At 61.0% G+C, this 40,665-nt stretch carries 39 protein-coding genes and 1 pseudogene; 25 read left to right on the top strand and 15 right to left on the bottom strand.

The window, feature by feature from the left end; all coding sequences use genetic code 11:
• Positions 1-541 precede the first annotated feature (541 nt).
• Positions 542-955, bottom strand: coding sequence for a family 16 glycoside hydrolase (locus ACRC0P_RS13895; RefSeq protein ID WP_438631899.1), 414 nt, complete (start codon positions 953-955; stop codon positions 542-544).
• 341 nt (positions 956-1,296) lie between these two features.
• Between ACRC0P_RS13895 and ACRC0P_RS13890 the strand changes: the two genes are divergently transcribed.
• Positions 1,297-2,904, top strand: a complete 1,608-nt coding sequence (locus tag ACRC0P_RS13890) for an ABC-F family ATPase (protein ID WP_438631901.1) — start codon at positions 1,297-1,299, stop codon at positions 2,902-2,904.
• A gap of 261 nt (positions 2,905-3,165) precedes the next feature.
• On the opposite strand, the gene ACRC0P_RS13885 is transcribed toward ACRC0P_RS13890, so the two are convergent.
• Positions 3,166-3,333 (bottom strand): hypothetical protein, encoded by a 168-nt coding sequence (locus ACRC0P_RS13885; protein WP_438631898.1) that lies wholly within the window; start codon positions 3,331-3,333, stop codon positions 3,166-3,168.
• 64 nt (positions 3,334-3,397) lie between these two features.
• Complete coding sequence (locus tag ACRC0P_RS13880; protein WP_438631897.1) at positions 3,398-3,622, bottom strand: hypothetical protein; 225 nt, start codon at positions 3,620-3,622, stop codon at positions 3,398-3,400.
• A gap of 854 nt (positions 3,623-4,476) precedes the next feature.
• Here ACRC0P_RS13880 and ACRC0P_RS13875 point away from each other — a divergent pair.
• The 3 genes and pseudogenes from ACRC0P_RS13875 to cynS form a co-directional block, all read left to right on the top strand.
• On the top strand, positions 4,477-5,319 hold the full coding sequence (locus ACRC0P_RS13875) for a formate/nitrite transporter family protein (RefSeq protein WP_438631896.1): 843 nt from the start codon (positions 4,477-4,479) through the stop codon (positions 5,317-5,319).
• A gap of 5 nt (positions 5,320-5,324) precedes the next feature.
• Positions 5,325-7,106: a protein kinase domain-containing protein gene (locus ACRC0P_RS13870; RefSeq protein ID WP_438631895.1), complete on the top strand. Its 1,782-nt coding sequence runs from the start codon at positions 5,325-5,327 to the stop codon at positions 7,104-7,106.
• Positions 7,107-7,132: 26 nt separating this feature from the next.
• Positions 7,133-7,360: pseudogene (gene cynS / locus ACRC0P_RS13865) on the top strand (cyanase); the annotation flags it as partial.
• Between the two features lie 306 nt (positions 7,361-7,666).
• On the opposite strand, the gene ACRC0P_RS13860 reads toward cynS, so the two are convergent.
• A complete protein-coding gene (locus tag ACRC0P_RS13860) occupies positions 7,667-9,832 on the bottom strand; it encodes a transporter substrate-binding domain-containing protein (protein WP_438631894.1) in 2,166 nt (721 codons plus the stop codon).
• A 22-nt stretch (positions 9,833-9,854) separates the two neighbouring features.
• Here ACRC0P_RS13860 and ACRC0P_RS13855 point away from each other — a divergent pair, with 22 nt between their 5' ends.
• A complete protein-coding gene (locus ACRC0P_RS13855) occupies positions 9,855-10,133 on the top strand; it encodes a DoxX-like family protein (protein ID WP_438631900.1) in 279 nt (92 codons plus the stop codon).
• A gap of 178 nt (positions 10,134-10,311) precedes the next feature.
• On the opposite strand, the gene ACRC0P_RS13850 is transcribed toward ACRC0P_RS13855, so the two are convergent.
• Positions 10,312-11,847 (bottom strand): hypothetical protein, encoded by a 1,536-nt coding sequence (locus tag ACRC0P_RS13850; RefSeq protein WP_438631893.1) that lies wholly within the window; start codon positions 11,845-11,847, stop codon positions 10,312-10,314.
• A 306-nt stretch (positions 11,848-12,153) separates the two neighbouring features.
• Here ACRC0P_RS13850 and ACRC0P_RS13845 point away from each other — a divergent pair, with 306 nt between their 5' ends.
• Both ACRC0P_RS13845 and ACRC0P_RS13840 read left to right on the top strand, forming a co-directional pair.
• Positions 12,154-13,704, top strand: a complete 1,551-nt coding sequence (locus tag ACRC0P_RS13845) for an alpha/beta fold hydrolase (RefSeq protein ID WP_438631892.1) — start codon at positions 12,154-12,156, stop codon at positions 13,702-13,704.
• Between the two features lie 155 nt (positions 13,705-13,859).
• Positions 13,860-16,520 (top strand): M1 family metallopeptidase, encoded by a 2,661-nt coding sequence (locus tag ACRC0P_RS13840; RefSeq protein ID WP_438631891.1) that lies wholly within the window; start codon positions 13,860-13,862, stop codon positions 16,518-16,520.
• Positions 16,521-16,634: 114 nt separating this feature from the next.
• Here the strand turns inward: ACRC0P_RS13840 and ACRC0P_RS13835 are convergent, their stop codons facing one another.
• The 3 genes from ACRC0P_RS13835 to ACRC0P_RS13825 all read right to left on the bottom strand — a co-directional run bounded on the left by ACRC0P_RS13835 (position 16,635) and on the right by ACRC0P_RS13825 (position 20,307).
• A complete protein-coding gene (locus ACRC0P_RS13835) occupies positions 16,635-17,234 on the bottom strand; it encodes an HdeD family acid-resistance protein (RefSeq protein WP_438631890.1) in 600 nt (199 codons plus the stop codon).
• 199 nt (positions 17,235-17,433) lie between these two features.
• Positions 17,434-18,747, bottom strand: a complete 1,314-nt coding sequence (locus ACRC0P_RS13830; protein WP_438631889.1) for an aminotransferase class III-fold pyridoxal phosphate-dependent enzyme — start codon at positions 18,745-18,747, stop codon at positions 17,434-17,436.
• A 114-nt stretch (positions 18,748-18,861) separates the two neighbouring features.
• On the bottom strand, positions 18,862-20,307 hold the full coding sequence (locus tag ACRC0P_RS13825) for an NAD-dependent succinate-semialdehyde dehydrogenase (RefSeq protein WP_438631888.1): 1,446 nt from the start codon (positions 20,305-20,307) through the stop codon (positions 18,862-18,864).
• A 274-nt stretch (positions 20,308-20,581) separates the two neighbouring features.
• Here ACRC0P_RS13825 and ACRC0P_RS13820 point away from each other — a divergent pair, with 274 nt between their 5' ends.
• The 5 genes from ACRC0P_RS13820 to ACRC0P_RS13800 all read left to right on the top strand — a co-directional run bounded on the left by ACRC0P_RS13820 (position 20,582) and on the right by ACRC0P_RS13800 (position 23,904).
• Positions 20,582-21,502: a LysR family transcriptional regulator gene (locus tag ACRC0P_RS13820; protein ID WP_438631887.1), complete on the top strand. Its 921-nt coding sequence runs from the start codon at positions 20,582-20,584 to the stop codon at positions 21,500-21,502.
• Positions 21,503-21,684: 182 nt separating this feature from the next.
• The gene (locus ACRC0P_RS13815) at positions 21,685-22,002 is read left to right on the top strand and encodes a DUF4160 domain-containing protein (protein WP_438631886.1); all 318 of its coding nucleotides are present in this window, start codon (positions 21,685-21,687) and stop codon (positions 22,000-22,002) included.
• Complete coding sequence (locus tag ACRC0P_RS13810) at positions 21,983-22,240, top strand: DUF2442 domain-containing protein (protein ID WP_438631885.1); 258 nt, start codon at positions 21,983-21,985, stop codon at positions 22,238-22,240. Before ACRC0P_RS13815 ends, ACRC0P_RS13810 begins: the two co-directional genes overlap by 20 nt.
• A 230-nt stretch (positions 22,241-22,470) precedes the next feature.
• Positions 22,471-23,118, top strand: coding sequence for a CDP-alcohol phosphatidyltransferase family protein (locus tag ACRC0P_RS13805; RefSeq protein ID WP_438631884.1), 648 nt, complete (start codon positions 22,471-22,473; stop codon positions 23,116-23,118).
• Between the two features lie 87 nt (positions 23,119-23,205).
• Positions 23,206-23,904 carry a glycine-rich domain-containing protein gene (locus tag ACRC0P_RS13800; RefSeq protein ID WP_438631883.1) on the top strand — a complete coding sequence of 233 codons (699 nt, stop codon included), beginning with the start codon at positions 23,206-23,208 and terminating at the stop codon, positions 23,902-23,904.
• 34 nt (positions 23,905-23,938) lie between these two features.
• Here the strand turns inward: ACRC0P_RS13800 and ACRC0P_RS13795 are convergent, their stop codons facing one another.
• Entirely contained in the window at positions 23,939-24,610 is a 672-nt protein-coding gene (locus ACRC0P_RS13795) for an RES family NAD+ phosphorylase (protein WP_438631882.1), read from the bottom strand.
• Positions 24,610-25,176, bottom strand: a complete 567-nt coding sequence (locus tag ACRC0P_RS13790) for a hypothetical protein (RefSeq protein ID WP_438631881.1) — start codon at positions 25,174-25,176, stop codon at positions 24,610-24,612. The genes ACRC0P_RS13795 and ACRC0P_RS13790 overlap by 1 nt, the downstream gene beginning before the upstream one ends.
• A gap of 206 nt (positions 25,177-25,382) precedes the next feature.
• Between ACRC0P_RS13790 and ACRC0P_RS13785 the strand changes: the two genes are divergently transcribed.
• The 13 genes from ACRC0P_RS13785 (at position 25,383) to ACRC0P_RS13725 (ending at position 36,483) form a co-directional block, all read left to right on the top strand.
• Entirely contained in the window at positions 25,383-26,252 is an 870-nt protein-coding gene (locus ACRC0P_RS13785; RefSeq protein ID WP_438631880.1) for a putative selenate ABC transporter substrate-binding protein, read from the top strand.
• Positions 26,252-26,929 carry an ATP-binding cassette domain-containing protein gene (locus ACRC0P_RS13780; RefSeq protein WP_438631879.1) on the top strand — a complete coding sequence of 226 codons (678 nt, stop codon included), beginning with the start codon at positions 26,252-26,254 and terminating at the stop codon, positions 26,927-26,929. Before ACRC0P_RS13785 ends, ACRC0P_RS13780 begins: the two co-directional genes overlap by 1 nt.
• Positions 26,929-28,473: a PhnE/PtxC family ABC transporter permease gene (locus tag ACRC0P_RS13775; RefSeq protein WP_438631877.1), complete on the top strand. Its 1,545-nt coding sequence runs from the start codon at positions 26,929-26,931 to the stop codon at positions 28,471-28,473. The genes ACRC0P_RS13780 and ACRC0P_RS13775 overlap by 1 nt, the downstream gene beginning before the upstream one ends.
• Positions 28,470-28,784, top strand: a complete 315-nt coding sequence (locus ACRC0P_RS13770) for a cupin domain-containing protein (protein ID WP_438631875.1) — start codon at positions 28,470-28,472, stop codon at positions 28,782-28,784. Before ACRC0P_RS13775 ends, ACRC0P_RS13770 begins: the two co-directional genes overlap by 4 nt.
• Before the next feature lie 57 nt (positions 28,785-28,841).
• Positions 28,842-29,342 (top strand): GNAT family N-acetyltransferase, encoded by a 501-nt coding sequence (locus tag ACRC0P_RS13765; RefSeq protein ID WP_438631873.1) that lies wholly within the window; start codon positions 28,842-28,844, stop codon positions 29,340-29,342.
• Positions 29,343-29,703: 361 nt separating this feature from the next.
• Positions 29,704-31,980 (top strand): hydrogen gas-evolving membrane-bound hydrogenase subunit E, encoded by a 2,277-nt coding sequence (mbhE, locus tag ACRC0P_RS13760; protein WP_438631871.1) that lies wholly within the window; start codon positions 29,704-29,706, stop codon positions 31,978-31,980.
• Positions 31,977-32,393: an MnhB domain-containing protein gene (locus ACRC0P_RS13755; RefSeq protein WP_438631869.1), complete on the top strand. Its 417-nt coding sequence runs from the start codon at positions 31,977-31,979 to the stop codon at positions 32,391-32,393. The genes mbhE and ACRC0P_RS13755 overlap by 4 nt, the downstream gene beginning before the upstream one ends.
• A gap of 3 nt (positions 32,394-32,396) precedes the next feature.
• The gene (locus tag ACRC0P_RS13750; protein WP_438631867.1) at positions 32,397-32,774 is read left to right on the top strand and encodes a Na+/H+ antiporter subunit C; all 378 of its coding nucleotides are present in this window, start codon (positions 32,397-32,399) and stop codon (positions 32,772-32,774) included.
• A gap of 1 nt (position 32,775) precedes the next feature.
• The gene (locus tag ACRC0P_RS13745) at positions 32,776-34,275 is read left to right on the top strand and encodes a Na+/H+ antiporter subunit D (protein WP_438631865.1); all 1,500 of its coding nucleotides are present in this window, start codon (positions 32,776-32,778) and stop codon (positions 34,273-34,275) included.
• 24 nt (positions 34,276-34,299) lie between these two features.
• Complete coding sequence (locus ACRC0P_RS13740; RefSeq protein ID WP_438631863.1) at positions 34,300-34,773, top strand: Na+/H+ antiporter subunit E; 474 nt, start codon at positions 34,300-34,302, stop codon at positions 34,771-34,773.
• Entirely contained in the window at positions 34,773-35,111 is a 339-nt protein-coding gene (locus ACRC0P_RS13735) for a cation:proton antiporter (protein ID WP_438631861.1), read from the top strand. Before ACRC0P_RS13740 ends, ACRC0P_RS13735 begins: the two co-directional genes overlap by 1 nt.
• The gene (mnhG, locus tag ACRC0P_RS13730; RefSeq protein WP_438631859.1) at positions 35,098-35,439 is read left to right on the top strand and encodes a monovalent cation/H(+) antiporter subunit G; all 342 of its coding nucleotides are present in this window, start codon (positions 35,098-35,100) and stop codon (positions 35,437-35,439) included. Before ACRC0P_RS13735 ends, mnhG begins: the two co-directional genes overlap by 14 nt.
• A gap of 447 nt (positions 35,440-35,886) precedes the next feature.
• Positions 35,887-36,483, top strand: coding sequence for a lipase family alpha/beta hydrolase (locus ACRC0P_RS13725; RefSeq protein ID WP_438631857.1), 597 nt, complete (start codon positions 35,887-35,889; stop codon positions 36,481-36,483).
• Positions 36,484-36,503: 20 nt separating this feature from the next.
• Here ACRC0P_RS13725 and ACRC0P_RS13720 read toward each other — a convergent pair whose 3' ends face one another.
• From ACRC0P_RS13720 to ACRC0P_RS13700, 5 genes are all read right to left on the bottom strand, one after another.
• Positions 36,504-36,896 (bottom strand): STAS/SEC14 domain-containing protein, encoded by a 393-nt coding sequence (locus ACRC0P_RS13720; RefSeq protein WP_438631855.1) that lies wholly within the window; start codon positions 36,894-36,896, stop codon positions 36,504-36,506.
• Between the two features lie 522 nt (positions 36,897-37,418).
• Positions 37,419-37,817 (bottom strand): VOC family protein, encoded by a 399-nt coding sequence (locus ACRC0P_RS13715; RefSeq protein WP_438631853.1) that lies wholly within the window; start codon positions 37,815-37,817, stop codon positions 37,419-37,421.
• Between the two features lie 11 nt (positions 37,818-37,828).
• On the bottom strand, positions 37,829-38,131 hold the full coding sequence (locus tag ACRC0P_RS13710; protein ID WP_183463405.1) for a putative signal transducing protein: 303 nt from the start codon (positions 38,129-38,131) through the stop codon (positions 37,829-37,831).
• A gap of 242 nt (positions 38,132-38,373) precedes the next feature.
• On the bottom strand, positions 38,374-39,879 hold the full coding sequence (locus ACRC0P_RS13705; RefSeq protein ID WP_438631851.1) for an aldehyde dehydrogenase: 1,506 nt from the start codon (positions 39,877-39,879) through the stop codon (positions 38,374-38,376).
• 117 nt (positions 39,880-39,996) lie between these two features.
• Positions 39,997-40,530: an asparaginase gene (locus ACRC0P_RS13700; RefSeq protein ID WP_438631849.1), complete on the bottom strand. Its 534-nt coding sequence runs from the start codon at positions 40,528-40,530 to the stop codon at positions 39,997-39,999.
• Positions 40,531-40,665 lie beyond the last annotated feature (135 nt).

The raw sequence follows: 40,665 nt of genomic DNA, 5'->3' as shown, positions 1-40,665 counted from the left end.
TGAAAAAAATCAGCTTATTTTGCCTGTCGCAAGAGTTCACCGTCGGTGAAGTTCTCCGACAGCGCTTAAACTGCGTTAAACCCCTATATTTATAGTGTTATTGGTGCTAAATGCCGGAAATTTATGCAACATTGGGGTTCACATTACCTGACTGGCACCCTAAAAATATGAGACAAAGACAGATGCAAAATCCAACTTTCATGAACATCTCCGATGATTTCTAACAGTTTTATTCATGAACCACTGGCTCATTATCACCAAGCGCTTGTACATCCGATGCGCAATTCCACACAGAAAATTTTTCCCATTAAAATCAAATAGATAACCAATATTTCTTCTTCGCATTCAAAGTAAAACGAGCTATACGCTCTGTAATTCTTGTCTGCCTTTGGCTCAAAGTCTCAGCGTTACCCCCTTTAAAGTCAATAATTTAGCGGAGGTTTGCCGGTGAACAAGAGCCATTGGCTTCTGAATACGGGCCTGAGGTCGGCCCACTGTATGAAATGTCTCCGTGGGGGGGAGCGGCGCCCCCCGAAACAGATCAGGGCTCAAGCACCATCAGTTCGATCTTCTCGAACACGGTGGGGTGGCTTTCCGCCTGAATCGCGATATAGCCTTCTTTGAGCAGAAGGCCTTCGCCGGTGATCAGTTTCTTTGCATCGGCGTCTTTGGGATCGAGTTGCGGCTTTCCGTACTCCATCACCACTTCGCCGTCGACGATATGGCGGATGACGTCGCCGCCGCGTACTTCCATTTCGACGGTGACCAATTGATCGCCGTGGAAGGTTTTCTTGACGGTGGCGGGGATGCAGTGGTCGGTGACGAATTTGCCGTCCATGACGATGTTGGTACCGGGCGTGCAGGCGTTGAGTGAGGCACGTTCGCTTTCACCGTCGCCGCCGAGCAGTTGCACTTCAAGGGATAACCATGGAGACGGCGAGGGTTGCGGTCGCAATGAAGAGGGTGAAAGGCTTGAGCATAGGGATGTTTCCTTGTCGGAATGCCGCTATTCGGGCTCCCGACCTGTATGATTTTTGAACAAAATTCTCGACATGGCGCTGGCAATCCCTTATAGTGCGCGCCCCGCTGTACGTCTCCACTATGGCGAAGTCGGGTAACTACTCACCCACAGGGAACCCGCACCGGTTTAAGGGAGCCACCTTGTAGGAGCCTGTTTGCAGGCGAACAAGAACAGAGCTCCGTAGCCATTCGCCTGCAAGCAGGCTCCTACAAGGGGTGAGTAGTTACGAAGTTGGTTTAACGCCGCACATTTTGCAAGCTCCCAGGAATACGCTCTTGATCTCCACCGCGAACATTACCATGCAGTTCGGCGCTAAGCCGCTGTTTGAAAACATCTCCGCAAAGTTCGGTAATGGCAACCGTTACGGCCTTATCGGGGCAAATGGCTGCGGTAAGTCGACGTTTATGAAGATCCTCAGCGGTGCTTTAGCCCCCTCGGCCGGCAATGTCTCGATTGCGCCGGGGTGTACTGTGGGTACATTGAGCCAGGATCAGTTCGCTTTCGAGGAGTACAGTGTTGTCGATGCGGTGATCATGGGAGATACAGCCCTGTGGGCCGTAAAGCAGGAGCGTGACCGCATATACTCGCTTCCCGAAATGAGTGAAGACGACGGGATGCGCGTCGCTGAGTTGGAAGTCCAGTTTGCGGAGATGGACGGCTATAGCGCAGAGAGCCGTGCGGGCGAGATTCTGTTGGAAGCCGGAATAGACGAAGCGCTGCATTTTGGCTTGATGAAGCAGGTTGCGCCCGGTTGGAAGCTGCGAGTATTGCTGGCACAGGCGCTGTTTGCCGATCCCGATATCCTGCTGCTGGACGAGCCGACCAACAACCTGGATATTCACACCATCCACTGGCTGGCGGAAATCCTGAACCAGCGCAAAAGCACCATGATCATCATTTCCCATGATCGCCACTTCCTCAACTCCGTTTGCACGCACATGGCGGATATCGATTATGGTGAGTTGCGTATCTTCCCCGGCAACTATGAAGACTTTGTCGCGGCTTCGACGCTGATTCAGGATCAGTTGCACGCGGAGAACGCCAAGAAGAGTGCGGAGCTGGAAGAGCTGCAGAGTTTTGTTAACCGTTTCTCCGCGAATGCGTCCAAGGCCAAACAGGCAAGTTCCCGTGCCAAGAAGATGGAAAAGATCAAACTGGACGAAGTAAAGCCGTCCAGCCGGGTATCTCCGTACATTACCTTTAAACAGTGCAAGAAGTTACACCGGCAGGCGCTGGTTCTGGAGGGCGTATCCCACGGCTTTGAGGACGAGCCCCTGTTTAACGGCGGAGAGATGATTCTGGAAGCCGGTGCGCGACTGGCGGTAATCGGTGAAAACGGTGTCGGCAAAACCACTTTCCTGCGCTGCCTGGTCAACGAGATCCAGGCCAATAGCGGTGAAATCAACTGGTCTGAGAATGCGGCCGTGGGTTACTGCCCGCAGGACAGCAGTGCGGATTTTGACTGTGATCTCACCATATTCGAGTGGATGTCGCAGTGGCGCACCCCCAAGCACGATGACCTGGCGGTGCGGGGCATTCTGGGCCGGCTGCTGTTTACCGCGGATGATGCCAACAAGAAGGCAAAGGTTTGTTCCGGTGGTGAGAAAAACCGCCTGCTGTTCGGCAAGTTGATGATGATGGACACCAATGTGTTGATCATGGATGAACCCACCAACCATTTGGATATGGAAGCGATTGAAGCGCTGAACAATGCCCTGGCAAAATACGAAGGCACATTGATTTTCGTGAGTCACGACCGCCAGTTTGTGTCGTCATTGGCGACCAGGGTTGTTGAAATCAAGGATCAGGCGCTGATCGATTTTCAGGGAACCTACGACGAATATCTGGCGAGCCAGTCGCAGCCTGGTTTACAGGTTGCCTGATGGCGCGGTGAATGATTGCGCGTTGAATGATTGAGAGTAGAAACCAACAAGTGGATTCTGTCCCACGTTATCGCTCTCCTGCCCATGCACCTCCGTCAGATAATTCCAGAATGCCTTCACAATCCGTGAAGGCTTCGGGGATACCCGCTCTGTATCGCGACAAAATCCCATTGGTACTGATATTTCTGCGGGTAGCTCAAGAAGTAGAAACGCAAAACCCCGCATATGGCGGGGTTTCAGAGAGCTTTAGGTTACTGCCGATTAGCGGTCGAGTGTATCAAGTAGTGTTTCTAATCGGGTCTCTACGCGGATAACACGGCTGCTGACTTGCACTACTTCTTTTGCAAGATCTTCTATGTCTTCCTCCAGCCCTTTTACATCGTCCACCAGAGTTATTACTTTAGCGATGTACATGGCCCAATCTGGCATCAGGCAAGGCTCCTTGTTGTCCTGTGTTAGCTGCTGATATGACTAGTTTCATGCTCAGTGAGGGTCAATGGTTCTCTTTGGTCCTTACTGCACGGATAGCGTTGCGGACGGTGAAACGGGCACGCCGAACTGAGTTTGACGCGTCTTCGACGCGCGCAATCATAGCCTTCACTAACTCAAACTCGTCCAGATGTTGATACTCGTTTGGTAAGGCACTGCGTAGTTCATCAAGCTGCGCCTCGGTCAGCAACCCTTCTACCTTTGTCCGAGCTTTCAGTTCAGCCTCCATAGGGGGCCTCCTTTGCTCATAATTAATGATAAACGGCGCCATGAGTATAGTGACGAGATCTCCCACTATCTACTCTCCGGTTGGATGGCCCGCCATTTTCCCATTTACATCGTCGGCGCAGCCAGAGGTGAAATGAACTACTGTCTCGCCTCCGCACTCCGATCCCGAATCGCCTTGAATTCCGATCCCTCCTTCCACTCCGGCCAGCGGGTCGAGCGGCCCAGATCCTGCACGGCGCCGGTGAGGTCCCAGTTCGGTCCCAGACGTCGCAGGTTTTGTGATAGCAGTTGTTCACAACGTCGCGTGAAACACTCCAGAGCCGCTGTAGGGTGCGCCGTGCGCACCGAACATGGCCGGAGACCGCGGCGATGTCGGCTGGTGCGCACGGCGCACCCTACGTGCTGATGTGATCGGCATGTGCCCTTGGCAGGGCCGATCGCGGCCAACGGCCGCTCCTACAAAAGGGGGCGGCCCGGCATACGGCGTTATGAAACCGCTATCAGTCATTTTACATGCCGGGTGATGGGCACCACATACATGCGCCTGTGAAAGCATTAAGTGTCAATGCACCACAGTGGTGCACCTCGACCCCGGGCCGGCGAATGGTAGAACCTGCAAATACGGCGCGCCGTTGTCGCGGGATGGCACAGAACTTGCCCCAATATTTGTGGGCATCGCACTTGTACTAGCGCTGTCCAGCACAAAAATCAGTTTCCATGGACAACGGCGTCCTCCATCCCTGCTGCACAGCCAGCGGGGCGGGAGACGCCGTTTTTTGTGCGCCGGGAAAAATACCCGGCCACTGGCGGTATCCATTGGAAACTTCCAGCTATTCGGAATTTGGGGGCAACACTATGGCTTACCTATTACCATCGGAATTCGCGACCAAAATGGTCGACGCCGGTGAAGCAAAAATCTTTATGTCCACGCGGGATACCCTGATCAGGGCTTATATGGCGGGGGCTATCCTGGCGCTGGCTGCGGTGTTCGCGGTCACCATCACCGTGACCACCGGCAGCCCGCTGCTGGGCGCGGTACTGTTTCCGGTCGGCTTCTGCATGCTGTACCTGATGGGCTTCGATCTGCTTACCGGTGTGTTCGTGCTGGTGCCGCTGGCCTGGCTGGACCGGCGGCCCGGGGTCACCATCAAGGGTATTCTCAGGAACTGGGGCCTGGTTTTCCTGGGCAACTTTGCCGGGGCGCTGACTGTGGCGTTGATGATGGCCTTCGTGTTCACCTACGGTTTCTCGGTGGAGCCCGGTGTCGTTGGGCAGAAGATCGCCGGTATCGGCGAGTCGCGTACCCTGGGTTACGCGGAGTACGGTGCCGCCGGTTGGTTCACCATTTTTATTCGCGGCATGCTGTGTAACTGGATGGTGTCCATGGGCGTTGTGGGCGCGATGATATCCACCAACGTGAGCGGCAAGGTGCTGGCCATGTGGATGCCGATCATGCTGTTCTTCTTCATGACCTTCGAGCACTCGGTGGTGAACATGTTCCTGTTCCCCTCGGCCATGCTGATGGGCGGCGGTTTCTCGGTAATGGATTATTTCCTCTGGAACGAGATCCCCACCGCGCTCGGCAACCTGGTGGGCGGCCTCGCCTTTACCGGCCTGACCCTGTACAGCACCCATGTGCGCACCGCGCCCAAGCGCAACCTGGGCGGCGACAGCGCGAAGCCGGCGCTGGCCAGCTGATCGAAATGAACGCAGCACAACCCCGGCCGGCAACCGCCGCCGGGGCAAACGTCCGCGAGTCCACTGGCCAGCTCAGGGTTTCCATCGGCCAGTGCACCAGCGAGGGGCGCAAGCCCCTCAACCAGGACTTTCACGGCGCCGTGGTGCCCGGGCAGCCGCAGCTTTCGCTGAAGGGTGTGGCCCTGGCCATGGCCGACGGCATCAGCAGCAGCGACGTCAGCCACGTCGCCAGCGAGACCGCGGTCAAGAGCTTCCTCGAGGACTACTACAGCACCTCCGAGGCCTGGTCGGTGCGCACCGCCGCCACCCGGGTGATCGCGGCCACCAATGCCTGGCTCGATGCGCAGACCCGGCGGAGCCACTACCGCTTCGAGCGGGACAAAGGCTATGTCTGCACTTTCAGTGCGCTGGTATTGCGTGGCGATACGGCGCACCTGTTCCACCTGGGCGATACCCGCGTCTACCGCCTGCAGGGCGAGACGCTGGAACAGCTGACCAACGATCATCGCCTTTGGGTCTCCGCCGAGGAGAGCTATCTCAGCCGGGCGCTGGGCGTTGACGCCCATATGAAACCGGACTACCAAAATTTTCCGCTGCGCGAGGGGCAGCTCTTTATCCTCGCCACCGACGGCGTGTACGAACATGTGCGCGCGGAATTCATCATTGAACAATTGCACGAGTCCGCCGGCGACCTGGATACGGCGGCCCGGACTATCGTCGATGCGGCCATTGCCAACGGCAGCGGCGACAACCTGTCGATCCAGATTGTGCGCGTGGAGGAATTACCAGGCCGGGAGACGCTGGCACTGCTGCAGCAGGCAGACGCGCTGCCGCTGCCGCCGCCACTGCGCCCCGGCGACGAGCTGGACGGCTACCGCATACTGCGCGGGATTCACGCCTCCAGCCGCAGCCATGCCTACCTGGCCGAGGACACACAGACAAATACCCGCGTGTTGCTCAAAACCCCTTCCATCGACAGGAGCGGCGATCCGGCCTACCTGGAACGTTTCCTGATGGAGGAGTGGATAGCCCGGCGGGTCAGCAGCGTGCACCTGCTCAGGGCGGCGCCCGCGGACAGGGAGCGCCGTTATCTCTACACCGCCACCGAATACATCGAGGGCCAGACTCTCGCCCAGTGGCTGCGCGACAACCCAAAGCCGGACCTGGAAAGCGTGCGCGGCATCGTCGAGCAGATCGCCCGCGGCCTGCAGGCCATGCACCGCATGGAAATGCTGCACCAGGACCTGAAGCCCGACAATATAATGATCGACCGCGGCGGCACGGCGAAAATCATCGACTACGGTGCCACGCGGATCGACGGCCTGGGTGAACTGGCCGGTGCCAGCGGGGGCGACCAGTTGCAGGGCACCGCCCTCTACGCCGCGCCCGAATATTTTATCGGCGAGACTCCCTCGGCCCACTCGGATTTGTTTTCCCTCGGGGTGCTCACCTACCACATGCTGTGCGGGCGCTTTCCCTACGGCCCCGACGTCCCCCGCGCGCGCAGCCGCGCCGCCCAGCGGCGGCTCGCCTATCGCAGTGTGCTGGACGAAGACAGCGAGATCCCCGCCTGGGTGGATGCCACCTTAAAAAAGGCCGTGCACCCGGACCCGCTGAAACGCTACCAACACCTGTCGGAGTTCCTCTACGACCTCCGCCACCCGAACAAAGCCTTCCTCGCCAATAGCCGACCACCGCTGATAGAGCGCAACCCGGTGGCTTTCTGGCGGGGCCTGGCCCTGTTGCAGTTCCTCGCCATCCTGGCGCTCCTCTATCAACTCCAATAATTTCCGCCGAGGAGAAGACCACGATCAAGGGTTCACTGCCCACGGCGGTTCCAACCGATCCGCTGATCTACCGCCGGTACGAGGTGGTGAATGTCTACGGCAGCACCATCAAAGAACTGATCCACGAGGAGTTCGGCGATGGGATTATGAGCGCTATCGACTTTTCGCTGGATATCGAGCGGGAGGAGGACCTCAAGGGGGACAGGGTGAAGGTCGTGTTGTCTGGGAAGTTTTTGCCTTATAAGGCGTATTGAAAGCCCTTAATTCCTTTACCGTAGGGTGCGCCATACGCACCATTTTCGCGCCCGGTGCCAGCGCCTCCCGGTGCGCACGGCGCACCCTACGATCGCAATTTATAGAGACGGTAAGAGAATATTCGAGCTGGTGTCACCGGCAGGTGCAAAGAGCTTGAGTTAAGCGGACCTTTTTGTTCGCCTGCAAGCAGGCTCCTACAGGGAAGGGATGACCACGCGGCCCTGGGCAGCGGGCTCACCTTGCCATAGGCGTCCCAGTGGGAAGAGGCCATCAGGATTTCATCCGGGCACTCGCTACTGGGAAGACTATTCGGGCGATAGGGAATGGCTGCTCCTGGCCACGGACAGGTAGCCCAGGTACCGCGCGCGAATTTCACGCACATAGTTCACCGGCTCGCGGCCGCGCACGTAGCCGAAGCGCGCCTGGCGGTAGTATTCCGGTTCGGATAGCAACAGCATCGCGTTCTCCACGTGGCCGAACCAGCGATCCGGGTCCCCGCCCATGCGCGCGGCGAGCCTTCTGGCATCGCGGACATGCCCGTGGCCGGCGTTGTAGGCGGCAAGAGTAAAGTAGATTTTCTGATCGAAGGGCAGGTCCAGCGGAAAGCGCTGTTCCAGCCAGTCCAGGTAGGTGACGCCCGCGCGAATTCCGTTTTCCGGTTCAAACAGGTTGCCTATTCCCATCTGTTGCGCGGTGCGCGGCAGCACCTGCATCAGCCCCCGGGCGCCGGCGAAAGACTCGGCGCGGGGATCGAACATGCTCTCCTGGTACATCTGGGACACCACCATCCGCCAGTCCCGGTCGGCGCTGGCGGCATATTTGCGTACTATCGGGTCGTAGGGGGAGAGCTGGTCGACGGTGCGCAACCGGTCGCGCTGGTGGCGGCGGATACGCTTGGTTTCCTTGAAATACTTGTTGTAGGTGACGTTGAAGAAAAGGTCGCGATGATGCTTCTTCAGGAAGCCGTTGAGATGCTTCAGCAGCTCCGACTGATCCTCGCGCACTGCCCAGGCGATATCCCGCTCCCCCGGCAACTCGCCCACTACCGCGAAGTCGTCGCGGTAGGTGCGCTCGATGGCTACCAGATGGGAGTCGGCCACCGTGTGGGGATAGGTGCCCCGAACCACGGCGTCGATCAACTGCTCGGTGGTGGCCCCTTCCACCGGAACGATTTCCATGGGTTCGGCCTGATCCCCGGTCAGTTCACTGAGGTGGCCGTAAAAACTGCTGAGAGGATTGACGGCGACCCGCTGCCCGGCGAGCAGCTCCTGTACCGGTGTTTCCGCGGTATTTTGCTCTTCCCCCTTGGCCGCGATCACCTGCTCGGTGACTTTTAAATAGGGGCGCGAGAATACCAGCCCCTGCCGCCGGCGCGATTCGGTGACCGTCAGCGAGGCGGCTATCATATCGCCCATACCGTCGGCCAGTGCCTCGGCCAGGTCCACATCGGGCCCGGGCACCACCATGCTCAGGCGCAGCTCGTGCTCGCGGGCAAACTGCTTCAGCAGGTCGTAGTCGAAGCCCATCAGTTCGCCGCGCCACATAAAGTAGGAGGCGGGGTGATTGCGGGTCAGCACGCGCAGGGTGCGGCTCTGCTGTATCTGCTCCCAGTCGCGCAGGGGGCGCTGCTGTTGTTGGCCGGCGAGCAGGTGCTCGGCGGTAAAGAATTCGTTCAGGGCGCGCTTCAGCTGCGGCGCCTCGCTGCGCACGGCCCAGGCGATGGCGCGCTGGGATTCCAGCACCGGGCTCGCGATCAGCTCGGGATAGGCGGGCAACAGGGCGTCGGCGAGGTTGCTGTCGATTACCGTGGCCGGGTAGTCCCCGCCGGCTACCGCCGTGAGCAGGTCGTCGTGATCTACCGGTTCGTCCAGGTAAGTGACGGAAAAACGCCCGCTTCTCTCCCCGGTGGACAATGTCTGTGCGAAGGCACTGCCGCGGCGCACCGCCACCTGAAGCGGCTCGGTGTCCAGCGGGGTGTCGCGCCCGGTTACCAGCAGTTCGCGCACATACTGCAGGGCGCGAGTGAAGTCGACCTGCTCGGCGCGCTCGGCGGTGCGGGAAAAATTAGTCGCGATCACATCGCCGCGCCCTTCTGCCAGGGCCGGGATAAGGCCTGCAAAGGTTTCCACGTATACCCACTGGGGCTCCAACCCGCGGCTGCGCGCGAACCTCTCGGCCAGTTGCCGCCACTCGCTGCCGGGCAGCCCCTCGCGGGGCAGGGAATCATCCTCCTGGTTCCGCGGCGCGAGCAGACGCAGCACGCCGTGTGCGCGAATCTCCGGCAGATCCCCCAACTCGACGTAATTCTCAAAGGCCGGCGGATCGGGCTCCACCCGGAGCTGTTTCGGCGACTGCTGCTCTGATAATGACGGTGCCTCCTGTTCGCCGTGCCCGCTCTGTCTTTCGCAGCCGAGCGCGGCCAACAGTGTCAATGAAGTGAAAACCAGGGCGGATAAAAATTTGTAATTCACGTTTTTACTTTATTTTAAGTTCATTTCGGGGCACTTCTCGCCAAGACAATGGGTATACTACATTGAAAGGGTTTATTTCAACAGGCGGGCCGATAGTTCCATTTATTGCCTGCTCCCGGTCTACGCCGGGGCGGCACTTTTGGTTGTGCTGTTGCTGGATGTGGCGCTGGTAAAACCGGGGCTTTTAATCGAGGCCTTCAATCCGGTATCGATAAATATCGTTACCCTGGTGCTGTGTTATCCGGTTGTGATAACGCACCAGGAAATTGAATTTGGTGGGAAGGGGGCCAGTGTCCATTAGCGCTTGAGTTGAATGGCACGAAGATAAGCCGCTTCCTTGTAGGATGGGCAAAGCGTAGCGTGCCCATCTTCCTGGCTTGATGGGCTTATAGGGCCATTGGGGCTTGAGTTGTTCGCCTGCGAGCAGGCTCCTACAGGGGAAAAGCCTCCCCGCAAGGGGAGGCCACGATCATTGGCAGTTACTGCACAACAACCTTTTTCGCCCCGGCTTTCGGCTTCAGCTCCGCCAGCATCATCTTCATCTGCTGGTACTCGTGCTCGTTGGTCAGTTCCAGCAGCAGCGGCTGGGCCACTTGGGCGAAGTACTCGGCGTCTTTCTGTTCGTACAATTCCATCGCCAGCCACTGGGAAATTTCCACTTGGCGCGGAGCGCGCAGGTAGGCCTGCTCAAGCATTTGGGTGTATTTTTCCCGCGGGTAGTCGAGCATTTCCATGGCCATGGCCAGGCCGTACCAGTGGAAGGCGTTGTCCGATTCGTTGTTGACCAGGAACGTGAATTTGTCGCACGCCTTTTTCAGCCGTTTGCGATCGCGCGCCGGTCCGGGTTTGAACATCTCGCGGTTGACGCCCAGCCAGGCGTCGGCGCTCTGGTACCAGAATTTGTCGCGAAGGGACACGGGAACCGTGGCCAGCAGGCGCTCGGCGCGGTCGAAATTCCCCAGCCTGGTTTCCGCCTCTGCCTGCACCGAGATCAGTTCCGGGCTGGCTATATTCTTGGCGCGGGCATACCGCACCAGCGAGTACAACTCTTCCAGGTTGTAACCGGAGAGCACCAGGAAGCGGCCCACTTCCACCATTGCGCGCTGCGGCAGGAGGCGGTGTACCTTCGGGTTGACCTCGCGGAAATCCGCCGGCACCGCGCCACTGGCCAGGTCGAACCTGCCTTCCTCGAACAACCTTTTGTACTCGCGGTCTATCTCCGCCAGCGTCATCCCGAGAGCGCGTTCCAACGACTCCACCGGGTCGGCGCCATTGTTGTAGGCCTCCACATACTCCTTGAATTCCTCCGCCTTGCCGCTCTCCATGATCACCCAGTGGGCCAGCATCCAACCGCTGGCGTAAACGCGGCTTTTCTCCTCGTCCGGAATATTCTGCACGGTAGCGCGCAGCAGTTGCTCCAGAGGGAGCGGCTCGGTGTAGAGCAGGGTCATGGCCCGCTCTTCCGGGATTCCACCAATCTCATAGTGGCCCTGGGCGGGGAAGTCCATGGTGGACATGAACTCGGCAAAGCCCTCGCTGTACCAGTAGGGGTAGTGAATGGTGGTGCCGTTGTAGCTGAGGAAGTGGGTGTATTCGTGGAACAGGAACTCCCGCGCCGCCAGCTGGCGCTCGCCGCTGCGGCCATCCAGGTTCACCAGGGCGTAGCTGCCCTCGGCAGTTGTGTCGAACAAGCCGTTGGTGAGTTCCCCCAGCTCCGCGCCCACCAGGCTGCCGTAGGTCTGACGATCGGCGGCGGCGTAAATGGTGAGCTTTTGCCCCGCTTTACTTCCAGGCATCAGTGTCAGAGCCACGGCGCGGTAGCGCTCGAGGTCCGAGGCGAGGATTTTCACAACCTCCGGCTCACCGTTGGTGATAATTCGGAAGTTGGTGCTATCGACCTGATACCAGGTCTCTTCCCCCAGGCCCAGGTTTTGCTGGGCGCCGCAGGCGGCAAGGGCAAAACTGAAAAAAATTACCAGGAATGCGGGTGCGCGGGAAAACATATTTCTGACCACCGGGTTACTTCTTCTGGACCCTCCGTGGCAAAAAGTGGAAGCACACAGTAACCGTTTTTATTGATCAAAAAAAGAACAATTTTAGACCAAAACCCAGTATCCATCGGGTTTTCTGGGACTGAAAGGTCCGTACAAGTCAGCTTTTACTGTGATCCCTCAAGGTTCTTCCATACGTCAATGACCAGGAGCTGCTTCTAAGTTTTTGTTCGCGAAGGCATCGAGCGGCGGTTACAGGACTATAGTTAGTATGTGACCGCTTCAGACTGAGCAGTCACAAAACAAACATAATTGCGATGAGAGAACCCCATGAAAACTTCCCCGTTCCTGGCGCTGCTCGGCGGCGCCCTGCTGGCGGCGCAGAGCCTTGCCGCCCCCATCTTTATCCACGACCTGGATATCACCACCTTCGACGGCACCGAGCTGGACGCCAACCTGTTCGTGCCCGAGGGCCCACCACCCGCCGGCGGCTATCCCACGGTGCTGTTCACCAACAGCTGGGCACAGGGGAAACATCAGTACCTGCTGCAGGCCGCCGAGTTGGCCGATAACGGCTACCTGGTAATGAGCTATGCCACCCGCGGCTTCGGCCAGTCCGGCGGCCTGGTGGATGTGGCGGGCAGCCACAGCATTGCCGACGTGGGCGTGCTGATCGACTGGCTGGAGGACCGCTACCCGTTGGGCAATCTGGGCCTGGCCGGTATTTCCTACGGCGCCGGCGTCTCGCTGCTGGCCGCGGCGGCGCACCCGCGGGTGGACGCGGTGGCCGCGCTCTCCGGCTGGTCCGACATGGTGAAGGGACTCTACCCCAACGAGACCGTCAACCTGGTGTGGGGCACGCTGCTCACCGCCTCGGCGCGGAACCTGGACCCGCAGGTGGACCGCATCTGGAGCGACCTGCGCCGCGGGCAGAATATCGACGGCGTGCTGGAGTTCGCCGCGCCCCGCTCGGCACTCGGCTTTGTGGATCAGCTGAATACCAACGGCACCGCGGTGCTGATGTCGAACAACTTCGCCGACTACCTGTTCAAGCCCAACAGCATGATCGATCTCTACACCCTGCTGGACGGCCCGAAAAAACTGCTGCTGAACCCCGGCACCCACGCGATTACGGAAACCCTGGGCGGCAACGACGGGCACATCTGGGCCACCGGCTTCCGCTGGTTCGACCACCACCTGAAGGGCGTCGACAACGGCATCCACCGCGAGCCCAGAGTGGACATGACGGTGCGCATCAGCAACCGCCTGGAGCAGTTCGAGGATTTCCCGGTAACCCGGAATCGCAGCACCTGGTACCTGCACCCGCGGCTGAGCTATTTCAACAGCGGCGGCCTGAAGAGCGGCGCCTACTCCGGCTGGAACTGGAACAACCGCTTCCACGGCGGCGCCGACACCCTGGCCGGCACCGGTATTCCGCTGATTTCCGACGCGCTGGAGGGCTTCGGCATTCCGGTGTACACCAGCATGCTGGGCATCAACGGCTACCACGCCATCGAGTACCACTCGCCGCTGCAGTGGGACACCCTGAAAATCCGTGGCACCCCGCAGCTGGATCTGTGGATAGTGCCCAGCAAGCCGGAGGTACAACTGCAGCTGCACCTCTACGACACGGATCTGCTGGGCCTGGGCCGCCTGATCACCCACGCGCCGGTCACCCTGCACAATGCGGTGGTGGGGCAGGCGCAAAAAGTCAGCGTGGATTTCTTTACCACCAGCTACGACGTGCCGGCGGGGCACCTGGTAACCCTGGCGATCGACACCGAGGGGGCGATTTACCAGAAGCCGGAGGACACCGATTACCGGATCGAGGTGCCCTATCGCAGTAATCGCCAGTCCAAACTGACGATTCCCCACCTATAACCGCAGCCTTTTTTTGTAGGAGCGGCCCATGGCCGCGATCGGCATGTGCTACGTAGCAAGGCCGATCGCGGCCATGAGCCGCTCCTACAGGAGGCATCCGGGCAATCCGCCGGCGAATCAGTACAATGGCGGTTTTTGCCAGGCACCGATCCGCTATGAAAACACTGATTCTGCGCTGTCTGCTGGCCCTCCCCCTGCTGGTGCTGGCCGGCTGCAACCCCGCTGAAAACTCCACCGCAACTGCCGGAAGCAAGGCCCCGGCGGGCAAGCTGCCGGAGGGCGTGCGCCCCCAGGCCTACCGCCTGGACCTGCTGCTGGACCCGCGCCGGGACGACTTCTCCGGCACCGTGGAGATCGATATCCAACTGGACAAAGCCGCGGAGCAGATCTGGCTGCACGGCAAGAACCTTCGGGTGAGCGAGGCCACCGCAATCCTCGCGAAACGGGAAATTCCCGCGGAATACAAAGAAGTGCTGGACAGCGGCGTGGCCGCGGTGAAATTCACCGAGGCGCTGCCCGCGGGCGAATTCACCCTGCGCCTGGCATACAGCGCGCCCTTCGATCGCAACCTGGCGGGCCTGTTCAAGGTGGAGGAGCAGGGAAGCGCTTACGCTCTGGCCAAGTCCGAATCCATCCAGGCGCGCAAGTACCTGCCCGGATTCGATGAGCCCGGGCTGAAAGCCACCTTCGATATCGGCCTGACCGTGCCCGCCGGCTACGCCGCCATCGGCAACGGCCCGGAAATCGAACGGGAGGCGGCCGGCGAGGGCCTGGAGAAAGTGACCTTCGCCACCACCCGGCCCATGCCCACCTATCTGCTGTCCCTGGCGGTGGGGCCTTTCGATATCGTCGAGCGCCCGGCAATCCCCGCCAACGAATTCCGCTCCGAGCCGATTCCCCTGCGCGGTTTCGCGCGCAGGGGCCGCGGCGGGGATATGAATTACATCCTCGATATCACTCCGCGCCTGGTGGAGATTTTCGAGCGGGAACTGCGCCGCCCCTATCCCTTCGAGAAGCTCGATATCATCGCCGCACCCCAGTGGCCCAGCGGCGCCACCGAGCTCTCCGCGGCCATCACCTACCGCGAGCAGCGCATCCTGGTGGGCGACAATCCCGCCCCCGGCGCGCGCCTGTCGCTGCTCGGCGTGCACGCCCACGAGATCGCCCATATGTGGTTCGGCAACCTGGTCACCCCTCCCTGGTGGGACGACCTGTGGCTTAAAGAGGGCTTCGCCACCTGGGGCACGCCGCTGGCGCTGACCCTGTTCGAGCCGGAGGGCGGCCACGACCTGAACGCGGCGACCCGGGCGATCAGCGCCATGCAACTGGACTCCCTGGCCAGCACCCGCGCCATTCGCGAGCCGATCAGCGACAACAACAATATCCGCAACGCCTACGATGCCATCACCTATTCCAAGAGCCTGGGGGTGATCCATATGGTGGACCGCTACTTCGGCGCGGAGCGTTTCCGCCCGGCGCTGGGCCGCTATATCGAGGCCTTCGCCGAGGGCGAGGCGGATTCGCCGGATTTTTACCAGGTGATCGGTGAGGAGACCAAGACCCCGGAACTGACCGAGACATTCCGCAGCTTCGTGGAGCAGAAGGGCGTGCCACAACTGGCCTTCGCACTGGACTGCGACGCCGGCAAAACCCGGCTGCAAATCCGCCAGAGCCGCTACAAACCACTCGGCTCGCCCATTGAAGACACGGGACAGAAATGGAGCATTCCGCTGTGCCTGCGCACGGACTCCGGCTCGGAACAGTGCCTGATGCTCACCGAAGCGCAGCGGAGCCTGGAACTGGCAAGTGAACAGTGCCCGCAGTGGATACTGCCCAACGCCCAGGGCAGCGGCTACTACCGCTGGACCCTGAACGAGGCCCAATGGCAGGCGCTGCTGGCGCAGTTCGCCGGCTTCGGCCCCACCGAACAGCTGTCGATTATCGACAGCGCCTTCGCCGCCTTCGAGGCGGGCGGGCTGCCGGAATCCACCCTGCTGCAACTGGTGCGGCAGTCCGCCGCCGCGGACAAGCGCCAGGTGGTCACCGCCCCCCTGCGCCACCTGCAGAAATACCGCCGCAACTACCTGGGCGGTGAAAACCAGCCGGCATTCCTCCAGTTTGCGCAGGACCTGTATCAGCCCCTGCTGCAACAGACCGCCGGCAGCGGCGACAGTGAAAAACAGCTGCTGCACAGCGAACTGCTGGAATTTATGGCGCTCACCGCCGGAGACCCGGCCGCCCGCAAACAGCTGGCGGGAAGAGCGATGGCCTTTACCGGCTTCAAACAAGAAAGGAATAAAGAGGCGCTGGACTCCGACCTCTACGAGGCCGCGCTCACCGTTGCCGTACAGGACTCCGGCGATGAATTTCTGCAACACCTGATCGGGGTGCGCGGCGAACTGGACGACCCGCTGTTCGAGAGCGCCAGCGCCAACGCCATCGGCCGCAGCGACAACGCCGGGCAACTGGAGCGGATTCACCAGCTGGCGCTCAGCGAGCAGCTGGGCGCTCGCGAGGCCTTCGGCCTGATCGCCAACTCTCTCGCCGAACCGGCGTTACAGCAACAGCACTGGCAGTGGCTGCGACAGAATTTCCCCCAGGTGGTCGACAAGATTCCGGAACAGTGGCGCCGCCATACCCCGGCTTTCGCCCGCGCCTTCTGCGACGCGGACCAGCTCGGCGAAGTGCAGCAGTTGTTTGCAGAGCAGGGCAAACTGGCGCCCGGCTATCAGCGCAGCCTGGCGCAGACGGAGGAGCAGATTCAGTTGTGTATGGCGCTGCGAGAGAGGGGGCGTGGTTTGGGTGGAGCGCTGTAGAAACTCTGATCACGGCCATGGGCGGCCATCCGCCCCGCCGCTCCTACAAGGTGTTTTTCACATTTTGTAGGAGCGGCCCATGGCCGCGATCCCAAGTCTGATTTTTTGCAATCGCTACACCTTCTTCTCCGTTTTCTCCACACCCTTATGGTGCTTACGCAAACGAAGGGCCAGCCAGATCAGCAGCAGCCCGAAGGCGAGGGCGTAGGCCCCGATCAGCCACACCAACGCCAGCGCCCCGGCACCGGGAGCGACCAATACCGCCACGCCAAAAATCACCGACAGAAAGCCGATAAAAATCAACAGCCACTCGTTGTCGATTTCCTTGCGCAGGCGCACCGCGCCGACAATTTCGAATACCCCGCGCACCAATGCCCAGGCGCCGATAAACAAAATCAGCACCAGTGCGGTGACCTGGGGATAGAGGAAGATCAGCACACCGGCGGCGACACTGACCAGCCCGCCGACAATCAGCCACCACAGCGGCGTGGACTTGTGCCGCCCGCGAACCGCCGCCACCAGCGCCAGCACCCCGTCGACCAGCACATAGATACCGAAGAGCACCACCAGGGTGAGCAGGGTGAGCCCCGGCCAAGCGAAGGCCAGCAGGCCGAAAAGCACCGCGGCGATACCGCGCAGGAGCAACAGCCACCAGTTTTCGGTGAGGACCCGCAGTATGGGGCGGGTGGCAAAGTTGGAAGTTTCGCTAGACATCAGCGTTCCCCGAATTGCATTACTACAGCACTAAGTGTAGCCGGCATCCGGGAACTGGCGGCATTTTCCCTGGCGGTATTCAACCTGGTCGTACTCAACCTGTAGGAGCGGCGGGGCGGCCATCCGCCCATGGCCGCGATCGAATCAGTCGACTCTGCAAGACTGCAATCGCGGCCAGGGGCCGCTCCCACCAGTCTAGTCAGGCCAGCGACCCGATCACCCCGCGCAGCTTTTCCACGATCGTATCGATTTCGTGCGCTTCGATAATCAGCGGCGGCGACATACAGATGGCATCGCCGATACCGCGCGCCATCACCCCGGCCTCCCAGGCCATTGCGGAGACCTTGCCGCCCAGCTTGCCCTTGAGGTTTTCCGGCGCGTGCAGCTCCACGGCGCCCACCAGTCCGTAGTTGCGCACATCGATCACATTGTCCATGTCCGCCAGGCTGTGCAGGGCGTCTTCCCAGTGTCTGCCGATATCGCCGCCGGCGCGGGTGAGCAGGCCCTCGCGCTCGTAGATGTCCAGGGTGGCCATACCCGCGGCGCAGGCCACCGGGTGCGCGGAATAGGTGTAGCCGTGGAAGAATTCCACTGTGCCCTCGGGGGCGGCGTCCATCACCGTGTTATAGATCTCATCCTTTACGAACACCGCGCCCAGGGGCACCGCCGCGTTGGTGATGCCCTTGGCGGAGGTGATCATATCCGGGATGACGTCGAACTCGATGGACGCGAAGGCACTGCCCAAACGGCCCCAGCCGCTGATCACCTCGTCGAAAATCAGCAGCAGGTCGTGCTTGTCGCAGATTTCGCGCAACCGCTTCAGATAGCCCTTGGGCGGCAGTATCACACCGCCGGCGCCGGCGAAGGGTTCCACAATCACCGCGGCGATGCGCTCGGCGCCGTGGAAATTCACCAGGTGCTCCAGCTTGTCCGCCAGTTCCACGCCGTGTGCCGGCAGGCCCCGGCTGAAGGCGTTGCGCTCGATATCCAGGGTGTGGGGCAGATGCGCCACCTGCAGCGGCTGGCCGAAGGCCTGGAAATTCGGCGGCAGGCCACCCACGGAAATACCGCCGAAATTCACTCCGTGATAACCCTTCTCGCGGCCGATCAGCATTTTGCGCTCGCCCTTGCCCCGCGCGCGCTGGTATTGCAGGGCGATTTTCAGCGCTGTCTCCACCGCCTCGGAACCGGAGTTGCCGAAGAAGACTCTATTCAGGCCGTCCGGGGTGTGCTTGATCAGACGTTCGGCGTACTGGAAACCCAGTTCGTGGCCGAAATTGAAAATGGAGCTGTAGTCCAGGGTCTGCGCCTGACGGTGAATCGCATCGGCAATCTCCGCGCGGCAGTGGCCGGCGTTGCTGCACCAGAGGCCGGCAGTGGCGTCGATAATCTGCCGGCCGGTGTCCGTGGTCAGGTAGATCCCCTCAGCCCGCTCGACGATGCGCGGCGCGGCCTTGTAGGTGCGGTTAGGGGTAAAGGGCATCCAGAAGGCGTCGGTGTTCAGCTCGGACATGGTTTTGCTCCGCGGAATTGAAGAGGTTGTAGAACGCTGTAGGAGCGGGCCATGCCCGCGATCAGCCGCCGATCGCGGGCATGGACGGATGGCCGCCCCCCGCTCCTACAAAAATCAAACGCCAAAACAGCAGTATTTGGTTTCATAAAACTCCGCCATCCCCTCGGCGCCGCCCTCGCGGCCGATGCCGGATTCCTTGCAACCGCCGAAGGGCGCCACGGTAGTGGAAAACACACCGGCGTTGCAGGCCACCATACCGTAATCCAGCGCTTCCACCACGCGGTTGGCGCGGCGGATATTCTCGCTCATCACATAGGCGGCGAGGCCGTAGGGGGTGTCGTTGGCACGGCGGATCACCTCCGCCTCGTCGCTGAATTTCTGCACCGGCGCCAGCGGCCCGAAAATCTCCTCCTGTGCGATTCGCATTTCGTCGCGCACACCGGTAATCAGTGTAGGCGCAAAGTAGTTTTCGCCGTGTGACAGGAAGTCGCCGCCCAACTCCACCCTCGCGCCCGCCGCGATCGCGTCCTGTACCAGGCCGTCGACCCGCTCCGCCGCGCGGCGGTGGATCAGCGGGCCGACGGTGACACCCTCGTCGCAGCCGTGGCCGACTTTCAATTCAGTGATTGCCGCACGCAGCTTCTCCACGAATGCGTCGTGCACTGCCTCGTGCACATAGATGCGGTTGGTGGACACGCAGGTCTGGCCGGCATTGCGCATTTTAGTCGCCACGCAGGCGCTTACCGCGGTGTCCAGGTCCGCGTCGTCGAACACGATAAAGGGCGCGTTGCCGCCCAGTTCCATGGACATCTTCTTCACGGTGCTCGCGCACTGGGCCATGAGCAGCTTGCCCACCGCGGTGGAACCGGTAAAGGTGAACTTGGCCACCCGCGCATCCTGGGTCAAGACCTTGCCGATCGCCGGGGCGTCGGAACCCACCACCATATTGAGGGTACCGGCGGGCAGACCCGCCTGTTCCGCCAGCGCGCACAGAGCCAGCGCGGACAGCGGCGTCTCCACCGCCGGCTTGATCACCACGGTACAGCCGGCGGCCAGCGCCGGTGCCGCCTTGCGGGTGATCATCGCATTGGGGAAGTTCCAAGGGGTGATGCAGGTGACCACGCCCACCGGCTGGCGGATGGTGGACAGGCGCATGGCCGGATTGTGGGTGGGAATGGTCTGACCGTAGGCGCGGCGGCACTCCTCCGCGTACCACTCGATATAGGAAGCGCCATAGGCGACCTCGCCCTTCGCCTCCGCCAGCGGCTTGCCCTGCTCCAGGGTGAGGATGCGGGCCAGGTCGTCGGCGTTCTCCATAATCAGCTGATGCCAGCGCTTCAGCACCGCGGCGCGCTCGGCGGCGGTTTTGCTTTTCCAGGCCGGGAAGGCGGCGCTGGCCGCGGCCACCGCCGCCTTTGCATCCGCGGCGCTGCCATCCGCCACCTGGGCCAGCAGCTCGCCATTGGCCGGATCGCGTACCTCGATGGCGGACGTCCCATCGCGCCACTCGCCGCCGATATAGTTCTGAAGCTTCAACAAGTCCCGATTGGCCAGTTGCACCGCAAATCTCCTTGCTATTATTGGTCTGAACAGCTGTTAAGGCGATTCTGGCCCGAGCAGGCGGCGGCGAATAGTAGTATCTCTCCAACTAAAATTTACCCTTATCAAACTTTCCCCTAAGCTTGGGCGAATCCCTTTGTAGGAGCGGCGGGGCGGCCATCCGCCCATGGCCGCGATCCCGGGACCGCGGAGCTCCAGCTCCGCCAGCGGGCCACAGCCCCGCCTTTACGGCCACCGGCCACCGGCCAACCCAAATCAACGGGCTCCGAACCCCATGAGCAAACCCAAAACCGCCCTAACCGGCCGCCTGACCGACATGGACCTCCGCCTCCTGCGCGTCTTCCGCGAAGTGGTCCGCGCCGGCGGCCTGGCCCCGGCGGAAGTGGCCCTGAATATCAGCCGCTCCACCATCAGCGTGCACCTCTCCGACCTGGAGGCCCGCCTGGGCATGCAACTGTGCCTCCGTTCCCGCGGCCGCGCCGACTTCAAGCTTACTCAAGAAGGAGAGGCACTCTTCCAGGCCATCAACGAACTGGACGGCCACCTGGATAACTTCAAGAGCCAGGTCAACGCCATCCAGTCCCAGCTCACCGGCAGCCTGCGCGTCGTACTGCCGGACGACGTACTGGAAATCCCCCAACTGGACCTACCCGCCACCATCGCCTGCATCCGCGACCAGGCACCGCAACTGCAACTGGACCTCCAGCTCGCCGCCCCCCAGGAACTGGAACTGGAAATCCTCGCCGGCCGCGCCGACGTAGGCATCAACCCCCTCCACTCCCACCGCCCCGGCCTCGACTACCAGCCCCTGTTCCACCACCAGTCCCTGCTCTATTGTGGCGGCCAGCACCCACTGGCAGAGTCGAAGGACGTAAGTGAGGAATCGCTAACTCAGCAGGAACTCGCTGCCCCCAGCCACGCGGTATTCTCCGGAGCAGCACACCTGTACCGATTGTTCCCCCACAAATCCACCGCCAACCATATGGCCGCGCGGCTGGCGATGATATTGTCGGGGCGGTTTGTCGGGTTTCTGCCGGAGTATCTGGCGGAGCGGTATGTGCAGACAGGCGAGTTGGTGGCGCTGCACCCGGAGCGGTTTCGGTATCGGATTCAGAATGCGGCGACGTTTAAGCGGAGTGCGGCGGAGCATCCGGCGGTGCAGTTGTTTCTTGAAGCGTTGGTGATTAGGGAGTAGAAACATCGACATCAGCCGATAAGACGCCTTACCGTAGAACGGACAGAGACAAAGCCGTATGATAAGAAACCGGGCTAGGGGCAGAGATAGCAAGTTACAACTCCCTACTCCTGCATAGCCCCTGTTTAAGCTTGCCGCCAAACTCATCAGTTTGTAATGGAGCCCTACATAAGGAGAGTGATATGCCAAAGCTATACCAATACTTGGGAATAACCCTGTTCTTTTACAGCAACGAACACGAGCCCATTCATGTTCACGCAAAGTACGAAGGGAAGGAGAGCAAGGCGGAGATCCACTTCTTTCACGGAAAAATCAACAAGATCGTAATAAAGGATAGAGGCACAGGCCTTGACACCAAGAAACGCAAAGAATTTGAAGAATTCGTTCATGTCTACGCCGAAGAAATTGTAGAAAAGTGGGTCTCCTACTTCATCAAGAAGCAGCCCATAGCTCCCAAGGTAATCACCCAGCGAGTCAAAAATGTCAGAAATTTCCGTTAAATCTGCTAAGCATCTGAAGTCTCATATTTTAGAAATTGAGTTTTCTGACGGCCATAAACAAATGGTGGACTTTGCTCCATTTATATTCTCATCAGGACACCCGGATTATGAAAAATATAAAGAAGAATCGAATTTCTTAGGTTATGAAATCATAGATGGAAATTTAAATTGGGACGACTATACAATGATTTTTCCAGTTGAAGACTTGTATTTTAATAAAATACTCAGAAACATATAAATGCATTATTTCAGATATAATGCCAAAAACCGATCCGGCCCTATTCATTTAAAAACAAGTCAGAAGAGAGCTTTTCAAGTGTCAATACTCAAACAAGAGCCAAAGGGGTCAAAGAGCCAAAGGGGTCAAAAGAGCCAAAGGGGTCAAAAGAGCCAAAGGGGTCAAGTCTTGACATTAGAAATTAAAAAAATATACATGGCTCTTTAAGCGGAAGGCCAAAGAAATCTGTAATGCCAAGACTTGCCCCTACGCCGCCTCATCACACATCCGCCCCCGCTCCTGGTTACCAGCAGTTTACTCCTTGGCTACTGGTCGCCGCCCGATTTACACTGGGCCCGCTGTCCATTCTTATGGTAAATCTCGACCTACCGCGCTGGATATGGATCACCCAATTTCTACTGGCAATCCTCTCCGATATTTACGATGGCAAGCTGGCCCGCCGGTGGGGTACGGCTTCTGCAGGCTTGCGCAGAGCAGACAGTATTACGGACATCTTCTATGCATTTTCCTGCCTCACCTGTTTCTGGATGGCGGAGCCTGATACCATTTCCAACCATGCCGCCGGCATCGCAGTTGTTGTCGCTCTGCAGCTAGCCAGAATGGGGATAGACTGGCTGCGATTCGGCAAACTCGCCAGCTATCACGCGTTCAGTATGAAGGTTTTCGGCCTGACTCTGATTCCCGTTGGAATTCTCTTGATGGGCTTTTCAGAGGTTTACTGGATAATGTGGTTGTCCCTGGCCATGGGAGCGGCAGCTCAGGCCGAAGCGATGGCCATGTCTCTGATACTTCCCCGCTGGACTCACGATGTAAAACATATCGGTATAGCTCTATCCATCCGTAAACAATACTTCGCTACACCACAAAATCAGCTTTAACCCCCAAAAGCCAAAACTCGCCTGAAGCAGGCCACTTGTGCGAAAATCATCACCCAGATAAAAGCCTATCAACCTGGATGTTCAATTATGGATAGAAAAACAAAAATTCTGAATTTTGAGTTTTCAACCAGTGCCGAACGGCAGCTTTTTTTCAAAAAAATGTCGGACTTGTACGGCTGGTCAGAAACCTTTTGCGAAAGGGCCCTGATCGAATATAAGCGCTTTATCTGTCTGGCTGCCACTTCCGGTGAACGGGTGGTGCCCTCCAGAATCGTCGATAACGTCTGGCATATGCATCTCACCTTCACCAAATCCTACTGGCACGACTTGTGCCGGGACAGGGTCGGGATGGATATTCACCACAATCCATCCCAGGCAGATGCTGAATCCAAGGCCCGAGATCTCAACGGCTACCTGAACACCCTGAATCTCTACCGCACCACCTTCGGCGCGGAGCCCGCCCATGACTTCTGGCCTGAGCCGGGCGCGTACGCGCAGAAAACCAGAAACAGAAAACTCTGGCTCCCGGTGATCGGCGCCACCACGCTGCTCGCGGCCTGTTCGACCCTCTCCGATTTCGACGGGCCGGCGATCTTCTCGTTCTTCGTCGCCCTAATCGTTCTGTTTGTGTTCATCAGCGGCATGCGCTCCAGTACAGGCAAGCGGAAGGGAAGAGCCAAAAAGCGGCGGGGCGGTTCCGGCGCCGCGAGCGGAGGCGGATACGGGGACTACAGTGATTGCAGCAGTTGTAGCAGCTGTAGCAGTTGCGGAGGCGGTGGGGACTGACGAAAGCGGGCGCGGCTGCCGCGATGAGACCGACTCAAACACCGGGGCCGGAGAGCCCATAGCCGATATCGGATGCGATATTGACCAACGCATCTTCCAGGGCCGGGTCCGCCAGCATTCGGTGGAAGCTCGGTTTGGCGGGCGCGCAGTTCTCGGCGCGTTCGAAAAACGCCACTGCGGGACTGTTGGCGTACATGCTCGATGGATAGAGGATACCGTCGAGCCGGGAATAGGCCTGGTAGAACTGCTGCGCCCAGCGCCGCGCCCTCGCCCGCGGGCCGCTGTTGATTGCCATGGAACAGCCCGCACGGGTAGGCCAGGAGCCAGTGAGGTCCAGCAGTTCCAGCTCTCGCGTTAGAGCGAATGCGGAAAGGCAGGGGCGCTTATTGGTTCTGTCTATAAAGCGGGTATTCTGGAATATCTCGGCGAGGCAGGTGGGAACAGCGCCGGCACCGATTGCGCCGTAGAGAATCTTGCGGTTCTGCGCTTGAGGAAGCCCTTTCACATCAGGGAGCTGGTGGTCGAAGCGGCTGCTCGTCGGCCCCCTCTCTGTCAGGATAAATGTGCGCCACTGACGCCAGCTACAGGGGTGCTCCCCACCGAGAAAATGCACCCGCCACACGAGCTCACCCGCCGGCAGGTGCCGAAGCGCCGGAGAAATCGCCTCCAGGCGGTCGGCGCCGGGGGGCTCGGGAAATTTCGGCATCAGGCATCCTCGGCCAGCTTCAACACCGGCTCCAGGCTGCCGCCGCTAATCAGCCAGTCCCGCACGGACATGGGATTGCCATCCGCGTCCTGCAAGTCCGCGTTGGGCATACCGAAAAAGCGAAATACCCGCAACGGGTGCGCCTCCGCGCCCAGGGTGCGCAGTATCGGTGCCAGATGCGGCAGTGACTGGCCACCCTCGAACTGAAAGCGCGGCAGAAGCCTCTCTCCCAAGTGCTGGATCGCAAACAGGCTGCCCTCAAGCAACCGCTGCCGCACCCGGCTCTGGGAAACGCCGAGGTAATCCGCCGCCTGTTGCTGGCTCAGGGCGTCCGCGCAAATGACACCGTATTCGGCGCTCATGCGCAAAACCAGCCGTCGCCTGGCCGCGGGATCTGCCACCACCCTGGCGCCGTGGCGGCTCAGCAGCTCTACCTCATCAGCGGACAACTCCGCCAACTGGGCAGACTGGTCCCAGTGCTGGGCGTGGATGAACTCAGCGGCGCACTCCAGCAGATCTTCCGGGTTTATCCCCGCATCTCGCAGGGGAGCTGTGCTTGAAGCCATGCCTAACAACCTCTCTCCGGGATAGGGCTTGTTAGATATTAGGGTGCTGTGGCAGCATCGTCAATCTGAATCGCCGCGGATGGCATACCGACCATTTTCGGGATGAAGAAGGGCCTGCCCCAAGGCAGTCCTATATGTTTGTAAAATACGGGCACTTGCGCTAAAAAGTCCCGCTCACTCTCCATCCCACCATAAGGCCCCTACCGATGCGCTATTTAACCGCATTACTGGCCCTGTTGGTGTCCATAAGCGGCTATGCCGCGGATACCCAGCGCCCGCAATTTACCCTTACCGCCATCCCCGACCAGAACGAAGCCGAGCTGGTGCGGCGCTTCGGACAGGTTGCCGACTACCTGTCCGAGCAGCTGGAAGTGAACGTTGAGTACATTCCGGTCAAGAGCTACCCGGCGGCTATCACTGCGTTCAGGAACAATCAGGTTCAGCTGGCCTGGTTTGGCGGGCTGTCCGGAGTTCAGGCGCGCAGGGCCGTTCCGGATTCCGAGGCCATTGCCCAGGGTTATGAGGACCAGTTCTTCAAGAGCTATTTTATCGCCCACAAGAGCACCGGTATCGAGGCCAGTGACGGGTTGCCGCAGGCCATTGCCGGCAGGACCTTTACCTCTGGTTCCAAGGGCTCCACGTCCGGGCGGCTGATGCCGGAGTTCTATATCCGGGAGGCCTTTGGCGAGGCGCCAGAAGAGGTGTTCTCCCGTGTGGGCTTCAGTGGCGATCACAGTCGCACTATTGCCCTGGTGCAGTCGGGGGCCTTTGAAGTAGGTGCGGTGAATTACGCCGTCTGGGAGAAGGCCGTAGCCAATGGCGATGTGGACGCGGATCAGGTATCGGTTATCTGGACCACGCCGGAATACGCCGATTACCAGTGGACGGTGCGCGGTGATATCGACGAGCAGTTCGGGGCTGGCTTCAAAGAAAAGTTGACCCGGGCACTGCTGGCCATTGACGACAAGGCGATTCTGGATAGCTTCCCCAGATCCAGATTCGTTTCGGCGGACAACGATGTCTATCGGGCCATCGAGCAAACCGCCCAGGCGATCGGCCTGCTCGATAATTTTTGATGGGCGCTCTGCTCGAGCTGAAAGACTGCCGGCTGACTTATCCGAGTAACGCCAGAAACGAAGCGGATAAACTGGCCCTGGCCATAGATCACCTGATCATCCGGGAAGGGGATCGTATCGCGCTGCTTGGAAAAAGCGGGGCCGGGAAGAGCACTTTGCTGCGTCATATCCGCCGGCAGCTGGCCGATCGGGCCAGCTGGTGCCCCCAAGACGCGTCCCTGGTGCCACAGCTCAAGGTCTTCCACAATATCTATTCCGGCGCGCTAGATCGCCATTCGGGTTTTGTGAACCTGACAAACCTGCTGCTGCCCTCCTCCCATTTCAATGCTGAGATCACCGCTCTGGCGGAACCGCTCGGCATTTCCGAATTGCTCTGGACCAAGGCCGATGAACTCTCCGGCGGCCAGCAGCAGCGGGTCGCCATCGCCCGCACTCTCTATCAACAAAAGCCCATCCTGCTGGCCGACGAGCCGGTATCGGCGCTGGACAAGCTACAGGGCAGGGAAATCCTCGAGCTTCTGGTGAGCCGCCACGACACGTCGGTAATCGCCATGCATAACGCGCAGCTGGCTTTGACGGTGTGCAACCGGGTGATCGGGCTGAAGGATCAGAAGCTATTTCTCGACTGCCCTGTCGATCAGCTCAGTGCCGACTCCATCGGGCAGCTGTACCGGTGATGCACTTCCTCAAGCGCTTTCTCCAGAACTTTCTCCAGCAAAGGCGCAGCCTGAGAAGACTCACCTTTTATTTTGCTGCGATCGCTCTCGTCTGCCTGGCATTTGCGGATATCGACATCAGTACCCGGAGCCCGGGCCACGAGTTGTGGCTGATGGCGAAGGGGCTGGTAACACCGCGGATTGAAGATTCGCATCAGTGGCTGGATGCCGTCATCTACACCCTGACCTTCTCGCTGCAGGGCGTGATTCTGGCCGCCGGCCTCGGTTTTGTTTTTTCCATTTTCTACCATCTGGCCTGGGTGCGGGTGCTCGCCGCCTGCCTGCGCTCGGTGCACGAGGTTTTCTGGGCGCTGATCTTTATACAGATCTTTGGCATTTCCACCCTTGCGGGCGTGCTCGCTATTCTGCTGCCCTTTGGCGGGACTATCGCGAAGGTCTATGGCGAGCAGCTGGAGGAGAGTGACCCGTCTCCCGCCAGGGCGGTGCGGCCGGGCGGGGGCACGAGTATCAGCCACTTCTTCTACACCAGGCTGCCCCTGGCGTTCCACGCCATGCGCAATTACACCGCCTATCGCATGGAATGCGCCATCCGCTCGTCCGTGGTGCTGGGTTTTATCGGCCTGCCCACTCTGGGATTCCACCTGGAAACCGCGTTGCGCACCGGCGACTACTCCTCGGCAAGCGCCCTGTTGCTGACCCTGCTGGCACTGGTCTACTCATTGAGATTCTGGTTCAAGGCCAAATGGCTCTGGATTCTGGTGCCGGCAGCCTTTATCGCCAGGCCGCTATCCGCGCAGTGGAGCGCCGCCAACCTGGGCCAGTTTCTATGGGACTGTGTGCCGGCACCGATCCGGCAGGACTGGCCCCTGGAGAAAACTCTGCGCTGGCTGCTGTGGCTCGGCGAACAGATCGCCTCCGGCGTCTGGAATACCGCCCTGCTGGCGCAGATCGTGCTGGTGCTGACCGGTGTTTTCGCCCTGCTGGGGTCCACCCTGAACTCGTCGCATTTTGTCTCCGGTGTGGCGAGAAGAGCCGGCGACGGATTCCTGCTGATCCTGAGATCCCTGCCCGAATACCTGTTGAACTTTATCGGCCTGATCGTGCTGGGGCCTTCAATGCTGCCGGCGATTATCGCGATGACGCTGCACAACGGCGCCATTATCGGACACCTGCTGGGCGGGCACAGCGACGAAATCGAGCCGGCCGTTATCCCGTCCGGCCCGCTCAGCCGTTTCGCCTACTATTATGTTCCGACCCTGTACCAGCGCTTCCTGGCCTATTGTTTTTACCGCTGGGAGATTATTATCCGGGAGACCGCCATGCTTGGAATACTGGGGATTCCGACACTTGGTTTTTATATCGACTCGGCATTTGAGTTTCTGCGTTTTGATGTCGCTTTGATATTGATTGCCGTCAGCGCCGGGATGACGCTTTCGGCGGACACCATCTCGAGAAGACTCAGGCACCAGTTCCTGAAAACCGGGCCGCGGCCGGTATATGGATCACAGATACAAATGTCGCCATTAACTTTTAAGAACCCATGAAAAATCTATTTTCATCACTGCCGAAAGACCTCAGCGCGGAAGTTTTCGAGGATATCGTCAGCAGTGAAAGCGTAAGAATCGAGCGTATCGTCTCGAAGGGGCACACTTCCCCCGAAAGCGGCTGGTACGACCAGGAAGAGAGCGAGTGGGTTATAGTCCTGCAGGGCGCGGCGAGGCTGTCGTTTGACGATGGGCGTGAAGAGAGCCTCGGCGTCGGCGACTTTATCAATATTCCCGCCCACAGCAGACACAGGGTCAGCTGGACGGACCCGACCTGTCCCACCATTTGGCTGGCCGTTTTCTATATATAATTCTGAAAAAAAAATTCCCAGGCCAACTCTTTCAACAGCCCATTGAGTAGAAGCAACTTGAGTCAGGACGAGCCGATCACCGTCTACTATCTGCAAATGACCTCTCCGGACCAGCTTCGCGGTAAACCCCGCCCCGAGGGGCTGAAGGTGGTCGAGGCGGAGCTGAAGGAATACCGCTTCAACCGCTATCTCTACCAACTGGTGGGCGAGGCCTGGCAGTGGACCGATAAGCTGGCGCTGCCCAACGAAGAATGGCTGCGCTATTCGGAGCGCGACCAGCTGCGCACCTGGGTGGCCTACCACCGAGGGTCCATTGCCGGCTACTACGAGCTGGAACAGCAGGAAGGCGGCACTGTACAGATCGCCTATTTTGGGCTGGCGCCCGGATTTATCGGCATGGGGTTCGGCGGCTACCTGCTGACTCACGCGCTGGACTCGGCCTGGAGCTGGGGGGATACTAGGAAGGTCTGGGTGCACACCTGCACCATGGACCACCCGGGAGCGCTGAATAACTACCGCGCCCGCGGTATGGAAATTTATCGCACCGAAAAGGAATAAGGGCTGCTCTGCACGGCTAACCAGATGGACGGGACCGGAAAACTCCAACCATCTGACTAGCTATGAGCATCTTGGATATTTTCAGGCGCGCCAAACCGCAATCGGACAATGCTGCTGACGATAATCGCGATGACGCTGCACAAGTGGCACTGATTCTGACTCTGTCTGCGGATCATCTATCGCGAAGCCTCCGGCACCGTTTCCTGCAATAGCCCCGCACCTCGCTCCGCAACGCCGGCCTGGCGTAGCGCTCCTCTACCGTTCCTTTTCCCAGCGCACCGCGCGCAGTAAACGCCCCCCGGTCTACAATTGCCGGAGGCAATCGGACGGTTTCCGCGAACCGCACCGGGGATGGATACCAATGGACAACAATTCGCACACCGGGGTTGCCCGCCGGGAGCGGAGCAGGCGCGATACCACCCTGACACTGCTGGTACTCGCCGTTCCGACAGGCGTGACCTTGTGGCTGCTATTGCTGCTGCCGGACGTGCGTGACGGCGCGGCCCTGCAGTTCGGCCTGCCCTGGGTGCCGAGCCTCGGCGTTTCGCTATCGTTTCTGGTTGACGGCCTGAGCCTGCTGTTTGCGCTGCTGATCAGCGGTATCGGTATCTTCGTCGTAATCTACGCCAGCATCTATCTGCGCGGCCACGCGCTGTTGTCGCGTTTCTATTTCTACCTGCTGCTGTTCATGGTCGGCATGCTCGGGCTGGTGTTGGCGGCCGACCTGATCGCGCTGTTCGTGTTCTGGGAAGTGACCACCGTTGCCAGCTACCTGCTGATCGGGTTCGACCACGCCAGCGTCGTGGCGCGGCGCGCGGCGCTGCAGGCGCTGCTGGTCACCGCTCTCGGCGGTCTGTGCCTGCTCGCCGGCCTGATCCTGCTGGGCAATGCGGCGGGCTCCTACGGGCTCGGCAGCGTGCTGCAGGCGGGCGAGCAGATCCGCTCCGGCGTCCTGTACACACCGATGCTGTTGTTGATCCTCGTCGGCGCACTGACCAAGTCCGCGCAGATCCCCTTCCACTTCTGGCTCCCCAGCGCGATGGCGGCACCGACGCCGGTGAGTGCCTACCTGCACTCGGCGACGATGGTGAAGGCGGGTATCTACCTGATCGCGCGCCTGCACCCGGCCCTGGCGGGTACCGCCCTGTGGGAGTGGACCCTGACGCTGGTGGGCGCGACCACCGCCGTGGTCGGGGCGATCCTGGCGCTGCGCCAGACGGATATCAAACTGGCGCTCGCCTATACCACCGTGGTGGCCCTCGGCACCCTGACCATGTTCCTCGGCTCCGACGCAACAGTAGCGATCGCCGCGGCCATCACTTTTGTGCTGGTGCACGCCTTTTACAAGGCGGCACTGTTCATGGTGGTGGGAATCATCAATCACGCCACCGGCACCCGGGAACTGGCACAGCTCGGCGGGCTCTGGCGCTCGCTGCCGATTTCGTTTGTCGCGGCGCTGGCGGCAGCCGCATCTATGGCCGGTTTTCCGCCGTTTCTCGGCTTTATCGGCAAGGAACTGAAATATGAGGGTGCACTGGCCATGGCCTCGGAGCCCCTGCTGGCCGCCGGTGCGGTAGTGTTTGCCAACGCGATGATGCTGACCGTGGCGGCCACTGTGGTGCTAAAACCTTTCCTCGGCCGCCCGCCCCGCGAGACCGGCGGGCACGAGGCTGTCCCCGGCCTGTGGATCGGGCCGCTGTTGCTGGCCGGGCTGGGCCTGGCATTCGGCCTGAATACCAGCCTGATTGCGGACAGCCTGGTGCAACCCGCGGTGACCGCAATTCTCGGCCGCCCGGAAGTCGTAGAGCTGAAACTCTGGCACGGGATGAATCTGGCCCTGCTGCTGAGTATCACGACCCTCGGCCTCGGCATCGCAGTCTTCCTGGCCCAGCGCCAGCTGCGCGCGCTGATGACGAGGCTGGCGGCGTGGTTGCCACTAAGTGCCGACCGCACCTGGGACAGCGCAATCGAATACCTCAAGGCAATCGCCGCGGCGCAGACCCGGCTGCTGCAGCACGGCATCCTGAGCCAATATCTGATGGTGGTGTTCGCTACGCTGGCGCTGCTGCTGGTGTTCGCGCTGTCGCGCGGCGACACCGCGCCCACACCCGACTGGCCACAGCTCACGATCAAGGCGTGGGCGGCGATGGCGCTCGCGCTGGCCGGCGCGCTGCTCGCGGCTGCGGCGCGGCGGCCACTCGCGGCCATCTGCGGGCTCGGCGCCCTCGGCGTGGGGCTCGCGCTGATCTATCTGTTTTTCGGCGCACCGGATGTGGCGATCACCCAGTTGCTGGTGGAGACACTGTTCCTGGTCATGATCGCCATGACCCTGCACCGCCTGCCGCTGATCCCGCCGCCGCGCCGTTCCACACTGCGCATCGGCGACGCGCTGCTCGCCGCGGCCTTCGGCTGCGCGGTGACGGCAACCCTGCTGTTTGTACTGCAGCAGCCGTTTGATCCCGGCACGCAGGCGTACTTCGAGCAGGCGGCGGTACCGGAGGCCCACGGACGCAATATCGTCAACGTAATTCTGGTGGATTTCCGCGCGCTGGATACCTTCGGCGAAATACTGGTGGTCTTTGCCGCGACGGTGGCCGCGGTCGCGCTGCTGCGCGGGCGAAAGGGAGAAGACGGATGAACTCGCCGATTCTGCAGAGTGCCACGCGGATTCTCACCCCCCTGATCCTGCTGTTTTCGATCTACATGCTGCTGCGCGGACACAACGAGCCCGGCGGCGGCTTTATCGCCGGGCTGATCGCCGCGGCGGCGCTCATCTTGTTTGCAATGGCCTGGGGCGCCGACGCGGCGCAGGCTTCGCTGCGGATCGCGCCGGCAGGGCTCGCCGCTGTCGGAGCGCTGCTCGCCGGGGCCTCCGGGGTCGCGGGAGCAGTGCTCGGCCGGGCGCCGTTTTCGGGCCTGTGGCTTTTTGTCAGCGGCGGCGACGGTGACAAGGGGCTGCCGCTGAGCACTGTGCTGCTGTTTGATATCGGCGTCTACCTGACGGTACTCGGGTCGGTACTGGTGCTCTTTTTTGCGCTGGAGGACGATTGATTTATGGAGACCGCCCTGGCTTTCCTGATCGGCGCTATGACGGCGACCGGCGTCTACCTGATGCTCGCGCCCAACCTGCTGCGCTATCTGTTCGGGCTGATTCTGTTCAGCAACGCCGCCAACCTGGCGATCTTCGCCGCCGGCCGGCTCACGCGGGCGGCGCCGCCGCTGATCGAGGCGGGGCGCGACGCGCCCGCGTCGGCGGTGGCCAATGCCCTGCCACAGGCGATGATTCTCACCGCCATCGTCATCGGTTTCGGGCTGCTGGCTTTTGCGCTGGCGCTGATCGTCGACAGCTACCGCAGCCTCGGCACCCTGAACGCCGATACCATCCGCCTCGCCGAACCGGTGCCGAAACACGGCGCGGACGGGAGCCGCTGACTTGAGCTGGTTACTGGCCCTGCCGTTCCTGCTGCCAATCGCCGCCGCGCTGGCGACCTTCCTGACGCGCCGGCGCGATGGGCTGACGCGCAAAATCAGTGTCGGCAGTTGCGCGCTGCTGCTGCTCGTCACGCTGGCGATTTTCCTCACCGTTGTGCGGCGGGGACCGGTGGCGGCACAGATGGGCGGCTGGCCGGCGCCGCACGGGATCACTCTGGCTGCCGATCACCTGAGTGCGGTGATGCTGTTGATTGCCGGCGTCGTCGGTAGCGCGGTGGCGGTTTTCGCGCTGGCGGATATCGACTGCGCGCGCGCCCGGCTCGGCTTTCACAGCTATTACCAGTTGCTGCTGGCCGGTGTCTGCGGCAGCTTCGCAACCGGTGACCTGTTCAACCTCTACGTCTGGTTCGAGGTGATGCTGATCGCATCCTTCGCACTGATGGTGCTCGGTGGCGAGCCGCTGCAACTGGACGCGGGAATCAAGTACCTGGCACTGAACCTGGTATCGACCCTGTTGATGCTGACCGCAATCGGACTGGTGTACGGCCTTACCGGAACCCTGAACATGGCGCGGCTGCACCTGGCGGTGGCCGCGATCGACAACCCAGCGGCGATCGAGGCGCTGGGCGTCCTGTTGCTCGGCGCCTTCGGCATCAAGGCAGCGCTGTTTCCGCTGTTTTTCTGGCTGCCGGCCTCCTATCACGCGCCGCCGGTGGCGGTCACCGCGGTCTTTGCCGGGCTGCTGACCAAGGTCGGGGTCTATGCGCTCATCCGCACCTTCACGCTGATTTTCCCCGCCGGCGACGGACTGGTGCACCAGTTGCTGCTGCCGGCCGCCCTGCTGACCATGCTGACCGGCGTCCTCGGCGCCGCGGCGCACTACGAGTTTCGCAAGATTCTCGCGTTTCACATCATCAGCCAGATCGGTTTCCTGGTGCTGGGGCTGGCACTGTACAGCCCGCTCGCGCTGGCCGGGGCGATTTTCTACATGGTCCACAACATCGTGGCCAAGACCAACCTGCTGCTGATCAGCGGCACGGCGCAGCGGCTGGCAGGCAGTTTCGAGCTGCGACGAATCGGCGGTCTCTATCGCCGCAGCCCGCTGCTCGCCGCGGTGTTTTTCATCGCCGCTTTCGGTCTCGCCGGCTTTCCACCGCTGTCCGGTTTCTGGGCCAAATTTCTGTTGGTGAAGGCCAGCCTGGACGAAGCCGCCTACTGGGTCGCCGCCGTGGCGTTGCTGACCGGTGCCCTGACCCTGTACTCGATGAGCAAGATCTGGGCCGAAGCCTTCTGGAAGGATCATCCCGGCGGCGAGAAGAGTGCGGCGCAGCCGCTCGCCGGCGCCGAGCGGCTGCAGCGGATGGTCCCGTCGCTGGCGCTGGCGCTGGTGACCCTGGCACTGGGGCTGTTTCCGGAACCGCTGATCGGGTTTTCCCTGCGCGCCGCCGCTGGCCTGCTGGACCCCACCACCTATATCGACGCGGTGCTCACCGGGTCCTGATGGCCCCTGCAAGAGGAACTGACATTGAAACTGTTTCTATTAAACATTCTGCTCGCGATCAGCTGGTTGGCACTGACCGGCAGCGCGGCCCTGCTCAATTTTCTCGCCGGGTTCGCGATCGGCTATGTGGCGCTGGCGGCAACGCGCGGCCGGTTGCGCGGCGACAGCTACTTCCGGCGGCTGCCGCATGCACTCGGGCTGCTGCTGTTTTTTCTGGGCGAAGTCGTGGTTTCCGGGCTGCGCGCTACACGCGAGGTACTCTCCCCGGTGCGCCGCAGCCGCCCGAAAATCATCCGCGTACCCTTGGCGATCCGCGATCCATACCAGATACTGACTCTGGTCCAGCTGATCTCGCTGACGCCGGGCACGCTGGTGCTGGATATATCCCCGCAACAGGACGCGCTATATATCCACACGATGTTTGTCGACGACGCGGACGCCTTTCGCCGCGAAGTGCGCGATGGTTTCGAGCGCAGGATAAAGGAGGTTCTATCCTGATGCTGGAGGCGATCAGCACGGGCGATTCGTCGCTGTTGCAATTAGCAATCACCCTGGCCTCCTGGCTGCTGCTGCTGGCCCTGGCGCTGTGCTTTTTCCGGATTGCCCGGGGCCCGACACTAGCGGACCGGGTAGTGGCCCTGGACGTACTGAATGTTCTCGCGGTGGCCTATTGCGCGTTGCTGGCAGTGGCGACGGGGCGCGCGGTGTACCTGGACGCGGCGATCGCGCTGGCACTGGTGGCATTCCTGGTCTCGGTGGCGTTTGCGCGCTTTATCGAGCGCGGCGGCGCGCGGGCGGAACACGATGACGGAGCAAAAGAGCATGGGGATCGCTGAAACCCTGGCGGCGGTACTGATTCTCAGCGGCAGTTTTTTCGGTTTTACCGCGGCGCTCGGACTCGTGCGCATGCCGGACATCTATACGCGTATGAGCACCTCCGGCAAGGCCGCCACCCTGTGCTGCGGGCTGCTGCTCACGGCCGTCGCGCTGCTGCTCCACGACGCGCGGGTGACGGCGCGCGCGGTGGCCGCAATCCTGTTCCTGTTCCTGACCGTGCCGGTGGGCATCCATATGATCGCGCGCGCCGCCTTCCGCAGCCACACGCCGATGTCCCCGGACACCGAAGTGGAGCCCGGATCAGCCCGGGACCGGCGGGACACCTGAGACCCGACGATCAATTCGCAAATTGATCGCTATCGGTGACCGCGCAATCAGAAAAAGTCAGGATGAATTCTGAGTTATCGGAACCCACTCGATGCTATTTCATCTGACATAAGAGTCTGTTTGCGATCTATGGTGCTGCACGTCCAGCGCGGGGTCGGGAGGGGGGCCTCTTTCCGGGACACGGGCTGGGCGCCCCCCTTAAATACGTCTCTGTACGCTCGTAATCGGCATCCCTGCCTCATACGGTCCCGAAAAGAGGCCCCCCTCCCGACCTGGAGAGCTCTTCGCGAGATTCTAAACAGGCTCTAAGGCAGGGAGCAGAAATTACAGGCTTATTTGGAGGCCAGAAAACCCGACGCTATAAAGCCCGGGAGTCTTTGGGACGGCGAGAATCGATCCCCATCAAAGAGTCCGGTGCGTGGCATGAAGACTTCCGCAGTATGACCGATGACCAATAAGTCCAGAACAGCAATCCTGATTCCCGGTATTTTTGACCGCGGAAAATCCATGCTCAGGATGAGGCAGGTCCTGGAATTGGAGGGATTCTCGGCCCATTGCATCAGTCTGCAATACAACTCCGGTTGGCACGGCATGGAGCACCTTTCCCGGCAGCTCAAAGATCAAGTGGACGCACTCGCGGAGGGGGACAGCAGCTGCTCGCTGGTGGGTTTCAGCATGGGCGGCATAGTGGCGAGACACTATCTGCAAATGCTGGAGGGAATCGAGCGGGTGCACAAGTTCATATCCATATCGAGCCCTCATTACGGCAGTTACTGGGCCAATTTCCTGCCCTACAAGGGCGGCCGGCAGTTGCGTATCGGCAGTGATTTCCTGAATACGCTCAACGAGGATGTGCAGAGCCTCGCGGACATATCGCCGGTATCCATCTGGACTCCGTACGACATAACGATAGTGCCACACACCAGCTCCCGGCTGCCGATCGGCAGGGCCTACGAATTTCCGGTCAAGCTGCACCGCTGGATGCCGCTCGACCAGGCGGTAATTTCCGCGGTAGCGGCGGAGCTCGCCGAGGCGCTGACGTAGCGATTCGGGCTGGCGCTATTCTATGCCGCCTTTTTCATGTTCAGCCAGGCCATGGCAGACTCTTCGTTCTCAAAGTAGCGCGCCTCGCCCCCGATCATCAGGCTGCCCGCCCTGGTCATCAGTTCCAGCCAGCGCTTGCTGCCCACCACCGCCACGCGGTTGAAACGGCGGCTGTGCTTGAGGCCCAGCTTGAGGTCGTCCCAGGCGGCGCGGGGCTCCCAGCCCTCCATTTCAACGGCATCCATAAAGACATTGATTTTGGGGTTCTCCTCCCCGGCGATGGCGGACTCCAGCATGGGCACTATGGCCTCGTAGTCGTCGTGGGTCAGCTTGCCGCGAACGTGCAGGGAAAGCAGGAATTCACCGTTGCAGCGCTCCAGGCCTACGGAAACACCGTGATGCTCGGCACTCATAAGTACACCCCGATGGTGGCTATGTTTCCGGGTTATAGTGTGCCCGCGGGGTTTTGCCAATCCGGCCGCCAGTGCCTGCAGAGGCGAACCAGCAGGCGTGCGCTCAGGGGGAAAGGATATCCACGATCTCGTGGGTGGCGTGAACCAGGCGCACTAGTGTGGTGTAAGGTACTAAGTTAAGCGGAATCTCCCTGTAGGAGCCTGCTTGCAGGCGAATTGAGGGCGCGGCAAGGCACCGGGAATGTTCGCCTGCAAGCAGGCTCCTACAGCGTAATCCCCAGGGACAGGAGCAACTCCGAGCTTAACTTAGTGCCATTCAGTACCTTACACCACACTAGCTCGCTTTCGATTCTGATGGTCACAAAGCCGAACTCGTCCACCGGCCTGACGATAACTCCATCCCGGTAGTATTCGACACCGGTATCCAGTCCTGCGGCCTCAGGGTTCCGGCCTGCGCCGGAACGACGACAGCGCACCTTAGCGGCAAATCCTGTGCCCTCCGCGCTGAATACCGGCTGAATATTACGAGCAGATCTCGTCGTAACCGCGCCCGCGGAACTCCAGCAGGCAGAAGCCGTGGCCGAAGGGGTCGGAGAGGCACGCGATGGCGCCCCAGCTATCAACCCGGATATCCCCCTCCAGTTTCGCACCGGCGGCGACCGCGCGTTCCACCGCGGCCTCTACGTCGTCCACGACCATGTCCAGGTGCACCGGCGTCCAGTGGCGCCGGTAGTCCCGCTGGCGATCTCCGGCGGTTGTGGAACCGGCCTCTTTGGCCAGCAGGTAGAGAGGAGCATTGCCGCCCAGCATCTCCATTCCGGCATCGCCGAAACTCCGCCCCGGGCGCAGGCCAAACGCATCCCGGTAAAAGGCGACGGCGCGCTCCAGGTTGTCGACGTCGATATTGATCAGGAATTGCATATGGTCAAACCTCAGGCGGGCCGCGACTGCTGGCAGTTCCAGCAGTAATCGAAGGCCGCGCCGTTTTCCTCGCCGCAGTCGCGGCAGCGCCAGGACCGCTGCTCCACCTCGGCGTCCGCCAGCAGTTGCCGCGCGCGCTCGTAGTCCCGCTCCCGTTCGAGCCAGAGTTCCGGCCAGGTCTGGTGCGGCGCCAGATCCCCGGAACCGCCCTGGGCGAATTCGTTTTTCAGGAATACCGGGATGCCAGCGACTTCGAGCCTGCTTTTTGCCAGCTCTACCAGCAGGCGGTTTTCGTGGGTGTAGATCAGTTTCATTGGACTGAACAAAAGATCCGCAATTAGCGAATCGCAGAGTACCAGCCTCGCTTGGCAAGTTAAATCGGCAGGGTTAAGGAAGCGGCGGGTTTGCGGAATATACTCGCGAAGATCAGTCGGTGGCCGTCAGCTCGCTGTCACTATCGCCACAGCGCCACTTTCCGGCTGCGATTCGCAATGGACCTCTATGGCAGGCGATAACGGCAGGGCCGCAGTTGCGGCCCGGATAAGGAAGTTGGCGCTCAGCTCAAATCGATCCAGGTGGATTTGAGCTCGCAGTATTTGTCCAGCGCATGGAGCGACTTGTCGCGACCGTTGCCGGACTGCTTGAAGCCGCCGAAGGGCACGGTGATGTCGCCGCCGAAGTAGTTGTTGATCCACACGGAGCCGGCGCGCAGGTCGCGGGCCAGGCGGTGGGCGCGGCCGATATCCCGGGTCCAGACGGCTGCGGCGAGGCCGTAGATGGAATCGTTGGCAATACGCAGGGCTTCGGCTTCGCTGTCGAATTCGATCACCGACAGCACCGGGCCGAAGATTTCCTCGCGGGCGATGGTCATATCGCCGGTGACGCCGCGGAAAACCGTGGCCTCGTAGTAGTGGCCGCCGGCCACCGCCTCCGCCGGCGCACCGCCGCACACCAGTTGCGCGCCCTGTTCCAGGCCCTTGGCCACATAGGATTCCACCGTGTCGAACTGGCTGCGATCGATCAGTGCGCCCATTACCGTATCGGGGTCCTGCGGGTGGCCCGGTTTGAAGCGCTCGCTGGCTTTGCGCACCTTTTCGATAAATTCGTCGGCGATGGATTTTTCCACCAGCAGGCGCGAGCCGGCGGTGCAGGTCTCGCCCTGGTTGTAGAAGATCGCCAGTGCGGCGGCGTCGGCGGCCTTGTCCAGGTCCGCGTCGGCGAAAACGATATTGGGGCTCTTGCCGCCCAACTCGAGGAAAGTGCGCTTGAGGTTGGACTGGCCGGAGTATTCGGTCAGGGTCTTGCCCACCTCGGTGGAGCCGGTAAAGGTGAGGCAGTCGATATCCATGCGCAGGCCCAGAGCCTTGCCCAGGCTGCTGCCGGGGCCGGGCAACACGTTGAGCACGCCGTCCGGCAATCCGGCCTCTTTCGCCAGTCCGGCGAGGCGGATGGCGGTGAGCGGGGTGTTGGAGGCGGGTTTGAGGATCACGCTGTTGCCGGTGGCCAGCGCCGGGCCCAGCTTCCAGGCGGTGGTGGAGAGCGGGAAGTTCCAGGGCACGATAGCGGCCACCACCCCCAGGGGCATGCGGGTGACCAGGCCCAGTTCGTCGGGGCCGGTGGGGGCCACTTCATCGTAGATCTTGTCGATGGCCTCGCCGCTCCAGCGGATGGTGGTGACCGCGCCGGGGACGTCCACGTTCATGGTGTCGCCGATGGGCTTGCCCGCATCCAGGCTCTCCAGCAGGGCGATTTCCTCGCGGTTCCGCTCGATCAGTTCGGCGAAACGCACCAGGATCTTCTTGCGCTGCATCGGCGGCATTTTGGACCAGACGCCGGATTCAAAGGTCTCGCGGGCCACCTTCACTGCCCGCTCGGCGTCTTCGGGGCCGCAGCTGGCTACCTGGGCCAGTTCCTTTCCGTCCGCCGGATTGACCGTGGGGCGGGTGGCGCCGGAAAGGGCGTCCACATAGTCGCCGTTGATAAACGCGCGGCCCTCGATGGCCAGGCCGGCGGCCATGGCCTGCCACTCTTGCAAGGTCTGCGGGGTCTGCTGTTCCGACATGGCTCACCTCCCTTAATTGAACATCCAAAAATGTGATCACAAATCAAAGGATACCAGAACTCCCCGGGCCGGTGCCACGTCGGGCCCGGGCGAACACAAGGTCCGCCCGCCAACCGGCTATTCGCCGGCAACCGCCTCGAAGGTGCCCGTCTCGCGGTTCTTGCGCACTCCCGGTACTTCGAACACCCGGTTGTGGAATGCGATATAGAAACCCGGCGGCAAAAGGCGTGCGGCCAGCAGGGCCTCGGTGACATTCTGGCGCGCATCCGAATCGATAAAGCCCATGGGCTTCATGGCGCCGGTGAACACCACCGCCACCGGCGGTTTGCCCAGCGCCCGGTGGCAGTATTCGGCGGTGTTGGACATGGTGTCGGTGCCGTGCAGCACCACGATGGGTTCCCCCTGGCCGGCGGTGCGGGCGATGGCGTCGGCAATCAGCTGGCGGTCGCCGTCGTCCATTTCCAGCGAATCCTTGTTCAGCACGCTCTCCAGCTCCAGATGAGTGTAGGGCAGCCGCAGACTGGCGATCAGACCGTCGCGGATAATGGAGGCGCGATTCTTCAGTGTGCCGTCGGCCTCGGAGTAACTCTTCTCGATAGTGCCGCCGGTGGTGAGTATGCGGATGGTGCTGGTGGGGTTGAGGTCGGTCATCGCGTCTCCAGGTCAATGCCAATGCCGGCGGCATCATAGTGGCGCCAGCAGGTCTCCACAAGGCAAGGGCCTCTGCACCCTGTAGGAGCGGGCCACGCCCGCGATCGGCGGCGGGGATTCAATAAGCGCCGATCG

Source organism: Microbulbifer sp., from assembly GCF_051659245.1.
Taxonomy (GTDB): Bacteria; Pseudomonadota; Gammaproteobacteria; order Pseudomonadales; family Cellvibrionaceae; genus Microbulbifer.
This window is presented reverse-complemented; position numbering and strand designations above follow the sequence as displayed.

Bases quoted from the DNA above. Each gene is read 5' to 3' on its own strand.
- ACRC0P_RS13885 (WP_438631898.1), bottom strand. From the start codon at position 3,333: ATGCCAGATTGGGCCATGTACATCGCTAAAGTAATAACTCTGGTGGAC.
- ACRC0P_RS13880 (WP_438631897.1), bottom strand. From the start codon at position 3,622: ATGGAGGCTGAACTGAAAGCTCGGACAAAGGTAGAAGGGTTGCTGACC.
- ACRC0P_RS13875 (WP_438631896.1), top strand. From the start codon at position 4,477: ATGGCTTACCTATTACCATCGGAATTCGCGACCAAAATGGTCGACGCC.
- ACRC0P_RS13870 (WP_438631895.1), top strand. From the start codon at position 5,325: ATGAACGCAGCACAACCCCGGCCGGCAACCGCCGCCGGGGCAAACGTC.
- ACRC0P_RS13845 (WP_438631892.1), top strand. From the start codon at position 12,154: ATGAAAACTTCCCCGTTCCTGGCGCTGCTCGGCGGCGCCCTGCTGGCG.
- ACRC0P_RS13840 (WP_438631891.1), top strand. From the start codon at position 13,860: ATGAAAACACTGATTCTGCGCTGTCTGCTGGCCCTCCCCCTGCTGGTG.
- ACRC0P_RS13835 (WP_438631890.1), bottom strand. From the start codon at position 17,234: ATGTCTAGCGAAACTTCCAACTTTGCCACCCGCCCCATACTGCGGGTC.
- ACRC0P_RS13830 (WP_438631889.1), bottom strand. From the start codon at position 18,747: ATGTCCGAGCTGAACACCGACGCCTTCTGGATGCCCTTTACCCCTAAC.
- ACRC0P_RS13820 (WP_438631887.1), top strand. From the start codon at position 20,582: ATGAGCAAACCCAAAACCGCCCTAACCGGCCGCCTGACCGACATGGAC.
- ACRC0P_RS13815 (WP_438631886.1), top strand. From the start codon at position 21,685: ATGCCAAAGCTATACCAATACTTGGGAATAACCCTGTTCTTTTACAGC.
- ACRC0P_RS13810 (WP_438631885.1), top strand. From the start codon at position 21,983: ATGTCAGAAATTTCCGTTAAATCTGCTAAGCATCTGAAGTCTCATATT.
- ACRC0P_RS13805 (WP_438631884.1), top strand. From the start codon at position 22,471: ATGCCAAGACTTGCCCCTACGCCGCCTCATCACACATCCGCCCCCGCT.
- ACRC0P_RS13800 (WP_438631883.1), top strand. From the start codon at position 23,206: ATGGATAGAAAAACAAAAATTCTGAATTTTGAGTTTTCAACCAGTGCC.
- ACRC0P_RS13795 (WP_438631882.1), bottom strand. From the start codon at position 24,610: ATGCCGAAATTTCCCGAGCCCCCCGGCGCCGACCGCCTGGAGGCGATT.
- ACRC0P_RS13790 (WP_438631881.1), bottom strand. From the start codon at position 25,176: ATGGCTTCAAGCACAGCTCCCCTGCGAGATGCGGGGATAAACCCGGAA.
- ACRC0P_RS13785 (WP_438631880.1), top strand. From the start codon at position 25,383: ATGCGCTATTTAACCGCATTACTGGCCCTGTTGGTGTCCATAAGCGGC.
- ACRC0P_RS13780 (WP_438631879.1), top strand. From the start codon at position 26,252: ATGGGCGCTCTGCTCGAGCTGAAAGACTGCCGGCTGACTTATCCGAGT.
- ACRC0P_RS13775 (WP_438631877.1), top strand. From the start codon at position 26,929: ATGCACTTCCTCAAGCGCTTTCTCCAGAACTTTCTCCAGCAAAGGCGC.
- ACRC0P_RS13770 (WP_438631875.1), top strand. From the start codon at position 28,470: ATGAAAAATCTATTTTCATCACTGCCGAAAGACCTCAGCGCGGAAGTT.
- mbhE (WP_438631871.1), top strand. From the start codon at position 29,704: ATGGACAACAATTCGCACACCGGGGTTGCCCGCCGGGAGCGGAGCAGG.
- ACRC0P_RS13755 (WP_438631869.1), top strand. From the start codon at position 31,977: ATGAACTCGCCGATTCTGCAGAGTGCCACGCGGATTCTCACCCCCCTG.
- ACRC0P_RS13750 (WP_438631867.1), top strand. From the start codon at position 32,397: ATGGAGACCGCCCTGGCTTTCCTGATCGGCGCTATGACGGCGACCGGC.
- ACRC0P_RS13735 (WP_438631861.1), top strand. From the start codon at position 34,773: ATGCTGGAGGCGATCAGCACGGGCGATTCGTCGCTGTTGCAATTAGCA.
- mnhG (WP_438631859.1), top strand. From the start codon at position 35,098: ATGGGGATCGCTGAAACCCTGGCGGCGGTACTGATTCTCAGCGGCAGT.
- ACRC0P_RS13725 (WP_438631857.1), top strand. From the start codon at position 35,887: ATGACCAATAAGTCCAGAACAGCAATCCTGATTCCCGGTATTTTTGAC.
- ACRC0P_RS13720 (WP_438631855.1), bottom strand. From the start codon at position 36,896: ATGAGTGCCGAGCATCACGGTGTTTCCGTAGGCCTGGAGCGCTGCAAC.
- ACRC0P_RS13715 (WP_438631853.1), bottom strand. From the start codon at position 37,817: ATGCAATTCCTGATCAATATCGACGTCGACAACCTGGAGCGCGCCGTC.
- ACRC0P_RS13710 (WP_183463405.1), bottom strand. From the start codon at position 38,131: ATGAAACTGATCTACACCCACGAAAACCGCCTGCTGGTAGAGCTGGCA.
- ACRC0P_RS13705 (WP_438631851.1), bottom strand. From the start codon at position 39,879: ATGTCGGAACAGCAGACCCCGCAGACCTTGCAAGAGTGGCAGGCCATG.
- ACRC0P_RS13700 (WP_438631849.1), bottom strand. From the start codon at position 40,530: ATGACCGACCTCAACCCCACCAGCACCATCCGCATACTCACCACCGGC.